The sequence below is a fragment of the Celeribacter halophilus genome, assembly GCF_900114135.1.
Lineage (GTDB): Bacteria > Pseudomonadota > Alphaproteobacteria > Rhodobacterales > Rhodobacteraceae > Celeribacter > Celeribacter halophilus.
In genome coordinates this window covers 226,832-283,996 of record NZ_FORY01000003.1, presented here as the reverse complement: position 1 = coordinate 283,996, position 57,165 = coordinate 226,832, and the positions used below count along the sequence as shown (strand labels likewise).

Annotated in this window: 55 protein-coding genes and 1 tRNA gene (2 of these 56 only partly in view); 29 read left to right on the top strand and 27 right to left on the bottom strand. The window is 60.3% G+C overall.

All coding sequences use genetic code 11. The annotated features are described in order from the left end of the window. From BM152_RS04540 to BM152_RS04530, 3 genes are all read left to right on the top strand, one after another. A protein-coding gene (locus BM152_RS04540) for an Lrp/AsnC family transcriptional regulator (protein ID WP_066608170.1) crosses the window boundary here: on the top strand, positions 1-359 show its 3' portion. Its footprint begins 124 nt before the window's first position; only the last 359 of its 483 coding nucleotides appear in the window; the start codon falls outside the window, past its left edge; it ends in the stop codon at positions 357-359. A gap of 129 nt (positions 360-488) precedes the next feature. Continuing rightward, positions 489-1,964, top strand: a complete 1,476-nt coding sequence (locus tag BM152_RS04535) for an NAD-dependent succinate-semialdehyde dehydrogenase (protein ID WP_066608028.1) — start codon at positions 489-491, stop codon at positions 1,962-1,964. 68 nt (positions 1,965-2,032) lie between these two features. Continuing rightward, positions 2,033-3,403, top strand: coding sequence for an aspartate aminotransferase family protein (locus BM152_RS04530; RefSeq protein WP_066608026.1), 1,371 nt, complete (start codon positions 2,033-2,035; stop codon positions 3,401-3,403). 106 nt (positions 3,404-3,509) lie between these two features. Here the strand turns inward: BM152_RS04530 and BM152_RS04525 are convergent, their stop codons facing one another. From BM152_RS04525 to BM152_RS04455, 15 genes are all read right to left on the bottom strand, one after another. Then, on the bottom strand, positions 3,510-4,412 hold the full coding sequence (locus BM152_RS04525) for a F0F1 ATP synthase subunit gamma (protein WP_066608022.1): 903 nt from the start codon (positions 4,410-4,412) through the stop codon (positions 3,510-3,512). Further along, entirely contained in the window at positions 4,396-5,934 is a 1,539-nt protein-coding gene (locus BM152_RS04520) for a F0F1 ATP synthase subunit alpha (protein WP_066608019.1), read from the bottom strand. Before BM152_RS04520 ends, BM152_RS04525 begins: the two co-directional genes overlap by 17 nt. Then, positions 5,931-6,695, bottom strand: coding sequence for a F0F1 ATP synthase subunit delta (locus tag BM152_RS04515; protein ID WP_066608017.1), 765 nt, complete (start codon positions 6,693-6,695; stop codon positions 5,931-5,933). The genes BM152_RS04520 and BM152_RS04515 overlap by 4 nt, the downstream gene beginning before the upstream one ends. Before the next feature lie 3 nt (positions 6,696-6,698). Next, positions 6,699-6,986, bottom strand: a complete 288-nt coding sequence (locus BM152_RS04510; protein WP_066608014.1) for a F0F1 ATP synthase subunit C — start codon at positions 6,984-6,986, stop codon at positions 6,699-6,701. Next, a complete protein-coding gene (locus BM152_RS04505; RefSeq protein WP_066608009.1) occupies positions 6,983-7,678 on the bottom strand; it encodes a F0F1 ATP synthase subunit A in 696 nt (231 codons plus the stop codon). Before BM152_RS04505 ends, BM152_RS04510 begins: the two co-directional genes overlap by 4 nt. After that, a complete protein-coding gene (locus BM152_RS04500; RefSeq protein ID WP_170845855.1) occupies positions 7,675-7,989 on the bottom strand; it encodes an ATP synthase subunit AtpR in 315 nt (104 codons plus the stop codon). Before BM152_RS04500 ends, BM152_RS04505 begins: the two co-directional genes overlap by 4 nt. Next, the gene (locus BM152_RS04495; protein WP_066608005.1) at positions 7,986-8,273 is read right to left on the bottom strand and encodes an AtpZ/AtpI family protein; all 288 of its coding nucleotides are present in this window, start codon (positions 8,271-8,273) and stop codon (positions 7,986-7,988) included. The genes BM152_RS04500 and BM152_RS04495 overlap by 4 nt, the downstream gene beginning before the upstream one ends. Next, positions 8,270-8,680: an ATPase gene (locus tag BM152_RS04490; protein ID WP_066608003.1), complete on the bottom strand. Its 411-nt coding sequence runs from the start codon at positions 8,678-8,680 to the stop codon at positions 8,270-8,272. The genes BM152_RS04495 and BM152_RS04490 overlap by 4 nt, the downstream gene beginning before the upstream one ends. Further along, the gene (gene atpD, locus BM152_RS04485; protein ID WP_066608002.1) at positions 8,677-10,071 is read right to left on the bottom strand and encodes a F0F1 ATP synthase subunit beta; all 1,395 of its coding nucleotides are present in this window, start codon (positions 10,069-10,071) and stop codon (positions 8,677-8,679) included. The genes BM152_RS04490 and atpD overlap by 4 nt, the downstream gene beginning before the upstream one ends. Before the next feature lie 381 nt (positions 10,072-10,452). Beyond that, positions 10,453-10,725 carry an amphi-Trp domain-containing protein gene (locus BM152_RS04480; protein ID WP_066607994.1) on the bottom strand — a complete coding sequence of 91 codons (273 nt, stop codon included), beginning with the start codon at positions 10,723-10,725 and terminating at the stop codon, positions 10,453-10,455. A 42-nt stretch (positions 10,726-10,767) separates the two neighbouring features. Then, positions 10,768-12,084 (bottom strand): metallophosphoesterase family protein, encoded by a 1,317-nt coding sequence (locus BM152_RS04475; protein ID WP_066607990.1) that lies wholly within the window; start codon positions 12,082-12,084, stop codon positions 10,768-10,770. Positions 12,085-12,111: 27 nt separating this feature from the next. Continuing rightward, entirely contained in the window at positions 12,112-12,804 is a 693-nt protein-coding gene (locus tag BM152_RS04470) for a histidine phosphatase family protein (RefSeq protein WP_066607987.1), read from the bottom strand. Then, positions 12,805-13,899, bottom strand: coding sequence for an HprK-related kinase B (locus BM152_RS04465; protein ID WP_066607984.1), 1,095 nt, complete (start codon positions 13,897-13,899; stop codon positions 12,805-12,807). Continuing rightward, a complete protein-coding gene (locus BM152_RS04460) occupies positions 13,896-14,789 on the bottom strand; it encodes a GAK system ATP-grasp enzyme (RefSeq protein WP_066607982.1) in 894 nt (297 codons plus the stop codon). The genes BM152_RS04465 and BM152_RS04460 overlap by 4 nt, the downstream gene beginning before the upstream one ends. After that, entirely contained in the window at positions 14,782-16,416 is a 1,635-nt protein-coding gene (locus BM152_RS04455; RefSeq protein ID WP_066608164.1) for a phosphotransferase, read from the bottom strand. The genes BM152_RS04460 and BM152_RS04455 overlap by 8 nt, the downstream gene beginning before the upstream one ends. A 218-nt stretch (positions 16,417-16,634) precedes the next feature. On the opposite strand from BM152_RS04455, the gene BM152_RS04450 reads away from it, so the two are divergent. After that, the gene (locus BM152_RS04450) at positions 16,635-17,831 is read left to right on the top strand and encodes a GAK system CofD-like protein (protein ID WP_066607979.1); all 1,197 of its coding nucleotides are present in this window, start codon (positions 16,635-16,637) and stop codon (positions 17,829-17,831) included. Positions 17,832-17,863: 32 nt separating this feature from the next. Here BM152_RS04450 and BM152_RS04445 read toward each other — a convergent pair whose 3' ends face one another. Further along, a complete protein-coding gene (locus BM152_RS04445; protein WP_231730577.1) occupies positions 17,864-18,829 on the bottom strand; it encodes a LysR family transcriptional regulator in 966 nt (321 codons plus the stop codon). A gap of 132 nt (positions 18,830-18,961) precedes the next feature. Here BM152_RS04445 and BM152_RS04440 point away from each other — a divergent pair, with 132 nt between their 5' ends. The 12 genes from BM152_RS04440 to BM152_RS04385 all read left to right on the top strand — a co-directional run bounded on the left by BM152_RS04440 (position 18,962) and on the right by BM152_RS04385 (position 33,993). Beyond that, a complete protein-coding gene (locus BM152_RS04440) occupies positions 18,962-19,738 on the top strand; it encodes a transporter substrate-binding domain-containing protein (protein ID WP_066607974.1) in 777 nt (258 codons plus the stop codon). Positions 19,739-19,886: 148 nt separating this feature from the next. Continuing rightward, the gene (locus BM152_RS04435; RefSeq protein ID WP_066607973.1) at positions 19,887-20,534 is read left to right on the top strand and encodes an amino acid ABC transporter permease; all 648 of its coding nucleotides are present in this window, start codon (positions 19,887-19,889) and stop codon (positions 20,532-20,534) included. Between the two features lie 18 nt (positions 20,535-20,552). Beyond that, on the top strand, positions 20,553-21,209 hold the full coding sequence (locus BM152_RS04430) for an amino acid ABC transporter permease (RefSeq protein WP_066607972.1): 657 nt from the start codon (positions 20,553-20,555) through the stop codon (positions 21,207-21,209). A gap of 15 nt (positions 21,210-21,224) precedes the next feature. After that, entirely contained in the window at positions 21,225-21,995 is a 771-nt protein-coding gene (locus BM152_RS04425) for an amino acid ABC transporter ATP-binding protein (RefSeq protein WP_066607969.1), read from the top strand. Then, the gene (locus BM152_RS04420) at positions 21,992-23,341 is read left to right on the top strand and encodes an aminotransferase family protein (RefSeq protein ID WP_066607967.1); all 1,350 of its coding nucleotides are present in this window, start codon (positions 21,992-21,994) and stop codon (positions 23,339-23,341) included. Before BM152_RS04425 ends, BM152_RS04420 begins: the two co-directional genes overlap by 4 nt. Beyond that, positions 23,338-24,030 (top strand): CoA transferase subunit A, encoded by a 693-nt coding sequence (locus BM152_RS04415; RefSeq protein WP_066607964.1) that lies wholly within the window; start codon positions 23,338-23,340, stop codon positions 24,028-24,030. The genes BM152_RS04420 and BM152_RS04415 overlap by 4 nt, the downstream gene beginning before the upstream one ends. After that, entirely contained in the window at positions 24,017-24,670 is a 654-nt protein-coding gene (locus BM152_RS04410) for a 3-oxoacid CoA-transferase subunit B (protein ID WP_066608161.1), read from the top strand. The genes BM152_RS04415 and BM152_RS04410 overlap by 14 nt, the downstream gene beginning before the upstream one ends. Before the next feature lie 11 nt (positions 24,671-24,681). Then, positions 24,682-25,986 carry an ArgE/DapE family deacylase gene (locus BM152_RS04405; protein ID WP_066607962.1) on the top strand — a complete coding sequence of 435 codons (1,305 nt, stop codon included), beginning with the start codon at positions 24,682-24,684 and terminating at the stop codon, positions 25,984-25,986. A 13-nt stretch (positions 25,987-25,999) separates the two neighbouring features. Further along, positions 26,000-27,175, top strand: a complete 1,176-nt coding sequence (locus BM152_RS04400; RefSeq protein WP_066607959.1) for an acetyl-CoA C-acyltransferase — start codon at positions 26,000-26,002, stop codon at positions 27,173-27,175. 10 nt (positions 27,176-27,185) lie between these two features. Then, positions 27,186-28,346 (top strand): amidohydrolase, encoded by a 1,161-nt coding sequence (locus tag BM152_RS04395; RefSeq protein WP_066607957.1) that lies wholly within the window; start codon positions 27,186-27,188, stop codon positions 28,344-28,346. Continuing rightward, positions 28,343-29,467, top strand: coding sequence for an alanine racemase (locus BM152_RS04390; RefSeq protein WP_074913979.1), 1,125 nt, complete (start codon positions 28,343-28,345; stop codon positions 29,465-29,467). The genes BM152_RS04395 and BM152_RS04390 overlap by 4 nt, the downstream gene beginning before the upstream one ends. Positions 29,468-29,841: 374 nt before the next feature. Then, positions 29,842-33,993 (top strand): sensor domain-containing protein, encoded by a 4,152-nt coding sequence (locus BM152_RS04385; RefSeq protein ID WP_139222468.1) that lies wholly within the window; start codon positions 29,842-29,844, stop codon positions 33,991-33,993. Positions 33,994-34,103: 110 nt separating this feature from the next. Here BM152_RS04385 and BM152_RS04380 read toward each other — a convergent pair. From BM152_RS04380 to BM152_RS04360, 5 genes are all read right to left on the bottom strand, one after another. Next, positions 34,104-34,178 (bottom strand) — tRNA-Val (locus tag BM152_RS04380). A gap of 83 nt (positions 34,179-34,261) precedes the next feature. Further along, positions 34,262-34,645 carry an HU family DNA-binding protein gene (locus BM152_RS04375; protein ID WP_074913976.1) on the bottom strand — a complete coding sequence of 128 codons (384 nt, stop codon included), beginning with the start codon at positions 34,643-34,645 and terminating at the stop codon, positions 34,262-34,264. Between the two features lie 314 nt (positions 34,646-34,959). Further along, entirely contained in the window at positions 34,960-37,365 is a 2,406-nt protein-coding gene (lon, locus tag BM152_RS04370; protein WP_066607944.1) for an endopeptidase La, read from the bottom strand. Between the two features lie 289 nt (positions 37,366-37,654). Then, positions 37,655-38,800, bottom strand: a complete 1,146-nt coding sequence (gene tgt, locus BM152_RS04365) for a tRNA guanosine(34) transglycosylase Tgt (RefSeq protein WP_066607941.1) — start codon at positions 38,798-38,800, stop codon at positions 37,655-37,657. 195 nt (positions 38,801-38,995) lie between these two features. Continuing rightward, positions 38,996-40,357 (bottom strand): nucleobase:cation symporter-2 family protein, encoded by a 1,362-nt coding sequence (locus BM152_RS04360; RefSeq protein WP_066607938.1) that lies wholly within the window; start codon positions 40,355-40,357, stop codon positions 38,996-38,998. 384 nt (positions 40,358-40,741) lie between these two features. Here BM152_RS04360 and rimK point away from each other — a divergent pair, with 384 nt between their 5' ends. After that, positions 40,742-42,148 (top strand): 30S ribosomal protein S6--L-glutamate ligase, encoded by a 1,407-nt coding sequence (rimK, locus tag BM152_RS04355; RefSeq protein ID WP_066607935.1) that lies wholly within the window; start codon positions 40,742-40,744, stop codon positions 42,146-42,148. 106 nt (positions 42,149-42,254) lie between these two features. Here rimK and BM152_RS04350 read toward each other — a convergent pair whose 3' ends face one another. Further along, a complete protein-coding gene (locus BM152_RS04350; protein ID WP_066607931.1) occupies positions 42,255-42,872 on the bottom strand; it encodes a class I SAM-dependent methyltransferase in 618 nt (205 codons plus the stop codon). 284 nt (positions 42,873-43,156) lie between these two features. Between BM152_RS04350 and BM152_RS04345 the strand changes: the two genes are divergently transcribed. From BM152_RS04345 to tpiA, 6 genes are all read left to right on the top strand, one after another. Next, positions 43,157-44,668, top strand: a complete 1,512-nt coding sequence (locus tag BM152_RS04345; protein WP_066607928.1) for a pyruvate kinase — start codon at positions 43,157-43,159, stop codon at positions 44,666-44,668. 73 nt (positions 44,669-44,741) lie between these two features. Then, on the top strand, positions 44,742-45,116 hold the full coding sequence (locus BM152_RS04340; RefSeq protein ID WP_066607925.1) for an SUF system Fe-S cluster assembly protein: 375 nt from the start codon (positions 44,742-44,744) through the stop codon (positions 45,114-45,116). Between the two features lie 192 nt (positions 45,117-45,308). Then, positions 45,309-45,971: a hypothetical protein gene (locus tag BM152_RS04335; protein WP_066607922.1), complete on the top strand. Its 663-nt coding sequence runs from the start codon at positions 45,309-45,311 to the stop codon at positions 45,969-45,971. Continuing rightward, positions 45,964-46,680, top strand: a complete 717-nt coding sequence (locus tag BM152_RS04330; protein WP_066607920.1) for a DUF3307 domain-containing protein — start codon at positions 45,964-45,966, stop codon at positions 46,678-46,680. The genes BM152_RS04335 and BM152_RS04330 overlap by 8 nt, the downstream gene beginning before the upstream one ends. A gap of 24 nt (positions 46,681-46,704) precedes the next feature. Next, positions 46,705-47,070 (top strand): HesB/IscA family protein, encoded by a 366-nt coding sequence (locus tag BM152_RS04325; RefSeq protein ID WP_066607919.1) that lies wholly within the window; start codon positions 46,705-46,707, stop codon positions 47,068-47,070. Positions 47,071-47,191: 121 nt separating this feature from the next. Continuing rightward, positions 47,192-47,938 carry a triose-phosphate isomerase gene (tpiA, locus tag BM152_RS04320; RefSeq protein WP_066607917.1) on the top strand — a complete coding sequence of 249 codons (747 nt, stop codon included), beginning with the start codon at positions 47,192-47,194 and terminating at the stop codon, positions 47,936-47,938. Between the two features lie 136 nt (positions 47,939-48,074). On the opposite strand, the gene BM152_RS04315 is transcribed toward tpiA, so the two are convergent. After that, complete coding sequence (locus tag BM152_RS04315) at positions 48,075-49,235, bottom strand: FAD-dependent oxidoreductase (protein ID WP_066607915.1); 1,161 nt, start codon at positions 49,233-49,235, stop codon at positions 48,075-48,077. A gap of 293 nt (positions 49,236-49,528) precedes the next feature. Then, a complete protein-coding gene (gene dksA, locus BM152_RS04310; protein WP_066608159.1) occupies positions 49,529-49,951 on the bottom strand; it encodes an RNA polymerase-binding protein DksA in 423 nt (140 codons plus the stop codon). A 182-nt stretch (positions 49,952-50,133) separates the two neighbouring features. Here dksA and BM152_RS04305 point away from each other — a divergent pair, with 182 nt between their 5' ends. Next, complete coding sequence (locus tag BM152_RS04305; RefSeq protein WP_066607913.1) at positions 50,134-50,976, top strand: AAA family ATPase; 843 nt, start codon at positions 50,134-50,136, stop codon at positions 50,974-50,976. On the opposite strand, the gene BM152_RS19400 is transcribed toward BM152_RS04305, so the two are convergent. Further along, on the bottom strand, positions 50,977-51,276 hold the full coding sequence (locus tag BM152_RS19400) for a DUF2934 domain-containing protein (RefSeq protein WP_158527941.1): 300 nt from the start codon (positions 51,274-51,276) through the stop codon (positions 50,977-50,979). It abuts the gene before it with no gap. Between the two features lie 270 nt (positions 51,277-51,546). Between BM152_RS19400 and BM152_RS04295 the strand changes: the two genes are divergently transcribed. From BM152_RS04295 to BM152_RS04275, 5 genes are all read left to right on the top strand, one after another. After that, positions 51,547-52,017, top strand: coding sequence for a GNAT family N-acetyltransferase (locus BM152_RS04295; RefSeq protein WP_066607908.1), 471 nt, complete (start codon positions 51,547-51,549; stop codon positions 52,015-52,017). 165 nt (positions 52,018-52,182) lie between these two features. Beyond that, a complete protein-coding gene (locus BM152_RS04290; RefSeq protein ID WP_231730576.1) occupies positions 52,183-53,616 on the top strand; it encodes a DUF2927 domain-containing protein in 1,434 nt (477 codons plus the stop codon). A 46-nt stretch (positions 53,617-53,662) separates the two neighbouring features. Then, positions 53,663-53,827: an apolipoprotein acyltransferase gene (locus BM152_RS04285; RefSeq protein WP_066607906.1), complete on the top strand. Its 165-nt coding sequence runs from the start codon at positions 53,663-53,665 to the stop codon at positions 53,825-53,827. 1 nt (position 53,828) lies between these two features. After that, positions 53,829-55,013 carry a vWA domain-containing protein gene (locus BM152_RS04280; RefSeq protein WP_066607903.1) on the top strand — a complete coding sequence of 395 codons (1,185 nt, stop codon included), beginning with the start codon at positions 53,829-53,831 and terminating at the stop codon, positions 55,011-55,013. Between the two features lie 48 nt (positions 55,014-55,061). After that, positions 55,062-55,742, top strand: coding sequence for a M48 family metallopeptidase (locus BM152_RS04275; RefSeq protein ID WP_066607896.1), 681 nt, complete (start codon positions 55,062-55,064; stop codon positions 55,740-55,742). A 197-nt stretch (positions 55,743-55,939) separates the two neighbouring features. Here the strand turns inward: BM152_RS04275 and BM152_RS04270 are convergent, their stop codons facing one another. After that, positions 55,940-56,479, bottom strand: coding sequence for an RSP_2648 family PIN domain-containing protein (locus BM152_RS04270; protein WP_066607894.1), 540 nt, complete (start codon positions 56,477-56,479; stop codon positions 55,940-55,942). After that, positions 56,476-57,165 carry the 3' portion of an RSP_2647 family RNA methyltransferase gene (locus BM152_RS04265; RefSeq protein WP_066607891.1) on the bottom strand. The gene runs 528 nt beyond the window's last position, so the window shows 690 of its 1,218 coding nt (coding positions 529-1,218); its start codon lies beyond the right edge, outside the window; its stop codon occupies positions 56,476-56,478. The genes BM152_RS04270 and BM152_RS04265 overlap by 4 nt, the downstream gene beginning before the upstream one ends.

Here is a 57,165-nt window from a genome sequence, read left to right as displayed (position 1 = left end):
AACTGGAAAACGCCGGTTTGATCGACGGCTACCGCGCAGAGATCAACCTGCGCAAACTGGGGCCATCGGTCACGGTCTTTGTCGCCGCCGAACTGGCCGATCACACTCAGGCCTCATTCCAGACTTTTGAGGCCTCACTTCAGGCGCATGAGGAAATCGTCGCCTGCTGGGCGCTGGGCGGCGGGTTCGACTACCTGTTGCAGATCGTCACCCGCGACATTGACGCCTATCAACGTCTGATCGACACGCTGCTGGACGCCCGCATCGGCATCGCACGCTATTTCACCTATATCGTCACCAAACAGGTCAAAGGGGGCGGCCCGCCGCCGCTGGGCCTGTTTATGGACGACAACGCATAGGCGGAGCACCCGCGCAGTCCAAACGGACTACGCCGCCGAAAAATTCAGACCGATTTTCCGCTCATAACAGCCGATTTGGTCTCCCCTTCTGTTCCCTGCTGCCAGACTGGCGGGGAAAGGAGGCCCGACATGCTCGACACAGCGATTTCCGCCCGAACCGACATCAAGGACAAACGCCTGTTGCGGGGGTTTGCCTATGTGAATGGCAAATGGACCTCCGGCGAGACGGGCGGGAGCTTTGCCGTCACCGATCCGGCCACAGGGGCGCATCTGGGCGATGTGGCGGCCCTGTCGCCCACACAGGCTACCGAAGCCGTCGACTCCGCCCATGCTGCCTTTTCGGTCTGGGCGCATCTTCTGCCACAGGAACGCGCCGCCGTGCTGCGTCGTTGGCACAGGCTGATCGTGGAGGCCAAAGAAGACCTCGCGCGGATCATGGTCTATGAACAGGGCAAGCCCCTGTCAGAGGCACGCGGCGAGATCGACTATGCCGCCTCCTTTGTGGATTTCTACGCCGAAGAAGCCAAGCGCCCGAATATCGAGGGCGTGACTTCCCACCTGCCCGATGCGGAGATGGAGCTCTGGTATGAGCCGATGGGGGTTGTGGCGCTGGTCACACCGTGGAATTTCCCCGCCGCCATGCTGACGCGCAAGGCCGCCGCAGCACTTGCCGCTGGCTGCACTGTCGTCGCGCACCCGTCTCACGAGACTCCCTATTCGGCGCTGGCGCTGGCGGAACTCGCCGAACGCGCAGGGATGCCCGCAGGCGTGTTCAATGTGCTCACAGGCGATGCCCCAACCCTCGTCAAACCGTGGACCGAAGATCCCCGCGTGCGTGCCCTGTCCTTCACTGGTTCCACCGAGATCGGGCGGCTGCTCTATCGGCAATCTGCGGGCACTGTGAAAAAGCTTGTGCTTGAACTCGGCGGCCATGCGCCGGTGATCGTGTTCAAAGGCGCCGATCTCGACCGCGCCGTGGAAGAAGTCATAAAGGCGAAATTTGCCACCTCCGGTCAGGATTGCCTCGGCGCGAACCGCATCTATGTCGAACGTCCCGTCTATGCGGCCTTCTGCGCACGGTTCACCGAGGCGACCAAGGCGTTGACCCTTGGCAATGGCATCGAAGATCCGGACATCGGCCCGCTGATGAACGCCGCCGCCATCGCCAAGCAGCAAGAGCATGTCGCAGACGCTCTGGCGAAAGGCGCGACGCTGGCCTGTGGCGGGGCGGTCTCCGGTCTCGGGCCGCTGTTCTTCGAGCCGACCGTGCTCACCGATGTGCCCGATGAGGCGAAGATCATGCGGGAGGAAACATTTGGCCCCGTCGCGCCCATCACACCGTTCGACCATGAGGACGAGGTCATCGCGCGGGCCAATGACAGCGAATACGGCCTCATCGCCTATGTCCATTCCCATGATCCGCGCCGCATCTACCGCCTGTCGCGCACCCTGCAATACGGCATGGTCGCGGTAAACCGCACACAGGTCACCGGCGCGCCGATCCCCTTTGGCGGGGTCAAACAATCCGGTCTGGGCCGCGAGGGCGCAGGCATGGGGATGCGCGAATTCATGGACGTAAAATACATCTGCCGCGACTGGGCCTGAGGGTCGACAAAATGCCCGACAGATGTCCGACAGAAATCCGACACACAGCCGACAAGGAAAAATAGAAAATGTTGACGAATGACCAGCTCTCGAAATGGGACCGCGAAAACTTCTTTCACCCCTCCACCCATCTGGCGCAGCACGCGCGCGGGGAGACCCCGAGCCGTGTCATCAAGACCGCGCATGGCGTGCATATCGTAGACCGCGACGGCACCGAATTGCTGGATGCTTTCGCCGGTCTTTACTGTGTCAACGTGGGCTACGGACGTCAGGAAATCGCAGAAGCCATCGCGGATCAGGCCCGCGAACTGGCCTATTACCATTCCTATGTCGGACACGGCACAGAAGCCTCGATCACACTGGCGAAAATGGTTCTGGACCGTGCGCCGGATCATATGTCCAAGGTCTATTTCGGCCAGTCCGGATCGGACGCCAACGAGACCAACATCAAACTTATCTGGTATTATAACAATATCTTAGGCCGCCCCGAGAAAAAGAAAATCATCTCGCGCCAGCGCGGCTATCATGGCTCGGGTCTGATGACAGGATCGCTCACGGGGCTTGAGGCTTTCCAGAAAAAATTCGACCTGCCGCTGGATCGGGTACTGCATACCGAAGCGCCTTATTATTATCGCCGCGATGATCTGGGGATGACCGAAGAAGCCTTTGTCGCCGATTGCGTGACCAAGCTCGAAGCCCTGATCGAAACCGAGGGCGCTGATACCATCGCCGCCTTTATCGGCGAGCCGGTTCTGGGCACCGGAGGCATCGTGCCGCCGCCTGCGGGCTATTGGGAGGCGATCCAGAAGGTCTTGAACAAACACGACATTCTTCTGGTGGCCGACGAGGTTGTCACCGGTTTCGGACGTCTGGGCACCATGTTCGGCTCGGAGCATTACGGCCTGAAACCCGACCTCATCACCATCGCCAAGGGCCTCACCTCCGCCTATGCGCCCCTGTCAGGCTCCATCGTGTCCGAGAAGATGTGGAAGGTGTTGGAACAGGGCACCGATGAAAACGGCCCCATCGGTCACGGCTGGACCTATTCCGCGCACCCCATCGGCGCGGCAGCCGGCGTGGCCAACCTCAAAATGCTGGACGACCTCAAGCTGATCGAGAACGCGGGCCGCGTCGGGAAATACTTCAATGACGCCATGAAAGACGCCTTGGGCGATCACCCCAATGTCGGCGACATCCGCGGCGAAGGCATGATGTGCGCCGTGGAATTTGTGAAAGACCGCGACAGCCGGACCTTCTTCGATCCGGAGGACAAAACCGGCTATGCGCTGGCCGCCGCCCTTCTTTCCAACGGGGTGATCGGACGTGCCATGCCACAGGGCGACATCCTCGGCTTCGCCCCGCCCTTCTGCCTGACAACACAGGAGGCAGACACAGTGGTTGATGCCACAGCAAAGGCCGTAAAATCCGTCCTCGGCTAAGGGCTTTGGAACGACAGGAGAGCAAGCGGGAAATCCGACCTGCTCTCCAATTCCCGCAGGGCGGAACGGCTTCAAATCCTTTGAAAATCCAACAAAACCAGAGGCATCACTCTTCCGGCGGATCACCCTTGTCTTTTTTCAAGGCTTCAAATCCGATAATCACATCAAGCAGTTCCGTGGTGATCTGATCCTGACGCACGGTGCGCGTTTCCGAGGCGAGTTCTTCCAGTTTTTCATCCACCGACCTTTCCGCCTGCTGCATGAGCGCCAGCCGCGCGGCGTTTTCGGTCATCAGCGCCTCGGCAATGGCACGAAACAGGGTGGCGAAGAGGTGATTGCGCACCAAGGTCCGAAACAGATCATTGGCGGGCATGGAAAAATACGGCCTGCTGCGCGACGTCCACGGCTTGGCGGCCAGATCGTCCAGAACCGCTTGATCAAGCGGCAACAAGGGAACGATAAGCGCGCGCTGCCCCGCTGCACCATCCCGCGCCACATAGGCCAGCGAAACGGCAATATCCTGTGGCTCGGCGCGTGTCCGGATCGTTTCCAGCCGCTGTGTGAGCAGATTGGCCAGACGCCCGACCCCGTCCACGGAAGCTGCCGGAAAAAATGTTTCCTCAATGGCGATATGCTGGTCTGTCAGAGCATCCGCCATCTGCGCACCGACACAGAGGACCGTCGGCGGGCCATCTTCACGCTGCGGCAAGAAGCCGGCAACATGATCCGCAAGCGCCTCGTTGTAATTGCCACACAGCCCATGATCCGAACCGAAGACGATCAAGACCTGCACAGGATGATCGCTTGCGGGCGTCTTGATCGGACCGAAATGCGTCACGAAAGCATGCAATCCTTCCAAAACCGTGTCGTGATAGGTCTCGATGGCTTTGGCCGCCTGCTCGTAAGGCGCCGAGTTGATCACGGACAGGGTTTTCATCGTATGAACAACGCTACGGATGCCCTGCATACTCGTTGTGCGGCGGCTCAGGATTTCAAGCGTCTGGGCCATTTGAATCTCCCGACTGCGCAAGCACCTGTTGGACCAAAGCCACCATCCGCGCGCGATCCTCGTCGGTGAGCGGTTCATTTCGCGCAATGCCTTCGGCGATATCTCCGAGATCGCGCAGCACCGGTATCCGAAGCCCCGCCATGACACGCGCTGTTTCCGTCTCGCCCAACCCGTCAAAATGCCCCTCCATCGCGGCCACAAGAACCGCCAGTTGTTCAACGGCGGGAACGGGATCGCGCTCCGGTTGACGCAATGCGGCCCGCACAGCCGCACCGCGCGTCAGCCGCGCGCGTGTGGCCTCGTCCAGACGCGTGCCGAAACGGGCGAAGTCCTCCAGCTCCTCAAACTGGGACAAAGTCACACGCAGGTTGCCCGCCACGGAGCGGAAGGCCTTGCTTTGCGCCTTGCCGCCAACCCGCGACACAGAGACACCCAGATCCACCGCAGGGAACTGGTTTTTGCGCACGAGGCGCGGCGACAGGTAGATCTGCCCGTCGGTGATCGAAATCAGGTTGGTCGGGATGTAGGCCGCGAGGTTTTCTGCCTGCGTTTCGACCACGGGCAACACGGTCACAGACCCACCGCCCGCATGTGTTGTGAACTGCCCTGCACGCTCCAGCAATCGCGCATGGATATAGAAAATATCCCCTGGGAAAGCTTCGCGCCCCGGCGGGCGTCTGAGCAAAAGAGACAATTCACGATAGGAGCGCGCGTGATGCGTCAGGTCATCCAGCACCACCAGCACGTCCTTGGCCTGTCCCGCGAAATACTCGGCCATCGTCATCGCCGCATAGGGGGCCACATAGGCCAGTCCGGCGGCATCCTCGTCGCCCGCAGAGATCACAATACTGCGCTCCATCATCCCGCCCTCGCGTAAAGCGCCGATCACTTTGGCCACGGCATCGCCGCGCTGACCGATGGCGCAGTAGATGCAGAGCACGCCTGTCTCTTTCTGGTTCAGGATCGTATCCACCGCCAGAGATGTCTTGCCGGTCTGCCGGTCACCGATAATCAACTCGCGCTGCCCGAGCCCGACCGGCACAGCCGCGTCTATTATCTTGATCCCCGTCTGGAGCGGGCGCGTGATGGCGAGGCGGTCGAGAATCTGCGGAGCCTCCGCCTCGACCGGTCGCTCTGCCTCGGTCTTCACCAGACCATTGGCATCCCTCGGATTGCCAAGCGCATCAACAACACGCCCCAAGAGAGCCGGACCGACCTTGGTGCTGACGACCTTGTGCGAGCGTGTGACGCTTTCCCCGACGGTGACACGGTCACCGGAGCCGAGCAGGACAACGCCAAGCCGCCCCGGTTCCAGATCAAGCACAATGCCCTGCACACCGCTGGCGAAATGCAGCAATTCCTCCGACAGGGCGCGTTCCAGCCCGCTTACAATGGCAATCCCGTCCGCCACCTCGGCCACATGCCCGATCTCGCTCAGACGAGGCGCGGGGGACGGGGCGGAGACAATTGCATCGACCAGAGCTTGCGGATCTGTATTCTGAATTGGGGTTGCATCTGTCATGTCCGAGCCCCCTTCAAATCAACGCCTGCGGTCAATTGCGCGTCCATCACATCGCCCAGACTGTCGATATAGCCATCCACCGTCCAATCCAGCTGCGCACCGCCGATGCGCAAAAGCAGGCCCGGAGATTGTTCCGCATTCGTGTCAAACCGGACGGACACTGCTGGAAACACCTCATGCAGACTACGCAAAAGATCGGTTCGCGCCGCCTCCGGCAAAGCCTCTCTGCTGGTGATCACGGCCTCGGTGCCCTTACCCGCCGCGTCGCGCAAATCACCGGCCATCGGCTTGATCCTTCGGGCAAGGTGTTGGGCAATGCGACCTTCCAGTGTGTCATCTGCCAGATCCTTCAACGCCTTGCGAGTCAGGGACAGCAAAGCTCCGCCCCCTGCGCGTTGGAGCCTTGCCGCATATTTGTGTTTCTCCTCATCGAGATGAGCCAGCCAGTCGATGCGCTCCTGCTCCAGCCGCTTGTGCGTTTCGGCAAGAAGTGCATCGCGTTGGGCCTCGGCCTGTTTGCGCACGGTCTCCGCGATGTCTGCCTGTTGCGCATGCAGCGCCCTGACCTGATCCAGATGCTCCTGCTCGGCCGCCTGCGCCTTTTCCCTGGCACGCACAGCCTCTTGCATCCGGTTGGTGATCTCCGCCTCGCGGGCGTCTATCCCGTCCAGAATGGGACGGTATAAAAACCGCCTTAACAGCAGGACCAGAACCAGAAAATTGGCGATCTGGGCCGCAACCGTGATCCAGTCAATAGACATGTGTCAGCTTCCTGTCGCCTGCGCCGCAGCCACCGCAGCCGTCCAGAACGGGTTGGCAAAAATCAGGATCATTGCGACGACGAAACAATAGATGGCCGTGGATTCAATCATCGCCAGACTGACGAACAAGGTCCGCGAGATGGTCGAGGAAGCGTCGGGCTGCTGCGCGATGGCACCAAGAGCGGTGGCCGCCGCACGCCCTTCGCCCAAAGCAGGGCCGATGGCACCGAAAGAGACGGTCAGCCCTGCGGTGAAGATCGAAATTGCTGCGATAATACCAAGGTCTGTCATGGGGTTTCCTTTTCAGGTTGAGACGTGTCCGGAGAAGCCGTCGCGCTGGAGATGTAAACCGTGGCCAGGATGGCGAAGATGTAGGCCTGAATCATGCCGGTGAGCAGACCCAGAACATCCATCACGACGGGGAAGAAGAAAGGCGCGACACTGAGCAGGATGGCCGCGATGACCGCGCCGCTCATGATGTTGCCGTAAAGCCGGATGGCCAGAGAAATGCCGCGAGAGAACTCGGCGATGATGTTGAACGGAAGCATGATGAAAGACGGTTCGAGATAGGTCTTGAGATAGCCGCCAATCCCCCGACTTGTGATGCCGAACAGGGGCACGGCGACAAGCACAGAGAGCGCCAGCGCGGTTGTGGTTGACAGCGAGGCGGTGGGTGGCTCGAACCCCGGCACAACCAGCAACAGGTTCGACATGGCCACAAAAAGAAACAACGTCCCTGCGTAATAGAGCAGATAGCGGGTTGGCCCCTGCGCAACCTCTTCGATCTGGCCTTGGATGCCCTGCACAATCACCTCCAAGGTGGTGCGCCAGCGGCTCGGCGGCACATCCGCCCGCAACCTGCGCGTGATGAGATGTGAGGTCACGGTCAGCAAGGCCATGACGACCCATGTGTAAAATATCGTGGCATTGACGGGGATGCCCCATGCCTCGAAAATGATGGTCTGGTCCGGTGAGAGGTTCATGTCGTCTCTCCCGCAGGCACGCCCGCACGCGCAAGTGCCACCGCGATGGTGCGCGAGACGAGAAACATCAGGGCAAATCCTGCCAAGGCGAAAGCCCCCAGAGATGTGACCACCGCCCAGCCGATCCCCAACAGCGCCGCGATCCGCACCGCAGAACTCAGCATCAGAATGAGAACGGGGCGCTCCTGTCGCAACGCCAGCCGCATCCCGATCCCGAGACCCGCGAAAAACAACAGCGATGTGACCGCGCCAATGCCCAGTCCGGCCAAGACCGCGCTCCACTCTATGTTGAACATTGCCATATCGATCATTTGTCGCCTCCTTCCTTGCTGACCCAAGACGCCGCAATAAAAGCGCCAAGCACGACGCCTCCGAGGATCAGCGCGATGGTCCATGAAAACCCCTGTGGCGCGGCCTCGTCGAGCCAGAGTCCCAGAAACGCACCCCCGACCGTCGGCACGGCGATAGACCAGCCGATCATGCCAAAGGTGCCAATGCCGCGCAGCGGGCTCGGCCCCGGATGGTCGCGGGCGGATTTCAACCGTTTGGCGTGACGGGCGATGTCTTCCGCCGATTTGTCGGGTTTGCGTGTCATAGCTGTGGCTTTCGTAATTCGGCGAAGCGACGGACCACATCGGCTTCCAGACGCGAGAACGCCGAACGTGCCTGTCGTTCCTCGTCATCCATCTCGATGAATTTGGCCTTCACCGTATCGTTCAACGTACCGAGATCATCCCCGCGCACGCCGCGCAAAACGGCTGCGACAACGCGGTGGCCCTTTTTCACCAAAAGCCCCTCATCGACACCAAAAATCTCCTCCGTCCCGTCCGCCATACGCAGCGTCATGACCGAGGGCACCAGCGCGGTGACAAAGTCGACATGGTTCGGCAAGAGACCGAACGCTCCATTCTCGGCCACGGCGGTCAGACGGGTCGCACGCCCCTCGAACAGGGTCTCGGTAGGCAGGCGCAGCGAGACGAACATATCTTCGGCCATGCTCATGCGCTTGCCTCCATATCTTGCAGCGATCCGATCATGTAATAGGCGCTTTCAGGGTGCTCGAACTCCGTCTGCGACAGGATCGTTTCGCAACCGTCCAGCGTCTCGTCGATGGACACCAGCTTGCCGGGCGTGCCGGAAAAGGATTCCGTTGTGAAAAACGGCTGGGTCAGGAAGCGCTCCAGACGGCGCGCGCGGGCCACGGTGGCGCGATCTGCCGAGGACAGTTCCTCCAGCCCGAGCATCGCGATGATGTCGCGCAACTCCTCATACTCTGCTAAGGTCCGCCGGACCTCTCGCGCAATGTTGTAATGACGTTGCCCGACCACCGAGGGGGTCAGCATGACAGAGGCCGAGGCCAGAGGATCAACTGCAGGGTAAAGCCCCTCGCTCGCCCGTTTGCGCGAGAGCACCACAGAGGCCGACAGATGCGAAAAGATATGCGCCGCTGCGGGATCGGTGAAATCATCGGCGGGCACATAGACCGCCTGAATGGAGGTGATTGCGCCACGGTCCGTGGAGGTGATGCGTTCCTCCAATCCCGCCAGTTCCGTGGCCAGCGTCGGTTGATACCCGACCCGCGAGGGCATGCGCCCCATCAGCCCCGACACTTCGGAGCCGGCCTGCACAAAGCGGAAGATATTGTCGATCAGCAGCAGGACATCCTGCCCTTTGTCGTCGCGGAAATACTCCGCCATGGTCAAGGCCGTATTGCCGACCAGAAAGCGCACGCCGGGGGCCTCGTTCATCTGGCCGAACAGCATCACCGTGTTGTCCCTCACACCGGCCTCGCCCATTTCGCGGTAAAGCTCCTCCGCCTCCCGCGAGCGCTCGCCAATACCGCAAAACAGGCTCACGCCCTTATGGTGCTGGACGGTGTTGTTGATCAACTCGGTGATCAACACAGTTTTGCCGACACCGGCCCCGCCGAACAATCCGGTTTTGCCCCCACGCTCAATCGGGGACAGAAGATCAATCGCCTTGATACCGGTTTCGAGGATCTGGGAATGAAGCACCCGCTCGGTGAGCTTGGGCGGCTCCTGATGGATGGAGCGCCGCGCCACAGCCTGCGGCACCGGACCGCCATCAATCGGTGCGCCGAAGACGTCCAGCATCCGGCCAAGAACGCCCTCGCCCACAGGCACCATGATCGGCCCGCCCGTGGCCTTGACCGTCATTCCGAGACCCAATCCCCGCACGGGCGCCAGCGCGATGGCGCGCACCAGCCCCTGTCCTATGAGCGCAGAGACTTCCAGCGCCACATCGCCTGCGTAGAGAAGATCGTGAATATTCGGGACCGCCCCGTCAAAGTGCACATCAACAACGCCACCGCGAATGGCCGCGATATGGCCCTCTGTCGCGATGGGGGCTTTGGTATCCGTGTCCGTGCTCATGACTTCCCTCCGATGCCTGCGAACAAACCGCCAGTCATGAGGCCACCAACCGGCGACACCAGTCCGGTCCTTCGGGATGCTCTTTCTCGCGTCGCCTCAGGCGACACCGGCTCAGACACATTCATCATCGTATTCCATAGATAATCGTTGATATGCCTATGGGCATACGCAGCCGCGCAAAGCGCTGATCACTTGGATCCCGACCGCCGCACCATGTCTCCGTGACGCGGGACTCATTCACAGCACGCCTCTCGCTACGCAGACGCTAGGCCTCCGCACCGGCACAAGAATTGACACAGATCATTGAAATGGAAGAATTGCGCACGGACACGGGAATGTGAAACGCGGGGCAAGCGCGCCGACCTGCCGGAACCTGACGCCTCAGGACTTGATCTTCGGCGCGCCCTTGCCCTGTGTCGGGGCGTCCGGATCGGACCATGACACACGCAGATTGAACTGGCACTGGCCGTCTTCGCGCGTGGCTTTGATGCGGACATTCATCAGCTCTGCGGTCTGGAGCACAAGCTCCTCCTCATCATCGCCCAATATCATCTCGCCCTTTGACAAGCCTTTGGACAAGGCCGTCAGAAGCATCTTGATGGTTTTGCGATCTTGCAGGGACTCATGGGAAAACCGTGCGTTCTGGCCGCTCATCTGGTGTCTTTCACGTTCGGGGTCTTTCAGGTTTGTAGGCGTTCAGGTCAAAAGGCGATCGGGCGCGAAATGTTTAGCCCGCGGATAGTCGCAACTCAGACCGATCACATCTCCGGTGGGGAAAATCAACGTCGCCCCCGCCCCGATCCCGTCCAGCCCTTCAAGGCGGCGCGAGGCGCGGTCAAGCGTGATGTCACCCTCCAGATGCAACAGTCCACGTTTCGTCAGGAGCCTTTGCCCGCAATGATTGTTCACATGCCCCTGCACCACCATGTGAAGGCCATTCTTATGGAGCAAGTCAACGCCATATTCGGTCAAGGCACAATCCGACGCCCGATATTTCGTGCGCACGAGGTTGGCGAGCGGGCCGAAATAGAAACCGAAACTGGCGCGATCCGCCTCTGCGCGAAAGCGGGCATTAACCGCCTCCGGACCCTCTGCCACCAAAAGCGCGCACATCTCATCGCACAGTCCCGCATGGACAAACAGCAAAGAGCCAACCCGCGACACCACGTCCATCGTCTCGTAAAACCACGCATAATGGCCGTCCGGGGTAAAGAATACCTCATGGCATTTCAGCGTCGCCGCGAGAAGCTCGCGATAGCCGAGACCGGTTTTGGCGACATTCTTCTCGAATTGCTTCTGTTTGGCTTTCAGTTTCCTGATCTCTTTGGCGATGGCCTTGTCCGAGAGATGACCGGCGGCGGCTTTCTCGAACTGGCTGGCCCAGTCTTTAGGCGGCAACAAACGGGCTTTACACTTTTTCTCCGAGGGCAGATCGCACAGATCATCCGGCGTGACAAAACGCTCGAACACCTCTTTGAGAGCGGGCAGCAACTTGCGCCCCATCCGCACGAAGAGGTGATCTTTCAGAGGCGCGCGCTCACCGCGAATGGCATCGACCGCAAGCCGCATCCGCAGGTCATGATTGCCCGCCAGAAGCGACAGGTCCACGCCGGTCGCCCGCAGCTTGTAAAGCGCATCAAGCAGGGCCAGATTGCTCGGCCCCTTGTCGAGGCAATCACCGCCCAGAACGATCTGCGCTTGCGCCCCGAAACGGGTCAGGCAGATCTCCTCACCCGCGCGCCGGATGACACCGGCCACAACCAGAGAGCGCAGGAACCCTTCGGCATCGGCATGCGGATCGGAGATGAACACAATAGGTCGGGACGGCCAGCGCCAGCCGCCATACTGTCGCGCCTTGACGAGGCAGGTGGCAATCTGCGGGCGGGTCTCCGGCTCGGAACTGTGCAGCCAAGGCTCGATGTCGCGCGGGACATCGTCCAGATCGGCAAACGTATCGCAAACAGGCGGCAGAAGCCGTCCTGCGGTCTCCGGAGAAAAGATCAACTGGTCCAAAATCGCGCCCCAAATCTGCGGACCGGATCAGTCGAGCGCCTCCTCTTTGGAAGGTCGGACTTTCCATGCACCGGCCAAGTGCTGCCAGTTATCACGCCCACTGTAACAGAGAAGTAACGGTCGGGCGTGAAACATGGAAAGCTGTGCAATCTGTGCCCGTGTGAGCAGTCCGAGATGGTGGCAGGCGTGACGGATCGAGGCCCCGTGACCGACGACAATGCTCAGCCGCCCCCTGCCCGTCTCGGCAATCTCCGTCAGGCAGGCAGCCACACGCGCCCCCGCCTCCATCAGGCTTTCGGCCCCCTCCAGAGGCAGGCGATAGTCGCTGTCGGATTTCCACCCCGCAGGTGGCGAGGGATAGCGCGGATCAGCCTGCATCACCGCGTCGATCTCCGCCACAGTGAGATTGGCCGCGCTTCCGAGCCCGCGTTCGGCCAGAGCGGAGGTTTCGGCCAGAGCGTCGATCTCATGGCCAAGCCCCCGCAATCGTCCGGCTATGCCCGACGCGGTCTGCCACGCCCGCAGTTGCCGCGAACAGTGGATCATCGGTGCAAACTCAAGGCGTTGCGATTGCGCCATCTCCGCAAGGAGATCGCCACAGCTCTGCGCCTGCGCAATCCCAGTGACCGTCAGACCAAAGGGTTGCCGCGCGGACGGGACATCTTTGCGCTGGTGATAGTCCCCGTGACGGATCACGGCGATATAGCTGCGTTCGGTCATTCAAAGAGAACCGGCGAAAAGCTGTTGCCCGATCCCCGCCAAGGCGTCGAAATCTATCCGGCCCGACACTTCGCAGACACGCACATCTTGGAGCGCATCCAGATAGGGCGCGGGATCGGGGGAGGCCCCGTTCGGTTCAAACCGGCCATCGGGATGCTGGTAGAACGGTCCGGGGCTTTTCATGATCGCCGACAAAAGAGCAGGCCGCGCGGACAAATCCACCTCGGTCACCGCCACGGTCGTGTCGGCCTCATGGCTCCAGTTCAACACCCAGAAATCCGTCAGCGGCGCGGCATATTGCACGCGGTCCGGCCCGTAGACCTCCCCGATGAACAGATCGTGTTTTTCTTCGAGCGCCCACAGGTCCGCGACCGGCATGGCCTCAAGCTCGGCACGGCGTGCAGGCGCGATCATGTCTCGCAACCGCGGATTGCCCAGAATGGTGCCCGGATTGATGCGCGGATGTTTCGGGATGCCAAGGGCGCGCGGCTCTGCGCCCGCCGTCACCAGAACCCTGTCATTCGAGACAAAGCGCATCCCCTCGATATCCATCATCCGCAGGATCGAGGTGGATTTCCCGCCGCCTGACAATCCGGCAATCGCCAGACCGCGCCCCAGTCCTGTCACTGCGGCGGCATGGCAAAGCTGCCAGCCATCGCGCTGGCAGATGTTGAGCACTTGGGTGTTGATGAAATTGATGACTGTGCTGACATTGTCCTGCAACGGACCGAATGCGATGGCATGATCGGGTGATTGCAAAAAGGTGACGCCGCTGCGCACCTTGAGAACCAGACGGGCGCCCTCAAGATCAAACACCGCATCCTTGCGGCCGGTCTTGCCACCTTCGCGCGCCCATTGGGTCCAGTCCGGCTCCCAGTTCAGGCCTTGGTCCGGCAACAGATGCACCGTTTGATGCGCCAACTCCGGCGCAAGGGTGTCCACCAAAGCTTCCGCAAAATAGGCCATCAGCTCGTCGCGCAAGCCCCCCGCGCACAGAACCGTCACCCCGACCGGACCGATGGCAATGTGAAACGGCGTGGCCGCGTCGGCGGTGGTAAAATCCAGCCCGTCGAGAACAGTCTTCACCAATGTCATCCCGAAACCTCCGCCACCACATGATCCGCCATCAGCGCCATCGCATCGACACCACAGCCCTTGAGTGCGCCGCTATAGCCACCAAAGGCCGACACTTCAAAGACAATAGGCCCTTCCGGCGTCAAGGCGATGTCCACGGTGGTGAAGGTCAGGCCGAAAGGCGCCTGCGCCTTATGCCCCAGTGCAATCAGATCGGGCGTCGGCTCATAGGGGGCGTATTTGCCGCCGCTGTTGATCGTCGTATTCCAGCTTCCACTCTCGCCAATCCGGCGATAGGTGCAGACATAGGTCCCGTTCAGAAACACCATGCCAAGGTCCTGCCCCGACAGATCGGCCTTTTTCTGGATATACATCACGGGGTTTTCCGCCTTGAAAGCCGCAATCCGCGCCTGCGCATCGGGGGCATCGTGATCAAGCACGAACATCCCGCGGGCTTTCGTGGAAAACAGCGGTTTGAACACGGCAGAGCCGAAATCGCAAACGGCCTTGAAAGCGGCCTGCGCGTCCTCGGTGATGATGGTCGGCGGCATCGGTGCGCCGGCGTTGCGCAGCGTCACCGTGCAGGCCAAGCGGTCCATCAGGCGCAGGATCGCTTCGGGGCGGCTGAACACCTTGACCCCTTGCGCCTCGGCGATCCGCAACATCTCAAGACGGTCCAGCGCATGCACGCTGTAGCTCTCCGCGATCTTCTTGACCACCAACCCGTCCAGCGTCGCAAGGTCCATGCCGTCATACAACAACCTCCCGCCGGCAAGGTCCAGCGTCACCTGCCCCATATCGATCACAAGCCGGAACCCCGTCCCCGCCTCCAAGGCATCGGCCAGCGCCTCAGTCGACCATTTTCCCGGTGTGCCAACGACACCAATTTTCACATCAACGGTCTCAGTCACAAAACAGCATCCTTATCGGCAGTTTGAACCGCGCTTCCTTGCCTTCGGGCACGGCCAGAGCGGTTTCGAGAATATAGCGGGCGCGCAGCATCATCCGCTTTGCATGGGCCTGATCAACGATGAACCGCGTCGAACTGGCAAAAGACCGCGCCAACCCCAGCGCCAGCCGGTATTCGAATGTCGGATCATTCATCCGGCGGGCAAACTTCGTCGCGGTCATATGCATATCGGCAGCCACCTTGGCGATCCGCGCACGGGTTCGGGCGTCAAGCACCTGTAGCCGGTAGTTCGACACCATAAAGACCGAAACATCCTGCGCATAGTCCATGTAGCGGGAACGATGCAGGTCGATGAGCCGAATTTTCTTTTGCACCGGATCATAGATGATATTGTCGAGATTGAAGTCACCGTGGATATAAACCGAAAACGGCGCGCTCAGGTGTTCTTCGCGTTGGGCGGCCTGAGCCACAAGACTGTCGAAGCTCGGGATCACCAGCCCCTGCACCCGTTTGGTGCCGCCGGAAAACTGGGGGTGAAGGCGATACACCTCCCCCATCCGCTTGGCGAGCTGGGTCATGGATTTCATCTCTGCGGGTTCATCCACGCGGGTCTGACGCCAGATGTCGCGCATGGTCTTGTGCAACGCCCCCTGTGCCTCCGCCAGGCGCGTCTCCGAGCCGCCAAGTACAATGTCCTCGAAGGTCTCTCCGTCCAGATGTTCGATCAAAAGCGCCGCACTGTCGCCGCGTTTCTCATAGGAGAGGATTTTCGGCGCTAGACCCGGATAGACCGAATTCCAGCTTTTGACCCCGACACGTTCCTCTTTCACCTTGCGCCGGTCCCCGTCCTTGAACACCGCATTGACGGTCTTCGCCTGCGCCCTGTCCGGCAGTTGCACAGACGAAATCGCGCTGCCGGAGCGGGTGTCGGCCAGCGGCGTCAGCGTGATCTCGTCCGCACCACGCACATCGGTGAGAATGCTGCGCAGGGTGAAATAGCGTTCGAACTGGATCGTCTGACCGATGTTAATCGACAGGATCGCCTCGGAAATCCCCTGCAAGGCCTCGCCCATCCGGCGCACCTCGTTGAGCGCCAAAAGCGCATGGGAGAGGTCTTCGGTGTGTTTCGTCTCGCGCATGTCACGCGTGTAACTGCGAAACATCTGGTCATAGAACAGGTCGATCTCGTCGCGGACCTGCCCGATCCCGACGGCAAGGCGGCTGTCTTTCGACGGCAGGGCCTCCTGCACACGATCAATCGACTTGCGCACCTTGGACAGAGGTTTGCGATAGGCCTCAGCCCGCAGCAGCGCGACATGGTTCATATCTTCGCTGTGCTGCACCGCCCGCCGCCCCAGACGCGCGATCAGATCGAGATTGCGGGCAATCGTGTCGATGCCCTGAAGATGCATCTGGCGGGTGGCGTTCTTGGGCGCGCGTAGAATCCCCGCCAGACAAGCCTTGCGCACACGGGCGGAGAGGTTCTGGGAATAGCCGCTTCTCTGCATCAAGTGCAGGGCGGTCTCCCTGTCCGGCGCATCGAAATAGCGTTGCAAGCGGGCGACTTGCCCGTCGGTCTCGACAAAGAGAAAGGACATATTCTCCGCAACGGCGTCAGGAAGTTTCACGGCGCAAAACTCCCCCATAGGCCTGCGCTTTTCTGTGAAGGGAGCCTTTGCCCCCTGCGGCGGATTTCGGGGGCAAAACGGGAGCGGAGGCCGTCTTTGGGATGACAGGACGCCCCGTTGGCCTTATGGAGAATTCAATGATCATTCGAGCCTTATCCCTGACGAATGTGACAGTTCCACGACAGAACCCCACGGCTCCAGAGTAAAGCGGCAAAGCTATGACACGCATCAACATTCTGCGCGACGTTCCCATTCCCGACGATCTTCGCGTGCGGCGTGCCCTGAGCGCACCACATCTCGGGCCACGCATCCTGTTTTTCAGCGGCGGCAGCGCGCTCAATGCCATCTCTCGGCGGCTGAAAAGCTACAGCTATAACTCGATGCATCTGATTACACCGTTTGACAGTGGCGGCAGTTCGCAAGAGTTGCGCAAAGCCTTCGACATGCCTGCGGTCGGAGATCTGCGCAGTCGCCTTATGGCGCTGGCCGATGAAACCGATCTGGGCCAGCCCGACATTTACGCCCTGTTCAACTATCGTCTGGCCAAAGACGGCAGCTCCGCCGCGCTGAAATCCGAGGTGGACGCCATCTGTGCCGGCAAACATCCCTTGATCAAGGCGATCTCGCGCCCGATGCGTCGTCTGATCCAGACGTTTTTGCAAAACTTCGCAGCCCATGCGCCAAAGGAGTTTGATTATCGCAACGCAAGCATCGGCAACCTCATCATCGCCGGCGGCTATTTCGGACACGAACGCGAACTGGAGCCGGTGCTGTTTCTCATGTCCAAAATGGTTGACGTGCGCGGCACGGTGCGCGCGGTGATTGACGACAATCTCCAGCTTGGTGTCCGGCTTGAAGACGGGCGCAGCGTGCTTGGCCAGCGCCAGATCAGCGGCAAGGAGGTCGCCCCGCTCGACAGCCGGATCACTGAAGCGTTCATCTATGATCCGAAGCGCCAAACCGCAGACGCGCCCCTGCCTGCGAGTGAAATTGCCCTGCCCAAACGCAACCGGAAACTGATCCGGCAGGCCGATGTGATCTGCTACCCGCCCGGCAGCCTCTATTCGAGCGTCATCGCCAATCTCATTCCTGCAGGGGTCGGTCAGGAAATCGCCGCCCGCAATGCCCCCAAGCTCTACCTACCGAGCCTTGGCCGTGATCCCGAAGCCTTCGGCCACAGCCTCGCCGATCAGGTCGCGGCCATTCTCAAACCTTTGCAAGCGGATTTGCACACCCCTGTGCCCGCTTCCCGCCTGATGTCGCATGTCTTGTGCGATCCGAGCATTGCGCAGGACGCCTGTGACGACGTCACCGCCCGCCATGGCATCCCATGCGTGCGGCTGCCTCTGGCGAGACCGGGTGAGCCGAAATACGATCCCGAACAGGTCTGTCGCGCGCTCGTCTCACTCGGCTGATCCGCGCGCAACGGATGGCTCACGCAACACCGTCACTCAAGCCCGTAGGTGCGTTCTTCAATGTCGATGGCGTCGAATTCGGCATTGCAAGCCGTCAAAAACGCCGCTTCCGCGTCCGACTGGCGGCGGGCCGGATTGGTCACCAAATAGATATTCACCATCGGCAAGGCGTCATAGGGCGGCAGCTGGCGGATATTCCCCGCAAGAACATCCTGTCGCGCGACATGAAGCGGCAAGGCTCCGATGCCCACATTGGACATGATCATCCGGCGGATTTCATTCAGACTCGAAGAGACGCCCCGCCATGTATTGGCAAAGCCCGCACGCGCACGCAGATGGGCGATCACCTCCAAGGGGCCGCCCTCTGCCTCGGTATGAAAGGCCACGAAAGGCTCCCCTTTTAGCGCATCGGGGTCGATCTCCTCCACCGCGAACAACGGATGCCTTGCGCCGCAAAACAGCCCGAAAAACTCACGGTAAAGCACCATTGTCTTCAGGTTCTTGGGCATTTTCGACAAAAGACATATCCCGAAACTGGCACGGTTTTGCGAGATCATCGTCTCGACATCCTCACTTTCCTGCACAGAGAACGAATAGGTGACATGGGGATGGGTCTGGGCGAACCGGTTGAGAAAGTCGTCGAAATGCTCGGACATGACCGAACTGGTGATGGCAATCGACAAATGACCGCGCAACTCCGCCTTATCCACGTCCAGAAGTGACGGCAGTTGTGAAATCGAGCCGAATATTTTCGCACATTCCGTATAAAGGGCCTGCCCCGGTCGGGTGATGGTGAATTCGTTGGGCTTGCGGATGATGAGCTGTTTGCCGGTGGTCTGCTCAAGCCGTTTGAGCGCGGCGGAGACCGTGGGCTGTTTGAGCCCCAGAAAATCCGCAGCCTTTGAAATCCCGCGCTGCTCGACCACGACCATAAAGGTACGCAGCAGGTTCCAGTCGAGATTCCATGGAAAGCGTTGTTGCTGCGGAAGACTCATCATTTTCATCTATATTGAACGTCACGAATATTTATTTGCACGATACCAAGAGTCGTGCAACTCTTTTCACAGACGGGAACACCCGCACCATAGATCGGGCAAAACCCCGGCATGTAGTCCAACTGGAGAAAATATATGATCCTTCGCCGAACTATCCTGACATCCGCCATTGCTGCTGCCGGCTTTGCGGTTCTCGGAGTGAACGCTGTCGCCGCAGACGAGCTTGACACCCTAAAAGAAAAAGGCGTGATCCGCATCGCCATGTCCGGCGCCTACCCTCCGTTCAACTTCGTGAACGATGAAAACGAGGTTGTCGGCTTTGATCCGGCCATCGGAACCGAGATCGCCAAGCGCATTGGCCTTGAGGCGGAAATCGTCACCACCGCTTGGGACGGGATCATCGGCGGGCTTCTGGCCAACAAATATGACGCCATTGTGGGGTCCATGACCATCACCGAAGAGCGCGACGAAGTTGTTGACTTTGTCGGCCCCTACTACTCGGACAAACGCGCAATTTTCACGAAACCGGGCTCCGGCATCACAAGCCTTGAGGATCTCGAAGGCAAGAAAGTCGGCCTGACACTGGGCGAGACCCACGAAGACTGGGCGCGCGAAAAAGGCTATGACATCAAGACCTACAAAGGCCTTCCGGAACTGCTTCTGGAACTGGAAAACGGGCGCGTTGACGCCATCGTCAATGACTCGATTGCCGCCATTCTCGCGATGACCGAAAAAGGTCAGGAATTCGAGATGTTCGGTGATCCGACCACGGAACCTTTCGGCGCAGGTATTGCGATCCGCGAAGGCAATCCGGAACTGGCCGAAGCCATGCAAGCCGCGCTGCAATCCATGATGGATGACGGGACCTATCTCACCATTGCCGAGCAATGGATCGGTGCCGACATTCGCTGAACGCTCTTTCCCTCTCTGTCACCGGATGGAGAGGGAGACACATCAGGCCTGATGGCCCATTGCGACATCTGCGCCCGTGTGCAGCACGCAGCCGCCATCCCGTCAGCCAACCGCCTTCCCACATCGCGCGACAACCAAGGGACGAAGCATGGACTTCGAACTGATGCAAAAGGTCTTTCCGTTCTTTCTTGAGGCGGCTTGGACCACAATTCTTCTGTCCGTTCTGACGGCCATTCTGGGCCTGACCTGCGGGACATTGGGGGCGGCTGCCCGCCTGTCCCGTTTCCGGTCACTCCGCTTTATCGGCGCGGCCTATGTCAGCGTCTTTCGCGGCACACCCGCACTGATCCAGCTGTTCATCCTCTATTTCGGCGGGCCCCAGATCGGCATTCAACTTGATGCCTTTCAGGCCGGTGTGATCGGGCTGGGCATCAATGCAGGCGCCTATATGACCGAGACCATCCGCGGGGCGATTATCGCCGTGGACAGCGGTCAGCGCGAAGCCGCCCGCACGCTGGGGCTGAGTAACTGGCAGGCCACCTACAAGGTGATCCTGCCGCAAGCCGCGCGTCTGATGGTCCGCCCGCTCGGGGTCAACCTGAACATGCTGATCAAGGCCACCGCACTGGTCGCCGCGATTTCGGTGATCGAACTGACCTACACAGCGCAGCGCTATATCGGCTCGACCTACAAGCCGTTTGAAATGTTCCTGCTCGCCGGCATTCTCTACATGATCATCCTCTACGCAACGGGCCGTGCCGTTGCGTGGGTTGATCGCAAAGTCCAGATCACCTGATCGGAAAAGGAAAGACAGATGGGCCTCGATTTTTCGATTATTCCCGACTACCTGGACATCATCCTGCTGGGCGTCGCATGGACGGTGGGCATCACCCTTGCCGCCGCCGCTCTGAGCTTTGCGGGCGGGGTCGTCTTTGCGGTGATCGCACTTTATGCGCCATGGGTCATCCGCCAGCCGTTCCGCCTGATTGAATTTGTCTTCATGGGCACGCCGCTGCTGTTGCAACTGTTCCTGATCTATTTCGGGCTGGTGCAGATCGGCATCGACCTTCCCGCCTTTGTGGCGGGGATCATCGGGTTGGGGCTGCATTTCGCGGTCTATAATTCCGAACTGATCCAGACCTCGATCCTCGCAGTGGACCGCGGACAGATGGAAGCGGCCCGCACCCTTGGCCTGAGCCGCGGGCAAGCCCTGCGCAAGGTGGTCATTCCGCAAGCCGTGCGTGCCGTGGTACCGCCCATCGGCAACAACATGATCGCCCTGCTCAAGGACAGCGCGCTGGTCTCCGTGATCGGGGTGAGCGAATTGACCCTCTCGGCCCAACGCGCCATCGGCAAAACCTATCGCCCGTTCGAATTCTACATTCTTGCTGCGGCCTTCTACTACGTCATCAACCTTTGCATGGAATGGGTGCAACGCAAGATCGAACGCCGCATTTCCATTTCCCGCTGACCAAAGAGATCCTTCATGACCGAACAGACACATTTCGTTGACATCCGGCACGCCCAGAAATCTTTTGGCTCTCTCGAAGTGCTCAAGGATATCAGCCTGACCGTGGAGCGCGGCCAGATCGTAGGGATCATCGGGTCTTCCGGCTCCGGAAAATCCACCCTGCTCAGAGCCATCAATGACCTTGATCCGCTCACGGGCGGCGAGGTCTGGCTCGATGGTGTGCAGGTGAACAAGACCCTGCCCCACCGGCAATATGAAAAGCATATCAATGCGATGCGCCAACAGGTTGGCATGGTGTTCCAGCATTTCAACCTGTTCCCGCATATGACCGCCCGCCAGAATGTCACCATGGCCCCGATGATGCTCAAGGGCCTGTCGCAAGAGGCCGCCGACAAGCTGGCCGAAGAGCAACTGGACAAGGTCGGGATGCTGGAGCGGATCGACTATTACCCCTCGCAACTCTCCGGCGGCCAGAAGCAGCGTGTGGCGATTGCCCGTGCGCTGGCGATGGAACCCAAGCTGATGCTCTTTGACGAGGCCACCTCCGCCCTTGATCCGGAACTGGTCGAAGAGGTGAACATGGTGATGAAAAAGCTCGCGGAGGAGCACATGACCATGATCATCGTCACCCATGAAATGGATTTCGCCGCCTCGGTCTGTGATCGGGTGCTGTTCATGGACAAGGGCGTGGTGGTCGAAGAAGGCCCGCCCGAAGTGCTGTTCAGAAATCCCAGCAAGGACCGGACGCGCGAATTCCTGCGCAAACATCTTGAAGGTGCAAAGTGAGCGACGATTCCTTCCTGTTCTACCAGTCCCGCAGCCCGCGCCCCTTTCTCGATCATGGCGAGGGCATCTACCTCTTCGACGAGAGCGGCAAACGCTATATCGATGGCTCGTCCGGCGCGATGGTGTCCAATATCGGCCATTCCAACCCGCGCGTTCTGGCCAAGATGAAGGCGCAGATGGACAAAGCCACCTTCGGCTACCGTTTGCACTTCCGCACCCGTCCCTCCGAAGAGCTTGCCGCGAAGACCGTGGCCATGACGCCAGAGGGGCTGGACCGTGTGTTTTTCGTCTCGGGCGGATCGGAAGCCGTGGAGAGCGCGACAAAACTGGCACGCCAGTATGCGCTCACCCAAGGGCAGGAGTCCCGCTACAAGGTGATTTCCCGCTTTCCCTCCTATCACGGCTGCACCCTCGGGGCGCTTGCCCTGACCGGCTACGCGCCGTTGCGTGATCCTTTCGCGCCGATGATGCAAGCCATGCCCAGCATCGCCGCCCCTGCAACCTATCTGGACCGCGACAATCTCAGCGAGGACGAGCGCGGCCTGAAATATGCCGAGCTTTTGCGCGACCGGATCATCGAGGAAGGGCCGGACACGGTGCTGGCCTTTCTGATGGAACCGGTCGGCGGCGCTTCCACCGGCGCACTGGTGGCTCCCGACAGCTACTATGGCCGTGTGCGCGAGATTTGCGACGAATTCGGTGTGCTACTGATCTATGACGAGGTCATGACCGGTGCGGGGCGCACGGGGAAATTCCTCGCCGCCGAACATTGGGGCATCACGCCGGATATTGTCGCCCTGTCCAAAGGGTTCGGCGCGGGCTATGCGCCGCTCGGTGCGATCATCGCCGGTGCACATCTGGTTGATCCGGTTCTGGACGCGGGCGGTTTCCTGCACGGTTTCACCTATGCGGGCAATCCGATGGCCTGTTCTGCGGGGCTGGCCGTGCTCGAAGAGATCGAAGACCAAGGTCTCATCGACAATGCTGCACGGATGGGCGAGGTTCTCATGGCGCAGCTGCACATCCTGATGGACCGCTACCCCTTTATCGGGGATGTGCGGGGCAAAGGGCTTTTGACCGCCTTCGAATTTGTCGCGGACCGTGACACGATGGCCCCGCTGCCGCCGGAGATGGACGCCTATGCGCGGCTGGTCGAACTGGCTTATGAGCGCGGGCTGATCATCTATTCCCGCCGCACCCGTGGCGGAACCGCAGGCGATCACTTCCTGCTCGCCCCGCCGCTTATCATCACCGAAGCCCAGATCATCGAGATGATCGCCATTTTGCGCGATGCTCTGGATGCCTTTGCCGAGGAAACGGGCCTTCCCGTTGAGGCGCAAGCATGAAACTGCCGGACAAGACCACCACGATCGAAGCCGCCATTGCCCGCATCAAAGATGGCGACAGCGTGATGGTTGGCGGGTTCGGGGTGCCCGGCACGCCGATGACCCTGATCCGCGCACTTGTGGACCACGGCGCACGCGATCTGACCCTCATCAAGAATGACGCCAACGAACCCGATATGGGGATCGACCATCTCTTGCAAAGCGGACAGGTTACACGGCTGATCACCACCCATCTGGGACTGAATGCCCATGCCATTGCGCTGATGAATGCGGGCAAGCTTGATGTCGAGTTCAACGCACAGGGCATTCTGGCCGAACGCATCCGCGCGGGCGGGGCCGGACTTGGCGCCGTTTTGAGCGATATCGGCATCGGAACCGAACTGGCACAGGGCAAACAGGTGGTGGACCTGGCCGGAAAGCCGCATCTCGTCGAGACCGCCCTGCGCGCCGATGTGGCCTTGATCCATGCCGAGCGAGCCGACACCTTCGGCAACCTCGCCTACACAGGCACCGCCCAGAACTTCAACCCGCTGATGGCGATGGCCGCCGATTGCGTGATTGCCGAGGTCGAAACCCTCTTGCCTCTGGGCGCACTGACCGCAGGAGAGGTGCAGACGGTCGGGGTATTTGTCGATCATGTCGCCGAACTGGAAACCCTTTCCGAGGAGTATGCCGTTGTCCAGCGCTAAAGACCGCATGATTGCCCGCGCCGCACGCGAGATCGCACCGGGAATGGTGGTCAATCTCGGGATCGGCCTGCCGACCAAGGTGGTGGACCATCTGCCCGCCGGTTTTCCGGTATGCCTGCATACAGAAAACGGGTTGACCGGCATCGGCCCCACCCTGCCGCCCGAACGCGCGGATCGCAATCTGATTGATGCAGGCGGGGCCTATGTCTCCACCGTGCCCGGATCGGCCTTTTTCGACAGTGCCACGAGCTTTGCCATGGTGCGCTCGGGGCGGCTGGACCTGACCATGCTCGGAGCCTTCGAGGTTGCGGCCAATGGTGATCTGGCGAACTGGAAGATCCCCGGCAAGTTCAGCCCCGGCGTTGGTGGCGGGATCGAGCTTGCGCAAAAGGCGCGGCGCGTCGTGGTGCTCAGCACGCACACGGATCGCGCTGGCAACCCCAAGCTCAAAGCCGAATGTGCCCTGCCCCTGACAGCACACCGCTGTGTCGCACGGATCTTCACCGATATGGCCGTGATCGACATCACCCCGCAAGGCTTTGCCCTGCGCGAGATCGCTCAAGGCCGCACCCTGCACGAGGTCGCACAGGCCACAGGTGCGCCGCTGATCCTGCCCGACGCCCCACCGCCCACATTCTGAGGTGACATATCATGACACAAGACCTGCCACATGACCTGCCTGCCCGCCTCTGTGACGCGGTAGACGCGGCCTTTGATCGCCAGATTGCCTTTCTGTCCGAACTCACCTCGCACCCGTCCACCCGTGGCCACGAGCAATCCGCGCAGAACTTCATGGCCGCAGAGCTGGAAACACGCGGTTACGAGATCGACCGCTGGCAGATTGATCTGGCCGAAATCCGGCACCTTCCCGGCTTTTCGCCCGTGCTCGCCCCCTATGAGGACGCGGTGAATGTCGTGGGGCGACACCGTGCACGCACGCAAAAGGGCCGCTCTCTGATCCTGAACGGTCATATCGACGTGGTGCCTGCGGGGCCTCTTGATATGTGGGACAGCCCGCCCTTCGCGCCGGAGGTCAGGGACGGCTGGCTCTACGGGCGCGGCGGCGGCGATATGAAGGCCGGTTTGAGTTCCAACCTCTTTGCGTTGGATGCGCTGACATCACTCGGGCTGGCCCCCGCCGCAGATGTGTTTTTTCAGTCTGTCGTCGAGGAAGAATGCACCGGCAACGGCGCGCTGGCCTGTCTGGCCCGCGGCTACACCGCCGATGCCGCATTGATCCCCGAGCCGTTTTCCGAACATCTGGTGACCGCACAACTGGGCGTGATCTGGTTTCAGGTGCATCTCAAGGGTCTGCCCACCCATGTCGCCTATGCGGGCAGTGGCGCCAATGCCATCGAAGCCGCCTTTCCCCTGATCCACGCCCTGCACGAGATGGAGCATCGCTGGAACGCGGCTGAAAACCGGCCCGACGACTTTGCCCATATGGACCATGCGCTGAACCTGAATATCGGCAAGATCGAAGGCGGCGACTGGACCAGTTCCGTGCCCGCGTGGAGTGTCTTTGACGTGCGCATGGCGATCTTTCCGGGCCAGTCTATCGAGGCGGCCAAGGCCGAGATCGAACAGGTCATTCTGGACGCGGCCCGCGAGAATGCCTTTTTGCGCAATTCCCTGCCCGAAATTGTCTATCACGGCTTTCACGCCGAAGGTTACGCCCTGTCTCAAGACAGTTCCGCCAAGGCCGCCTCGGCCATCTCCGCACTCGATCAGGCGCATCTGTCGGCCACCGGCGAGACGCTTGACCGCGCGGCCATCACGGCCACCACGGACGCGCGTTTCTTCGGTCTTTATGCCGACACGCCCGCTCTGGTCTACGGTCCGCACGCCGAAGCGATCCACGGTTTCAACGAACGCGTCGATCTGGAAAGCCTGCGCCGCGTGACCAAAGCCACTGCCCTATTCATCGCCGACTGGTGCGGTGTTGAAACCATCTAAGGAGGCCCTGCCCATGCGCGACGCCGTTATCGTGTCCACCGCCCGCACACCGATTGGCAAAGCCTATCGTGGCGCGTTCAATTCTCTGGAAGCCCCCAGCCTCGCCGCCCCCGCAGTCATTGCCGCACTGGCCCGCGCCGGTCTCGACGGCGGTGAGGTCGAAGACGCGATTTTCGGCTCTGCCCTGACCCAAGGCAGCTCCGGCGTCAATGTCGCCCGCCACATCGCACAGGCCGCAGGACTGCCCGACAGCGTGGCCGGTGGCACGATCGACCGGCAATGCGCCTCCGGCCTGAACGCCATCGCAATCGCCAGCCATATGGTGCAATGCGACGGCGTGAACGTAGCATTGGCGGGCGGGCTGGAGAGCATTTCCCTCGTCCAGAATACCCACTGGAACGCTCACCGTTACCGCGACCCCAATGTGGCCGAAACCTATTACATGAGCATGCTCGACACGGCTGAGGTCGTGGCCGAGCGCTACGGGGTCAGCCGCGCCGCGCAGGATGCCTATGCTCTACAAAGCCAGCAACGCACAGCGCACGCCCAAGAGGCCGGCCTCTTTGCCGATGAAATTGTGCCAGTCACCGCGACCAAACTTGTGACCGACAAGGCCAGCAAGGAGACCCGCGAAGAGACCGTCACCCTGACACAGGACGAATGCAACCGCCCCGGCACAACCGCCGAAGGGCTGGCCGGTCTGCCTGCCGTGCGTGGAGAGGGCAAGACCGTCACCGCCGGAAATGCCAGCCAGCTTTCGGACGGGGCCGCCGCGCTTTTGGTGATGGAGGCACGCGAGGCGGAACAGCGCGGACTGACGCCTCTGGGCGCGCTGCGCGGCTTTGCCGTGGCCGGTGTCGCCCCCGAAGAAATGGGCATCGGTCCGGTGGTGGCCATTCCCCGCCTGCTCGACCGCGCGGGGCTGTCAATCACGGACATTGACCTGTGGGAAATCAACGAAGCCTTCGCCGCACAGCTGCTCTACTGCCGCGACAGGCTTGGCATTCCCGACGAGCGTCTGAACGTGAACGGCGGCGCTATTTCCATCGGCCACCCCTACGGCATGTCAGGGGCGCGGATGGCGGGCCACATCCTCTTGGAAGGCCGCAGACGTGGCGCGAAATGGGGCGTGGTCTCCATGTGTGTCGGCGGTGGCCAAGGGGCCGCCGGCCTGTTCGAGATATTCTGAGGAGTCCCACATGCACACACTTTCTCCGGACCGGATTGAAGAGCTGACCGCGCTGCGTCATGACCTGCACCGCCATCCCGAAATCTCCGGCGAAGAACGCGCCACGGCAGAGCGCATCGCCCGACATCTGACCGCTTCGGGCGCGGACCGTCTCTGGCGCGACCTCGGCGGGCACGGTGTCGCCGCCGAATTCACCGGCGCGGGCGATGGTCCGACCGTCATGCTGCGCTGCGAGTTGGACGGTTTGCCCATCCGCGAAATCTCGGACCTGCCCTACAGGTCGGAAGTTGCAGGCAAGGGGCATCTATGCGGCCATGACGGGCATATGGTCTCCCTCCTGGGCGTGGCACAGGCTCTCAAAGCCCAACGCCCGCCACGCGGCCGCGTGATCCTACTCTTCCAGCCCGCCGAAGAGACCGGCGCGGGGGCAAAAGCGGTCATCGATGATCCGCGCTGGCCCGAACTCCGGCCCGACTATGCCTTTGCCTATCACAATGTCCCTGGCCGTCCCTTAGGCGAGATCGGGCTGCGTTCTGGGCCGGGCAACTGCGCCTCACGCGGGATGCAGATCTTGTTGGAGGGCAAAAGCTCCCATGCCGCAGCCCCCGAAGACGGTTTGTCTCCCGCAAACGCGATGGCAGAGCTTATGCGTGCCCTGCCCGACCTCGCACAAGGCCGTATCGGAGAGCCGGATTTCGCCCTCAGCACGCTCACCCATGCCAAGCTCGGCGCGCCGACATTCGGCATTTCCCCGGCAGATGGAGAATTGCGCGTCACCTTGCGCACCATGACCAACACGCGGATGGATGCGCTGATGGAGGAGGCTCTGGCACTGGTCAGCTCACATGCAGGCGCACTTCGCGTGAACATCCACTGGCATGACGTCTTCCGCGCAGTCGTCAATGATCCAGACGCCACCGCGATTGCACGCCATGTCGCCGAAAACTTGGGACAGCCCTGCCACGACATGCCCCTGCCGATGCGATGGTCCGAAGATTTCGGCCGGTTCGGAGATGACGGGGCCAAGGCTAGCCTACTCTACATCGGCTCCGGCGAGGATCACCCGCAATTGCACAATCCGGACTATGACTTTCCGGACGCACTCCTGCCCGACGTGATCGACCTGTTATTCGGGATCGTGCAAGAGATACTGGCCCCGGCATCCGCATGACCACGCCTGATCCCTGCCCCTCCTCATGGTGCACCATCCATCTGGACCGGATCGCCGCCAACCTTGCGCTGGCCTTGGGCCTTGTTCCTGAAGGGCGGCGGTTTTGCGCGGTTCTCAAGGCAGATGCCTACGGGCACGGGATCGCGCAGGTCGTGCCTATCGTTCGGGAACAGGGCGTGACCTGCATCGGCATCACCTCCAACGCCGAAGCCCGCGCCGTTCGCAAGGCGGGGTTTGACGGCGACCTGATCCGCCTGCGCGCCGCGACACCGCATGAGATCGAAGGTGCACTTTCGGACCGTGTGCAGGAATATGTCTCCTCCCCCGCCATAGCCCGCGAATTGCACCAACATATCAAAAGCGGACGTCTCAAGACCAAGCCGCATCTCGCCCTGAACGCTGGCGGCATGTCGCGTGATGGTTTGGAGATTGCGACCACGGCAGGTCGGGAGAACTGCCTTGCCATTCTGGACCTTCTGGGCGAGCGGATCGGCGGAATATCTTCGCATTTCCCGTCAAACCTCCCGCAGGACTTGTGCCACAGCAATAATCTCTTTCAGAAACAGGTGGATTGGGTCTTTGACAACAGCCACTTGCAACGCGACGCGGTCTGCGTCCACGCAGGCAGTTCCCTGACGCTGATTTCGGATACGGACATCGACACGGATATGTATCGTTGCGGCGCTATCCTATACGGGATTTTGAAGCCGGAACTGGGGTTTCGCCCGACGTTGGACCTTGAGGCCCGCGTGGTCAGTCTTCAGGACTATCCCGAGGGCAGCAGCATCGGCTACGACCGCGCCGCGCACCTGTCCGGAGGTCGCCGTCTGGCTTGTATTTCAATCGGTTATGAGAACGGGTTCAGACGTTTGGTGCAGGAGGACTGCGTCGTTGCGATCCGCAACCAGCCGGTTCCCGTGCTCGGAAAAGTGTCGATGAATGCCATTGTCGCCGATGTGACCGAGGTCGCGGGAGTCAGCCTTGGCGACACAGTAAGCATCTTCGGCGGCGCGAGCGGCAATCCGGTCACGCAGCAACGGGTTGAACAGCAATTCGGCACCATTCTGGCCGACCTTTACACCGACTGGGGCCTGCGCAACCCGCGCTTTTACCGGCGATAGATCGGGGCAAATTTACCATGTCTCGGCGATTGAAACGGCAAGACCACGGCACAACCTACATAAGATTTTCGCCATCAAATTGACTCTTGAATCTGATCCGTTAACCTTTCTTAAAGCCTTTTGTGGTGAACTTGAGCCACGAGCCCGGCACAGTTCACGTTTCAAAGAGGTTTGTATTTTACGGAATCGGATAAGATCAGGATTTTCAGAGACATGCGGACGAAATTTATTGCGCCTTGCCGCACATATGGCCCTCAAATCTAACGCGGACGGTTCATGTGATACGGTCAGGCACAGACGAACAAAGCCAGCGATCTAACGACACAGCGCCCCAAGTCATACGCGCCTTAGTCGGGGTCATCACGACCCTGTTGTTGCTCCAGAGCCTTGCGTTTTTCCCGCAATTTCCGGCACCTCCGGAGTTTCTGGGCTCTGTGCATCCTCTTGTTCTGATCACCATCGCCGCGCTCACCTTTGATCTGAGCCACCAGCTCTATAGCCTATGGCACGACAAACGGCGCAGAGCCTCCTACCTCGCCTTCGGCACGCCTGTTGCCCTGACGCTCATCCTGCTGCAAATGGCCAACATGAGGGGAGGCTTCCCTAGCTGGGACCTTACTTTCATTGATGCCAGAGGACAGCGCCTCTCCCTCGGAATGGCAGCGCTCACCTGTTTTTTCATCCTGTCCCTGATCCCTCTTGTCGGCTCGCAGCGTCTCTTCGGGAAATGGGCATCTTTCGCCGCCCTCACAGCGGTCGCTGCCATCGCGCTCTCCAAGCTCTCCCACGCGCTTTTCTCGCCCGGCGTTTCCGCCCCCTTTCTGGCGGAGTTTTCGACCAGCGAGGCCCTCCTGTTTCTCGGCATCGCGGCCCTGTCCATGCCCCTCACCTCGGCCCGAGGACTTGTGGACAGGCGCGGCACACCCGTTGTCAACCGCACCTTATGGATCGGGCTTTCGACCTGCGCGATATATCTGTTTTCCGGCCCGCTCCTGCACGGCTGGACAATGGCCGATATGTTCCTTTTCGTCTTGGCAGGCTTGACAATGACCTTTCTTGCGGAGCGGTATTTGCGCCCGCTGGAAAGTTCCACCAACCGGATACCACCCCCGTTCACCCCTGCGGCCACGAACATCACGAGCGCCTCGTCACAAATCCCTCAAAGTTTCCAGACAACACCTCCTTCAGACGCCGCGACGATCCCGAAACACGCCTATATTTTACGTCTGCATCATTGGGCAAGTTTTCACGCAAACCTGTTTCAACGCTGCCTTCTCGCCTCGGCATTCCTCGCCTGCGTAACGCTTCTCTCTCAGGCTCTGTTCTCATGGATATCACCCGATCTTCCCGCAATTTGGCCTGCAACGGCAACCTTGGCCTACTTCCTCACCCTACATCGCCCACATGACCGCCTCGTCATGCTGGCCGCAGGCATTGTCACCCTCTGCACGGCACACCTTCTGATGGGCTCCCCGTGCGGGCCGGCCCTGATGTTCTCGATCAGCAATGGCATTTGCGCCCTCGTCGTCGCAAAAACCGCCATCCGCACCCTCAAAATCAGACGAAATGGCCGGCACATCACAAATATGAGTTCCCTACCGCAGGACATCAGTATCTTTGTGTTGGTGAGCCTGTGTATCTGCTCTCTTTTCACCTACGCGGACTATATTCTCATCACAGCGCTGGCCCCGTCGTCAGACCTCCCGCCCCTCAAACACCTGTGGCTCGTGCACAGCGCCGGTTTCAGCCTCTCTGTCCCGTTGATCCTCGGCATGATCTGGCGTCTGCATTTCGGACCACCCGTCGCAGAGGGCCGCCAAACACCGCCTTGGCCCGTGGTGTTTCTACTCGCGGTACTGGCCTTTGCGCTCGTCCAATATCCGATCGAACTCTACAACCACGCGCCCACGCCTGCGCTCATCATGGGACTGATCATTCTCTTGTTGCCGCTTATGCTCCCGACACCTGCTGCAACGGGTACCGCTAGTTTGCTGACCTCCGCCGCCGTCCTGCTCGGCACCGCCTCGAAAAGCGCCGCTTTTCATGTCGATATCCTGCTCCTGATCAGCCTTGCCTCCATCCTGATTTCCATCATCGGCGCCTATAAATTCCAACGCAGCCGTGCCCGATTATTGTATCGGGAAATACTGGAAGACGGGCCCGCCATGACCGTGACCATGGATGACCAGTTTCACATCACCAGCGCTTCCCACCGCTTTTGCGATTACGTCTGCATGCCCCGCGAAACGCTCATCGGCTTAACCCCCTACGAAGCGGGATTTCTCCGAATACCCAATACCGCTTTGCGCAATATGCAGGACTTTATCCGCAAAACGCCCGACCGTGATTTCACCCTCGAAATCGACATTCGCCGACCCGATGGACAATTGCGCAAAGCCCTTGCCGCAATCCACAAATCCAGCACCGTCGGAACGCAATTTCACTATCTCGCGCAAATCACGGATACGACTGCACTTCACCGCAACAGCCGTCTCTACAAGCTGACATTGGAAGAAGGCCCTGCGCTTTTGTTGGTTCAAGATGCCAAGCGCATCACACTCGATGTCGCACCAGCCCTGTGCAGACTTCTCGAATTTTCCCGCACGGAGTTGATCGGAAAAGATGCCCTTGAGCTGACCACTCCAAAAACCCGACAATTCGTCGAGAATGTAAGGGCACAAGGCGATTCCGTGGCGCAGCCTTCTGATAAAGTGCTTGAAGTCAAAACTAAAAGCGGCACCATCCTCAAAGTGAAGGCCGAATGCCGGATCATCGACCCGCTGGCACAAGGTGACGAGCCGAAATATGTTATTCTATTCACCGATGTCACCGAACTTGAAGCCCACCGCAGCCTGACCGAGACCCTGCTCAACCGCAACGCCGCCATTGTCCTGTCTCAAGACCGTAACTGGCGCATTCAATCCGCCTCCGACGCTTGGTGCTCGCATTTCGGCTACAGTCGCGACGAAACCATCGGGCGGGACCTGAACGACTTCATGCCAGAAGACGACCGGGCCACATCCACGACCTTCCGCACTCAGGTCCTCTCCACAGTTCAGGACAGCAAACCCCGCACCAACACCTTGACCTTGCTTACGAAAACCGGAGAAAAACGGATCGTCGAACTGCGCAGTGTGATCGAACAGCAAGACGGACGATGGCTCAATATCGTCATGGTGGTCGACATCACGGACATCTCACTGGCGCGGCAGAAGCTCGAACATCTCGTCGCCCATGACGACCTGACCGGTCTTTTGTCGCGCCGCGGTTTCAATACATTCTATGCCGATGGCCAGCGCCCCTGCGATTTCGATCTTTTTATGATCGATGTAGATCATTTCAAAAGCGTCAATGACGCCTACGGACATGAAACCGGCGATGATCTGCTCCGTCTCATTGCACAGGTTCTGGAAGTGAAAACAAAGCCTTTGGGCGGTGCCTCCCGCATTGGCGGAGAGGAATTTGCCGCCATACGCCCCGTCACAGGCCTTTCCCCTGACCGCGCATTTGCAGAAGAGCTTATGAAAGCCATTTCAACGGCCACGCTACAGACCGCCTCGGGCCCGATCACCCGCACGGTCTCCATCGGCGTGACGCGCCTGAACCGGACAGACCGGCTTGAAGACGCCATAAAATGGTCGGACTGGGCCCTGCGCGACGCAAAAGAGGACGGCCGCAACAAGGTCATCGTTGCCGATGAGGCCTTCACAGAAAAACTGCGCGACATTGGCAAACTCACCAACCATCAGGACATCATCGAGGCGCTGAAAAAGGATGAGATCAAAAAATATGTCCACCCCATTTTCGATTCATCCAGTTCGGAAATAGTCGGGTTTGAAGCTCTGATGCGCTGGGAACGCGCGGATGGCACTCTCGTCGTCCCGCGCCAGTTCATGTCGCAACTGCGCCATGTGCTTTTGCATGAAAACTACGCGGATGTCCCCGGACATATGCGCAACGCGCTTTTGTCCGGCCTCACCGCCTGCCCTGGCGCGTTTATAAGCTTCAACACGCGGCTGGAATCGCTGGCGTTTCGCGGCGCGGCACAGACCATCATGAAAAGTTTCGGAGATTTCGGCACCCACCGGCACAATATCGTCATTGAACTCTGCGAGAATGCCATCACTGACCGGATCGACATGGATCAGGTCATCATGGAAATCGCCATCCTGCGCAGTCATGGCATTCGCATTGCCCTGGACGACTTCGGGAAAGAAGCCTCCAACCTGAACCGCCTCACCCATCTGCCTATTGATATCGTCAAAATCGACAAGTCCCTGATCGACCGGATCGTCACCGACCGCCGCTCACGCGAAACGCTGCGCTCGATCATCCAGCTGGCCGAGGCGCTTGATTTTGAAATCATTGCAGAGGGTGTGGAAACCAGTGCGCAGCGCAACATCCTGCTGAGTATGGGGCTGCACCTGCATCAAGGCTTCCTCTACGCCCGTCCGATGTCAGTGTCCAAAGCCAATGATCTCTATGCCGTCAAAGAGAGCCCTGCCCTGCAAGAGGCTGATCCTTAGAGCATTCCTGAGAGGGCCGACACATGGCGAAGCGCGAAACGCCATTATGACAATGACTGACATCGCCACCTGATACGAAAAAGGGCGCCCTAAGGCGCCCGGAAATTCGGTGGTGGGTGATAAGAGATTTGAACTCCTGACATCTTCGATGTGAACGAAGCGCTCTACCACTGAGCTAATCACCCGCCGTGGCGCGGTATTTAGCGGGTGGCACACCCTGATGCAAGAGGTTTTTTTTCGAGAAATTTCCGCTTTCAGAACGGCAATCTCATGCCTCATCCACAGCCGCGTCATCCACAGTCGAAGCGGGTGTTGTCACCTCGCCCAGCATGGCTTTGGGCCGACGCAGTTTGGCGATGATGATATGCGCGCCGGAGCCCTCGCGGATGCGGTTCACACTCATCTTCCCCAAGGGTGGCAGGTTCAATTCATCTTCGCGCTGAAGCGCATCACCGAGTTCCTTGAGCATCGCCTCAATGACCTTTTTCGCCTCGGAGCGTTTCACACCGGAGGCCTCGGTCACCTTCTCGATCAGGTCTTTTTTCTTCACAACCGTCACCAGACTCGCCTCAGGCGCGTCAACCGGAGCCGGATCAGCAATGGCCGAAACAGTGGTTTTCGGGGCGGGGGCGGATTTCTCGATTGCTGTCACAGGTGTGGTCCTTGCTGTCTCGGCGGTCGCGCTTTCGCTTGTTCGACCGGTTTTGGAAGATGTCGCTGTCTTTCTCGATGCGGATTTCCGCTTAGCCATAGGAGCCTCGTCTGGACGTATGTTGCATATGCAGCAACCTTAACGCCGCGCGCCGCTCTGATGCAATGCTCGTTCAAAGATTTACACGCGACCAACCACAATCTGCCCTTATCTGCACCGGCGGAACGAAAAAGCCGACCCAAGGGCCGGCTTTCTCAAAAAATATCAACGGTCAGCCCCGTAATGTCGGGCCTGTCCGATGTCAGGACAGGACATCAGTGCGCCACAGCGCCCTGATTTTCACCGGTTGCCGTGATTTTGGCCAGTCGTGCGGCCTCTTCTGCGGCGTCATCCCATTCGATCGGCTCCGGCTGGCGCACCAGAGCGTGTTTGAGAACTTCGGACACATGAGTAACAGGGATGATTTCCAGCCCTTCTTTCACATTGTCCGGAATATCCGCCAGATCCTTGACGTTTTCCTCGGGGATCAGCACAGTCTTGATCCCGCCGCGCAAGGCCGCAAGGAGTTTCTCCTTCAGCCCGCCGATGGCGGTGGCATTGCCGCGCAGGGAGACCTCGCCCGTCATGGCGATATCCTTACGCACCGGAATTTGCGTCAGCACGGAGACAATGGTCGTGACCATCGCCAGCCCCGCACTCGGCCCGTCCTTCGGCGTCGCCCCGTCCGGCACGTGAACGTGAATGTCCATCGTGTCAAAGAGCGGCGGTTTGACCCCGATTTTCGGCGCAATCGAGCGCACATAGGAACTGGCCGCGTCGATGGATTCCTTCATCACATCGCCCAGTTTCCCAGTGGTCTTCATCCGCCCCTTGCCGGGCAGTTTCAGAGCCTCGATCTGCAACAGATCACCGCCAACGGAGGTGTAGGCCAGCCCCGTGACAACGCCGATCTGATCCTCTTTCTCGGCCAGACCGTAACGGAACTTCTTCACACCCAAGAACTCTTCGAGGTTTTCGGAGGTCACATGGACGCTTTCGACCTCTTTCTTGATGATCTTGGTCACCGCCTTGCGGGCGATCTTGGCGAATTCACGCTCCAGATTCCGCACCCCCGCCTCGCGGGTATAATAGCGGATCACATCCATGACCGCATCATCCGAGACAGAGAATTCCTTGGCCTTGAGACCATGGTTCTTGATCTGCTTGGGCAGCAAATGCTGTTTCGCGATCTCGGATTTTTCCTCTTCGGTGTAACCCGACAGCGGAATGATCTCCATCCGGTCCAGAAGCGGTCCCGGCATATTGTAGCTGTTGGACGTGGTCAGGAACATCACGTTCGAGAGGTCATATTCAACCTCCAGATAGTGATCCACAAAGGTGGAATTCTGTTCCGGATCAAGCACTTCGAGCATGGCAGACGCCGGATCGCCACGGAAGTCCTGCCCCATCTTGTCGATCTCGTCGAGCAGGATGAGCGGATTCGTCGTCTTGGCCTTTTTCAGCGCCTGAATGATCTTGCCCGGCATGGAACCGATATAGGTCCGGCGGTGACCGCGGATCTCGGACTCATCGCGCACGCCACCGAGCGAGATGCGAATGAATTCGCGCCCCGTGGCTCTGGCAACCGATTTGCCCAGACTGGTTTTCCCCACACCCGGAGGACCGACAAGGCACATGATCGGGCCTTTGAGCTTTTGCGAGCGTTGCTGCACCGCGAGATATTCGACGATGCGTTCCTTGACCTTCTCAAGCCCGTAGTGATCCGCGTCGAGAATTTCCTCGGCCCGTCCCAGATCCTTTTTGACACGCGATTTCGTGCCCCACGGGATCGACAGCATCCAGTCGAGATAGTTGCGCACCACAGTGGCCTCTGCCGACATGGGCGACATGTTCTTGAGCTTTTTCAGCTCCGCCTCGGCTTTCTCTTTCGCCTCTTTCGACAGTTTGGTCGCGGCGATTTTCTCTTCGAGTTCGGCAATTTCGCCAGCCCCCTCGTCGCCGTCACCCAGCTCCTTCTGAATGGCCTTCATCTGCTCATTCAGGTAATATTCGCGCTGGGTTTTCTCCATCTGCGATTTGACGCGGGTCTTGATCTTTTTCTCGACCTGAAGCACGGACATTTCGCCCTGCATCAGCCCGTAGACCGCCTCAAGGCGATCATCCACCGCGAGGGTTTCCAGAAGCCGTTGCTTTTGCTCCACTTCAACGCCCAGATGGCCCGCCACAAGATCTGCAAGCTTGGCCGGTTCGCGGGTCTCGGAGACCGCCACCAGCGCCTCTTCCGGCACGTTCTTTTTCACCTTGGCGTAATGCTCGAATTCCTCGCGCACAGAGCGCAAAAGAGCGGTCACAGCTTCCGCATCGCCCGCGCTTTCTTCCAGCGGGGTGATCTCGGCCTCGAAATAGCTGTCATTGTCGAGAAAACGCGTCAGTTGCACGCGGCGCTCGCCCTCGACCAGCACCTTGACCGTGCCGTCGGGCAGTTTGAGAAGCTGAAGCACATTGGCCAGCACGCCGACGCGGTAAATCCCGTCCGTGTCCGGATCGTCCACAGCAGGGTCTTTCTGGGCAGACAGCAGAATCTGCTTGTCCTGCGCCATCACCTCTTCGAGCGCTTTCACGGATTTGTCACGTCCCACAAAGAGCGGCACGACCATATGCGGGAACACCACAATGTCGCGCAGCGGCAGAACGGGATAGGATTGGAGTTGCTCGTGCATTGTCATTCCTTATCTTGGCAAAAGAGCCGGACCCCACGAATGGCAGCCATAGGCTCTTTCCTGTCTTGGTGACTATATCTGGGGGCCTGTCCCCATGATTTCAACCAAGACAAGTTGCAGCTTGCCGAACAGTTTGCCTTTCATGGCCCTGCCCTGCAAGGGCGGAAATGCAGCCAAACTGCAGGTTTTTCACCCTGAAATACATAAAAACGCGCTTAAAACCACCGGATCACACAAAATTCCGTGTATGGCGCAAATCGCGCCGCTCCGAACCGGGGATCACCTGCGCTCAAAGCGGCTCGATGTCGCCCAGAGCCCGTGTGTCGTGGAACTCTTTTTCCCACGCCGCGAAACGCCCGCCCGCAATCGCGTCGCGCATCCCCTGCATGATCTCCTGAAAATAATGCAGGTTGTGCCATGTCAGAAGCATCGACGAAATGATCTCGTGGCTGCGGAACACATGGTGCAGATAGGCGCGCGAATAGTTGCGACAGGCGGGGCATGTGCAATGCTCGTCCAGCGGACGCGGATCATCGGCATGACGAGCGTTCTTGATGTTGACCTGCCCGCGACGGGTCCATGCCTGCCCCGTCCGCCCCGAGCGCGACGGCAACACACAATCCATCATATCAATGCCGCGCTTGACCGCGCCCACGATATCATCGGGTTTGCCCACGCCCATCAGGTAGCGCGGCTTGTCCGTTGGCAGCATGTCAGGGGCGAAATCAAGCGTGTCGAACATCGCCTCCTGCCCCTCGCCCACGGCCAGACCGCCAAGCGCATAGCCGTCAAAGCCGATCTCTTTGAGCGCCTCGGCGCTCTCCTCGCGGAAATCGCGCTCCAACCCGCCTTGCTGGATGCCGAACAGGGCATAACCCGGACGGTCACCAAACGCCTCTTTCGAGCGCGCCGCCCACCGCATCGACAAGCGCATCGACTCCGCGATCCGGCCCCGATCCGCCGGAAGCGCCGGACATTCGTCGAAACACATGACAATGTCGGAGCCCAGAAGTTTCTGGATTTCCATCGACCGCTCGGGCGTCAATTCGTGTTTGGAGCCATCCACATGGGAGCGGAAGGTCACGCCCTTTTCCGTCAGCTTGCGCAGCTCGGACAGGCTCATCACCTGAAACCCGCCGCTGTCGGTCAGAATCGGCCGTTCCCAGTTCATGAACTTGTGCAGCCCGCCCAAGTTGGCGATCCGCTCCGCCGTCGGGCGCAGCATCAGGTGATAGGTATTGCCCAGCAAAATATCCGCCCCCGTCGCACGCACGCTTTCGGGCATCATCGCCTTGACGGTGGCCGCCGTGCCAACGGGCATGAAAGCCGGCGTGCGGATCTCGCCGCGCGGGGTGGAAATCACACCGGTCCGCGCCTTGCCATCCGTGGCGTTGAGGGAAAATGAGAATCGTTGGGGCTGTATATTCTGGGTCATACCGCCGGATTTACCCGTAAACCCCGCCCGAGACCAGAGCACAGCTGCCAGCCCCCGCGCACTCCCCCTGCGGCTTTCTGATGGCCCAAATACTCAAAACCCGCCCCGATCAGGGGCGGGCCTTGTCTGCACTCGAAACGCACGCTCATTGCACACGATCAAAGCACGCAATCCACACACAGGATTCCGCGGGTCTCACTCCGCCGCTTCAATTGTCGCCTTGGCATCTTCGGGAATGGCCAGCGACAGGACAATCGCGGACAGACCGCCGATGGTGATCGGTGCGGCAAAGACCTGTTTGAGGAAAGGCGGCAGGTTCTGTGTCGCATCCGGCACCAGCGTCACACCAAGCGCCAGACCGAAAGACACGGCCATGATATAAACCCTGCGCAGCGTCATCTCCTCGGAAGACAGGATGCGGATGCCCGCCACAGCAATAGTGGAGAACAACACCAGCGTGGCCCCGCCCAGAACCGGTTTCGGGATGATCAGGAAAAGCGTGCCGATGATCGGGAACAGCCCCATGAGCACCAGAAACCCTGCCATATACAGCCCGACATGGCGCGAGGCGACGCCGGTCATCTGGATCACGCCGTTGTTTTGCGAAAACGTGGTGTTCGGAAAAGTGTTGAACACCGCCGCAATGGCCGAATTCACCCCGTCGCCCAAAACCCCGCCCTTGATGCGTTTCATATAGAGCGGGCCTTCGACAGGCTGACCGGAGATCACCGAGTTGGCGGTCAGATCGCCAGAGGTTTCAATCGCCGTGACCAGATAGAGAAATGCCAGTGGAATAAAGAGACCCAAATCAAAATCGACCCCGTATTTGAACGGCACGGGCAGCGCGAAAAGCTGGGCCGAGCTCAACATGCCGAAATCCACCATTCCGAAGAAACTCGACACGATCGTGCCGACGACCAGCCCGATCATGATGGCGGAAATGCGCAGCATCGGTTTGCCGATAAAGGTCATCACCAGAATGATCGCCACCACCAGCGCGCCCATGAGCAGATAGAGTGGCTTGCCAAGGTCTTCGCCCGCACGCGCGCCACCGGCGAAATCGGTGAACCCCGACTTGATGAGCGACAGCCCGATCACCGTGATCACGATGCCCGTCACTGTCGGCGTGATGATGCGTTTGAGCTTGTCGAGGAATTGCGACAGGATAATCTCCACCAGAGAGCCGACCAGACTGAGGCCAAAGATCATCGCCAGAATATCCTCGGGCGTGCCTCCGCGCCCCTTCACCGCAAACCCTGCGGCGAGAATGGCGCCCAGAAAAGCGAAAGACGTGCCTTGTATCGACAAAAGCCCCGATCCCACCGGACCAAAGGTTTTGCACTGGATAAAGGTCGCCACACCGGAGACGAAAAAGGCCATAGCGATCAGATAGGGGATATATTCGCCCAACCCCAAAGCCCCGCCAATAATCAGAGACGGCGTGGCGATGCCGACGATCGAGGCCAGAACATGCTGGATTGCGGCCAGAGCGGCTTTGGGTGGCGGCGGCACATCATCCAGTTTGTAGACGAGCGGCATAAATTCTTCTTTGCTCATATTCAATTCCCCTTGGTTTTATGGCCCTGCCCCAAGCCTGCGGTGAGCTTGGCTGCAACAAAAGCGTTACGAAGCAACAGCCCTGCGCCGGAGAGACGCTGCACAAGAAACAGGCGACCCTCCGCACCGCTCGCAATGCCTGCCTAAAAATCAAGCAACCAAGAGTTTGCCGCGCGGCGTCTTTCTTCCCGCACTGGTCAACACACAGGCCCGCACTCAAGCCGCACGACAGAACGCCAATGACACGCCTGAAAATAAACGCCGCCCATGTCATAAAACCCACAAATCCTCTTGCCAGACTCGGACAAGTTTGACATTGGGCGAAACAGGGGCCGCCACGATTTACCGTGCAGGACCTCTCCCCATACATGAGAGATATGCGAGATGACGGACAAAGCGCCTTATGGCTTCGCTCTGGGCTGGGAAGAATGGGCCGCCCTGCCCGCTCTCGGCCTGCCTGCACTCAAGATCAAGGTGGACACCGGCGCGAAAACCTCTGCGCTGCACGCCTTTGATATCGAGCCTTTCGGCAAGGCCGACACGCCCAAAGTGCGGTTCAATATCCACCCCGTGCCCGGACGCGAGGACATCACCATTTCCTGCTCGGCAGATGTGGTGGACCGCCGCGAGGTCACCTCGTCCAACGGCGAGACAGAGCTGCGCTATGTCATCCGCACGGAGATCGAGATCGGCGACCGCTACTGGCCCATCGAGATCACGCTGACCAACCGCACCAATATGGCCTACCGGATGCTCTTGGGGCGTCAGGCGATACAGGATGACATGATCGTGCAGCCGACAGAGAGCTTCTGTCAGCCCGAACGCGATGACACGGTCTATTTCACCTCCGCCATCCGCCATGCCACCCCCAACCGCCCGCTGCGCATCGCGGTCCTGTCGCGCGAGCCGGACAATTATACCACGCGCCGCCTCATCGACACGGGCGAGGCGCGCGGCCATGTGGTCGAGGTGATCGACACCACGCGCTGCTATATGGCGATCAACGCGATGGCGCCGGAAATCTACTATGACGGCGAACGCCTGCCGCGCTATGACGCGGTGATCCCGCGCATAGGGGCTTCGGTCACCTCTTACGGCACCGCCGTGATCCGCCAGTTCGAAACCATCGGCACCTTTTGCCTCAACGGTTCCGAAGGCATCACCAAATCGCGGGACAAATTGCAGGCGCACCAAGTCCTCGCCCGCCACCGCATCGGTATGCCCACCACCGCCTTTGCCGCCTCTCCGAAAGACACAGACAACCTGATTGCGCTGGCCGGTCAGGCCCCCCTGATCGTCAAGCTGCTCGAAAGCACCCAAGGGCGCGGCGTCGTTCTGGCCGAGACCAAGAAAGCCGCGCAATCGGTGATCTCCGCCTTTCGCGGGCTCAAGGCCAATTTCCTCGTCCAGCATTTTGTCAAAGAGGCCGCCGGCGTGGACATCCGCTGTGTTGTCATCGACGGCAAGGTGGTGGCCGCGATCAAACGCAGCGCCTCGGGCGGGGATTTCCGCTCCAACCTGCATCTGGGCGGCACGGCCTCGCCTGTGCGGATCACCAAGTTCGAACGCGAAACCGCGCTACGCTCGGCCAAGGCCTTCGGGCTGCGCATGGCGGGCGTCGATCTTTTGCGCGCCGATGACGGGCCAAAGGTGCTGGAGGTCAATTCCTCCCCCGGTTTTGAAGGGGCCGAAACCGCCACCGGCAAGGATCTCGCAGGAGCTTTGTTCGATGTGATCGAAAAGCGGGTTCGTCCTGCGCCCGCACGCAAATCGCGCACCAAAAGCGCCTGAGTGACGGCTGTTGCCTCGCACACCGGAGTTTCGCCGCAGACCATGCGCGGAGCCGGTGTGTCAATCCGGCGTGCGAGGCCGCAGGCGGGGCTGTCCGCCTCTCGCGTCAGCCCGTCATCCAGACATCATAGCGCGTCGTTTTCCCGCGTATCTGGTGCGAACACGGTCTGATCCCCTCAATCGGATCGGCCTTGGCGGGCCATTTCAGCACCACTCTGGAACGCGCGTTGTCTAAAGCAACGCGCACCAAATCCGCCGCATCCTCGTCTGCGCCGACAATCTCGCGCACCTGACGCAATTCCAGCTTCACCAGAGCCGTGGTCTTGCGCGGCGGATGCATCGGATCGATCAGGATGGCTTCCCCGTCCAGCTGCGGCAGCAAATCCTTTGCATCCCCGTGCAACAGCGTCATGCGCCCGATGATCTCTTGCAACTCGCCACCCTCGCGTGCGGCCCGTTCCATGCCCTCGGCCAACAGCGCATGCATCTTGTCAGAACGTTCGATTAGGGTCACCTGTGCGCCCAGCGAGGCCAGCAGGAATGAATCCCGCCCCAGACCCGCCGTCGCATCAATGATGCTGGGCGTCTTGCCGTTGCGCAGCCCCATCGCTTTGGGCAACGCCTGACCGCGCCCACCGCCAAAGCGCAAACGATGCGCGACCGGACCGCTGACAAAATCCACCCGCAACTCTCCGGCGGTCTGTTTATCCGCAGCCTGTTTCATCACCCGTCACACCCGTTTTTCGTCGCACCCGTTTTCCTGAGACCCGAAGCCATGCGGCATCCCGTCAGGTTTCATATTTTACAACGTCGAAGAAAGAAAGCATCGCCTGCACCGAAGGGCAAGCCCTGACGCAGGCCGCGACATTCCTGCGCTGCTATAACGTCGCAGCCCTCTGGGAATCTGCGCAGCGACTCCCCATCTGTTAGAGTGACATTCTTCTGTTACACGCTGTGCATTTACATGCCGTGACCACAGGTGAATGGTCGATATTTTACAGGTGCCCGATGACCAAATCCCTTTGCCCGCAGTCTCCCGACCCGAAACGGCTTTTGAGCGACTATCAAACGCTCCGCGCCAAAATCACCGCCGAATGCAAGGCACACTGGAGCGCGTGGGAGGGCGAAGACATGCGTCCGGACTTTCGCCCCTCGGCGCAGAACCTCGCCCATTATCTGGCCCTGCGCCATGCCGACCTGACCCCGTTGCAGCCCGATCTGGCGGGGCTTGGCCTGTCCACTCTGGGCCGCACCGAGCCGCATGTCCGCGCCTCGCTCGACGCTGTGGAAGCCACATTGACCGCGCTTGCCGAGGGCGGACCGTGGGACCGTCTGCCGCGCCCGAGTGGTGAGGATTTCACCCAAGGCCCTGCCTGCCTCGCCGCCCGCCGCGACAGGCTCTTTGGGGCGGGGGCTTCAGGTGCGCCGCGCTCGCGCATCCTGCTGACCCTGCCCACCGAAGCTGCGAGTGATCCCGACCTCATCCCCGAGATGATCCGCGCCGGTGCCGATTCCATGCGCATCAACTGCGCCCATGACGGGCCGGGGGTCTGGGCCGCCATGATCGCCCGCATCCGCGCCGCAGAGAACGAGATCGGCCGCTCTGTGCCGGTGCTGATGGATCTGGCCGGACCGAAACTGCGCACGGGGCCGGTGTTCGGCCCGAAAAAGCCACGGGTCTTTGTGGGCGACCGGCTCGACATCCTGCGCGAGTTACCATCGGGCAAGGTCAAACATATCAGCACCACCCTGAGCCATCCCGAGTTGATCGACCGCCTCACGGTCGGAATGCCGGTCTTTATAGATGACGGCAAAATCGGCGCGGAGGTGGTCAAGCTCACCAAGAAAGGCGCAAGGCTGCGTGTCACCCGCGCCGGTCCCAAAGGCGTAAAGGTCAAGCCGGAGAAAGGCTTCAACCTGCCCTCCGTCGAGATCGACATTCCCGCGCTCACCGAGGCCGACCGCGCAGCACTCGATTTCGTTGTCGGGCACGCCGATATGATCGGTTATTCCTTTGTCCAGACGCCCGAAGACATCCGCCTGCTGATCAAGGAGGTGGACCAGCGCCTTGCCAAAGGGGCCGCGCGTCCGGGGCTTGTGCTCAAGATCGAAACCGCGCTAGCCGTGCGCAACCTGCCGCGGCTGATCGTGCAGGCAGGCGCGCTGAGCGAAACCGCCGTGATGATCGCCCGGGGCGATCTGGCCGTCGAGATCGGCATGGAACGGATGAGCGAAATTCAGGAAGAGGTGCTCTGGCTCTGCGAAGCCGCCCATACCCCCGTGGTCTGGGCCACGCAGGTGCTCGAAGGGCTGATGAAAGAGGGGCTGGCCACCCGCGCCGAGACCACCGACGCCGCCATGGCGCAACGCGCCGATTGCGTCATGCTCAACAAAGGCCCCTATGTGCTCGACACCATCCATTTCCTGTCGCGCATCCTTGGCCGGATGGACCGCCATATGTCGAAAAAATCCGCCCGCCTCGCGCCGCTGCGGTCATGGAAGGGCAATCTGTCGCTTTGATCCTGTATTCTAATCACTGGACGCCCCGCGCCCCAATCCCTATATGTTCTCTCGGAAATAGAGGAATGCGCGCATGAGCGAACAAGCACAATCCGAAGACACCCCCATCGAGGGCGCCCCGCTGATCAAACCGTCAACCACGGATCACCCGCTGCATGAAGCGGTGGTCGAGGCCTGCCGCTCGGTCTATGATCCGGAAATTCCGGTGAATATCTATGATCTCGGCCTTGTCTACACGATCGAGATCAATGACGAGAACGAGGTTCTTGTGCTCATGACCTTGACCGCACCGGGCTGTCCTGTGGCCGGAGAAATGCCCGGCTGGGTCGCAGATGCCATCGAACCCCTGCCCGGCGTCAAACAGGTCGATGTCGAACTGACATGGAACCCGCCGTGGGGCATGGAAATGATGTCCGACGAGGCGCGTCTCGAACTCGGCTTTATGTAATCCGCCGCTGACCGCTTTGCGGTGATCTTGCGGTTATAGTGTGAGACACGTTCCGAAAGCGGCCCCTGTGGCCGCTTTTGTTTTGGGCGCCCCTGTCTGGCTGTGCGCGACGCAACCTGAAAAGGTTGCAACACCCAAAACGCAACCCAAAATGGTTGCATTGATCAAAACGCAACCTATACTGGCTGCATCATGAGCAACAAACCCCGTAAAATAGCCGTCCTCACCGGCGATCTGGTCAATTCCACAGGGCTCGGCCCCGAAAACGTGGAACGCGCCTTTGATGCGCTCGAAGCCTGCGCTGAGATGCAAGCCGGTTGGATGGACGATCAAAGCCTCCACTTCACCCGCCACCGTGGCGATGGCTGGCAGGTGGCCTTGGCAGAACCGAAATACGCCCTCAGATCCGCCCTGTGCTTCCGCGCTGCATTGCGAGCGTTGGGCGAAGAATTCGACAGCTATATCGGGATTGCCGAGGGGGAGGTCGAAGGCGAGATCGGGCCGGATTTGAACGAGGCCAATGGCGAAGCCTTTATGATTTCTGGAAATTTACTCGCGATTACAAAGCTGCCAGATAGAACCATTCACATGCTTTATGATGCAGCCTGTGATGTCGGAATCCCTCCGACCGCCACGTTGGCATGCCTTCAACTCCTTGAAGCCATTTTCAACAAGTGGACAAAAGTCCAAGCCCAGACCATGCTGCCGATGCTCACACTTGAAGCACCACAATCTTACACGGAGCTAGCTGAACAACTTGGGAAATCGCGCCAGTCTGTAAGCAAAACTCTCTCGGCTGCAGATTATTACTACGTCTCTCAAGCACTTATAAACATAGAGGACGCCCATGCCTGAAACCCTCGCCGCCCTCTTTCTCGCCCATGTGCTCGCCGATTACGTCGTCCAGCCCGCATGGATGGTCGAGGACAAGGCCAAGCCCGAGACCCTGTTTCTGCACTTCCTCGCCGTTGTTTTCACCGCCATGCTCTGCACCGGCCAACTGGCCTCTCCCGCCGTTTACGCGCTCGCACTGGCCCATATCGTGATCGACGCCGTGAAAGTCCGGTGCTTCTCCGACAGTTTCATCCCGCATGTCACCGATCAGGCGCTGCACCTTGTGACACTGGCGGTCACCGCCCTGCTCTGCCCCGATCTCTTCGCCACCGGCCTCTATGGCGATGTGGCGTGGCTGCCAAAGCTCATGCTGCTCGGTGCAGGCGCGATCTATGCCACCCGCGCGGGCGGTTTCGCCGTGGGCAAGCTCATGGCGCATTTCGGCGAAAACCCTATCGAAGATAGTCTCGACAAGGGCGGTTTCTGGATCGGCCTGCTGGAACGCGCCCTGATCTTTCTTTTGCTCATCGGCCAGATGCCCGGCGGAATCGGCTTTCTCGTCGCCGCCAAATCCGTGTTGCGTTTCGAGGCGACACAGGATGGCAAAAAGGCAGAATGGGTGATCATCGGCACGCTGGCCTCCTTCGGCTGGGCCATTGCGGTCACGCTCGCGGTGATGTTCATGGCCAGTTTGCTGCCGCCTGTTGGAATTTCGCTCCCGAACCACTAGATTATCCCCAAAGGAGACACGCATATGTTCGGCATTCCCGGAAAACAGGCTGTGACCATGACCCCCGCGGCCTCGGCACAGATTGCAAAGCTGATGAAACAGGACGGTTCCAAGGGGCTGCGCATCGGCGTCAAGAAAGGCGGCTGTGCGGGCATGGAATATACCATGGAATACGTCTCCGAAATCGACCCGATGGACGAGGTCGTGGAACAGGACGGCGCACGCGTGATGATCGCTCCGATGGCGCAGATGTTCCTGTTCGGCACGGAGATTGATTACGAGGTCTCCCTGCTCGAATCCGGCTTCAAATTCCGCAATCCCAATGTGGTGGATGCCTGCGGCTGCGGCGAGAGCATCAAATTCGACGAGAGCCTCTCCGCCGGAAAATAAGCCGTCCTCCGCCATCGCGCCCTCCTTTTGTGCGGCGTCGCGTCCCAGAGCGCAAGCCTGCGCTTGACTGCCCGTCACAGGCTGCAATGATGCAAGCGCATATAAACAAGGAGGATTCCGCATGGCACGCAAACTGGCCGCAGGAAATTGGAAAATGAACGGTGTCAAAGCGAGCCTCGGTGAGGCCACCGCGCTGGCCGAGATGTTCCCCGCTCCCAAGGTCGACATCCTCCTGTGCCCGCCCGCCACGCTGGTCGCCCCGATGGCACAGGCCCTCTTCGGCACACAGGTGCATGTGGGCGGTCAGGACTGCCACATGAAGACCTCGGGCGCACATACGGGCGATATTTCCGCCGAAATGCTGCTGGATGCGGGCGCGGATCATGTGATCCTCGGCCATTCCGAACGCCGCGCCGATCATGGCGAGACCGACCAGATGGTCGCCGAAAAAACCGTGGCCGCCACACAGGCAGGGCTCTCCCCTGTGGTCTGTGTCGGGGAAACACTGGCACAACGCGAAGCGGGCGAAACCCTCGCCGTGATCCGTCAGCAACTCTCCGGCTCTCTGCCCGATGTGGTCGATCTCAAAAAGCTCGTCATCGCCTATGAACCGGTCTGGGCCATCGGCACCGGCAAAATCCCGACGCTCGAACAGATCGCCGAAGTCCATGACGACATGCGCGCAACCCTCGTGGCCCGCTACGGCGACGGCGCAAAAGACATTCCGCTGCTCTATGGCGGCTCGGTGAAACCGTCCAACGCCGCCGAGATCTTCGCCACCTCCAACGTCGATGGCGCACTGGTGGGCGGTGCCTCTCTCAAAGCGGCGGATTTCTCCGGCATCGTGAAAGCCCTCGAAGCCGCCTGATCCGCGCAGGCCACAAAAACGCAGGCCACCAAAACGCAGCCCCGCAAAACAAAGCGCCGCCTCCCCACGGAGCGCGGCGCTTCTGCTTTCTGTTGGCCCAAATACTCCCGCCGGAGGCGCAACCCGCGTGCGCCTCTCACTCCGCCGTCACATCATAATCATAAAGCCACGCAAACCGCTCCACCGCCTGTTTCGGGGCCAGTTTGCCCGCCAGACGCAAGGCCGCATGGCCCACCACGCGTTTCGCCCCGCTCAGGTGGTAGTTCTTCGCATTGCCATTGGCCGCCTCGATCACCCGCACAACCCGCGCACGCCGTTTGGCCTGATAGGCTGGAAGCGCCTGATCCAGCGGCAAATTCGCAAGGCAATCCGCGAGGCACCACGCATCTTCCAGCGCCATATTCGCCCCTTGCGCCAGAAACGGCAGGGTCGGGTGCGCCGCGTCCCCCAGCAGCGCCGTGCGCTCCGAATGCCAGTTCTGCGCCACCGGATGCCGGAACAGCCCCCAGCGCGACACTTCCTCGACACGGTTCAAAAGCCCTTTCACTCCGGGGCAGAAATTCGAGAAATTGCGCATCATCTCCGCCGGATCCCCCGCGTGGTTCCAGCCCTCTTCCATCCAGTCGGAACGCTCTTCAATGGCCACGATATTGATCAGACTGCCGTCCCTGAGCGGATAGCTCACCACATGCCGCCCCGCCGCCATATGCACCAGCGCCACAGGCTCCTCATTGCCAAGAGCCGGCACAATAGCGCGCCACGCGGTCTGTCCGGTGAAAAACGGCTTTTCCGGCCCGTTGAGCATCGGACGCAGCCGCGAATGCAACCCGTCTGCCCCCAGCACAATCCCGTGCCGTGTGCCGCCTCCACCCGCGAAACTCAGGCGCATCCCGTCGCCATCGCTGTGGACACTCTCCACCGTGTAGGACAGGCGGATATCAACGCCAAGATCGCGCACACCTTCTTCGAGCAAAGCAATCAGGTCGGCGCGATGCATCATCAGGAAATCGTCATTGGGCCGCGCCTTGGCGAAATCGAGATGCAGCACCTCGCGCCCCATGTAGCCATCCATCAGCCGCACCCCCTCGGAGCGCAGCGACACAGAGGGCGCATCCAGCCCCAAAGCGGCCAGAACCCGCGCACCATTGGGCGAAATCTGAAGCCCCGCGCCCACTTCGGCGATCTCGTGCGATTGCTCGTATACCGTGACCGTCGCCCCGCGCAGCGCCAAGGCCCGCGCCACGGCCAGCCCTGCGACACCGGCCCCTAAAACTGCAATATCCTGACCGATCAACATGGCCTCTTCCTTCTGCAACTCTGTCCCGCCGTGATCTCACAAGACCAGACGCCTCCGATGTTCCGGATTTCATCACAAAACCGGAAAAGCCAAAACAAAAAACACCGGAGTTACCTCCGGTGTTCTGTCATAATCCGTCGCGGATTTCACGGGGCCAAATTGCCGCGAGGGCAAAGGTCGCAGGCCAAGACCTCCGCGCATCCCATGCGTCTTTCCCGAAACCCCGCCTCCAAAGTGCTCAGATCAGGCTCACAGGAACAGACGTCACCGGACCAGCCGCACTCGGGACAACATCAGTCGTCGCGGTGGACTTTTTCACGGCGCTCGTGGCGTTCCTGCGCTTCCAGCGTCATGGTCGCAATCGGACGCGCATCAAGACGCTTGAGCGAAATCGGCTCGCCGGTCACTTCGCAATAGCCGTATTCCCCCTCATCGATCCGGCGCAGCGCCGCATCGATTTTCGTCACCAGCTTGCGCTGACGGTCCCGCGTGCGCAGTTCCAGAGCACGGTCGGTCTCTTCGGAAGCACGGTCGGAAATGTCGGGAATGTTGCGGGTGCCGTCTTGCAGACCCTCGATCGTGTGGCGGCTTTCGTCAAGAAGCTCGGCCCGCCAAGCCAGAAGTTTACGTTTGAAATATTCGAGCTGGCGCTCGTTCATAAATGGTTCGTCCTCTGCCGGACGATAATTCTCATCCAGAAAAACCTCAGCCTTCATCATGCTCACCTCTGTCGTGCCTTCGGCCGCATTTTCAGATTTATCAGCCATAAGGCGCCCTCCAATTGCGGCTCATTTACCCCGTTTGTTCGGGGATGTCACGTCACAATATTGCTCGTATTGCACCTTTCCCTGCCCGCGTTATGATCTCGACCGATGACAGCACAGGACAAGGCCCCCAGATGAAATTTTCCTCGACGGACAGCTATGTTGCCCCGCACGACCTCACTGTGGCGGTCAATGCCGCCATCGCGCTGGAACGTCCCTTGCTGGTCAAGGGCGAACCGGGCACGGGAAAAACCGAACTGGCGCGGCAGGTGGCGGCCTCTTTGGGGCTGGAGATGATCGAGTGGAACATCAAATCCACCACCCGCGCCCAGCAGGGCCTTTACGAATATGACGCGGTCTCACGGCTGCGCGACAGCCAGTTGGGCGACCCGAAGGTCGAGGACGTGCGCCACTACATCAAGAAAGGCAAGCTCTGGCAGGCTTTCGAAGCCGAGCAGAAGGTTGTTCTGCTGATCGACGAGATCGACAAGGCCGATATCGAGTTTCCCAACGATCTCTTGCAGGAACTCGACAAAATGGCCTTCCACGTCTACGAGACCGGCGAGACCATCAGCGCGAAACAGCGCCCTGTGGTCATCATCACCTCGAACAATGAGAAAGAACTGCCCGACGCCTTCCTGCGCCGGTGTTTCTTCCACTACATCCGTTTCCCCGACATGGAGACCATGAAACAGATCGTCGAGGTGCATTTTCCGGGGCTGAAATCCGACCTTCTCGGCGCGGCGCTGGCGCAATTCTACGAGATTCGCGACACGCAGGGGCTGAAAAAGAAACCTTCGACCTCGGAGGTTCTCGACTGGCTCAAACTTCTGCTGGCCGAGGATCTCTCGCCCGAAGACCTCAAGCGCGACGGGGTCAATGCCCTGCCGAAGCTGCACGGCGCGCTTTTGAAGAACGAACAGGACGTGGCCCTGTTCGAGCGTCTCGCCTTTCTGGCACGCGGTCAGCGGCGCTGATCACTCGGCCTTCGGGGCCGCTTTCGCCTTGGTCGTGCGCGGCTTTCGGGCGGTTGTGGTCTTTTTCGCCGCTGTTTTCGTCGCGGTTTTCGCAGCGGTCTTGCTCGCCGGTTTTGTCGCCGTCTTGGTGGCGGCTTTCTTCGGTGCTGCCTTTTTGCGGGGCTTTTTCACAGGCACGCTCAGGGCTTCAACCGCCATCTGCCAATGCACTTCGTCGCGGCCTTCAGGCTTGCCCTCAGCGAGCCAGATAAAATAGGCCGCTTCGCTGATCTGTGCCTCGTCGGGAGAGATTTTTGTCATTTTGAACTCCATATCTGTCGTTCGCGCATCTTCTTCCTGATATCTAACAGCCCGATGACAACTCAGGGATGTAAATTCTTTTGCGACGAGCGCATTCGTCGCAGTCGCGCGGGTTTTACGCCCGCATTTTAGGCGCTGCGGACAGAAATTCGGCAAACCTCTCGCGCGGCTCGGGCCTCTCGCGCCCTTCGAGCGGCTTGCCAATGCCAAAATGGTCGTTTTCCGTTGAACCCCCTTGAAATTTGGCGAAAAACTGCCCGCAAAGCGTTGATGTCGCAGTTTTTCAAGGAGGTTCCATTGCCCGTCATCCGTCCCCTCACCCCCGAAGATCGCGCCGAATGGGAAGTGCTCTGGCGCGGCTATCTGACCTTCTTTGAAACGGAGTTGGGCCCCGAAATCTATGACGCCACCTTCGCGCGTCTGGTGGACCCCGAGGCCAAGGAACGCGGCGCTTTGGTGGCCGAAAAGGACGGGGAATTGATCGGGTTGGTGCATTACCTGTTCCATGCCCATAACTGGCGCATCGAGGATGTCTGCTACCTTCAGGATCTCTTTGTCACCGAAGCCGCCCGCGGCACCGGCGCGGGGCGGGCCCTGATCCAGAGCGTCTATGATCTGGCCGATGCCCACGGCACGCCACAGGTCTACTGGACCACCCAGCATTTCAACACCAAAGCACGCAAACTCTACGACCAGATCGGGGAATTGACACCTTATATCAAATACCAGCGCAAGTGGTGACGGCACAAGGATGGGCGTCTTTTCGTGCACCCCACTCGCGGCGCAAAACCCTGTGCAGCTGCGACAGTTTTGCCTTAAAATCGCCACGCAAGGCGGATTAAATCCGGCGCAACGGACAAGATACCCTCAAGACGCACACAGTTGAACACGCATAAGGCTACCCAGATGACATGGCTCCGATCTTCTTTTGCGATGCCCCGCCTGCGTGACACAACACGACTGGCGAGTGCGCGGCTGCCGAGTGCGCGGTTCGCAACGGCTCTATGCGGGCTGGTCTTGCTCTCGGCCTGCGTCAGCCCCACGCCCGCCAGTTCACCGGATTCCGCCCGCGCCGCCTCCGAGATGCTTGCCCTGCCGCCGATGAAACTGTTTGCCGACAGAAAACCGGCGCAGAGCCGCCGCTCCAACGCCTCTCTCGCCCGCGATTTCCTCGATCTGACCTTCGTACTGGAAACCGGCGCGGAGCTGACGCAGTTCACCCGTTTCGAAGACCCGATCACCCTGCGCGTCACCGGCGACACCATCCCGCCGTCGCTGCCCCATGATCTCACCAAGCTGCTGACCCGTCTGGAGCGCGAAGCCGGTGTCACGATTACCCCTGTGCCGCCGCAGACCGACGCCGCGATCACACTTGAGACCCTCACGCTTGCGGAGTTGTCCCGCCGCGCACCGAACACCGCCTGTATCGTTGTGCCTAACGTCTCAAGCTGGGCCGAGTTCAAACGCGCCCGACGCGCCGCGTTGAGCTGGACCAAAGTGGACACGCGCGAGCGCCTGTCGATCTTCATTCCCGTCGATGTCGCCCCGCAGGAAATCCGCGACTGTCTGCACGAGGAACTGGCGCAAGCCCTCGGTCCGCTCAATGACCTCTACCGCCTGCCCGATTCCGTCTTCAACGACGACAATATCCACTCCGTGCTGACCCCTTTCGACATGCTGATGCTCCGCCTCACCTATGCGCCGGAATTGCGCTCCGGCATGAGCCGCGACGAGGTGGCCCGCGCCCTGCCCGACATGCTCGCACGGATCAATCCCGTCGGGGAAACCTTGCCCGATACGCCCACCAACCCCACGCCGCGCCTCTGGACACAATCCGTTCTCGCCGCAATGGGACGCGCGCCCCTGCAAGAGCGCCTCCTCGCTGCCCAAAATGCCGTTGCCATCGCACAGGCCGAAGGCTGGGACGGCACCCGCGCCGGTTTTTCGTGGTTCCTGCTGGGGCGACTCGCCATCGCCACAGACCGCCCCGCCGCCTATCTCGCGCTCACACGGGCCGCCGAGATCTACGGCGCGCATCCCGAAACCCGCTTTCACGCCGCCCATGTCACCATGCAACTTGCCGCGCTGGCCCTGTCAGAGCACCGCTATGAGGACGCCTATACCCTCTCCGCCAGCGCCATTGATGCCGCCCGCGACGCCGAAAACGCCGCCCTTCTGGCCTCGCTCATGCTGACAGAGGCCGAGGCGCTGGAAAACCTCGGACGCAGCAGCGACGCCCGCGCCCTGCGTCTCGACAGTCTGGGCTGGGCACGCTATGGCTTTGGTTCGGATGAAGAGGTCCGGATCCGTGCCGCCGAAATCGCCGCTCTGGCGCGATAACGACCGGCCCGCGACACCGGCGCACACGGCCTGAGGGAGCAACATCATGATCGGGTTCATACTCACCCTGCTCGGCGGGGTCTGGGGCTGGCGACTGGCCGCAAAACGCGGCGGAAACCGTGCCGACAAGCTGCAATATATGGCCGTCTTCGCACTCATCTTCGGCATTATCGGCCTGTTTCTGGGCGTCATCGCAGACCGGATGATCTGACATGTTTCTGCCCTTCTTCGAGACATTGCGCCACGAAGGCGTGCCCGTCTCCTTGAGGGAGTTCCTGTCCTTCCTTGAGGCCATGAAAGCCGGACTGGCCCGCCATGACATCGAGGAGTTCTACATCCTCGCCCGCGTCACCATGGTCAAGGACGAACGCCACCTCGACCGTTTCGACCGCGCCTTTTCAAAAACATTTCAAGGCCTTGACGAGATTTCCTCAGATCAGGTCTTAAATGCGCTCGACCTGCCCGAAGACTGGCTGCGCAAGGAGATGGAAAAACACCTCTCGCCTGAGGAAATGGCCGAAATCGAGGCTCTGGGCGGGTTCGACAAGCTGATGGAGACGCTCAAAAAGCGGCTCGAAGAGCAAAAAGGCCGCCATCAGGGCGGCAACAAATGGATCGGCACCGGCGGCACATCGCCCTTTGGTGCCTATGGCTACAACCCCGAAGGCGTGCGGATCGGCCAGAAAGAGTCACGTCATCGTCGCGCTGTAAAAGTCTGGGACAAAAGGGAATTCCGCAATCTAGACGATACGGTCGAGATCGGCACGCGCAACATCAAACTCGCCATGAAGCGCCTGCGCAAATGGGCGCGTGACGGGGCGCATGAGGAGCTTGATCTGGACGGCACCATCCGCGCCACCGCGGAACATGGCTATCTCGACGTGCAAACCCGCCCCGAACGGCGCAACGCGGTGAAAGTGCTGATGTTCTTCGATGTCGGCGGCTCGATGGACGACCATATCAAAGTGGTCGAGGAACTGTTCTCCGCCGCCCGCTCCGAGTTCAAACATCTCGAATATTATTACTTCCACAACTGCCTTTATGAAAGCGTCTGGCGCGACAATGCGCGGCGCTGGGGCGAAAACATCCCGACCCGCGATGTGATGAACACCTATGGCAAGGATTACAAAGTCATCTTCGTGGGCGATGCCTCCATGAGCCCCTACGAGATCGCGCTGCCCGGCGGGGCCAATGAGCACTGGAACGAAGAATCCGGTGCCACATGGCTCGCCCGCGCCCGCGACACATGGCCCGACCACCTTTGGCTCAACCCCGTGCCGGAGGCGCATTGGCCCTATACGCAGTCGATTGCCATGATCGACGAGATTTTCGAAGGCCGCATGGTCCCCATGACGCTCGAAGGGCTGGACCGTGGCATGAAACTTCTCGGGCGATAGAGGCCGATAGAGCTTGGTCAAACCGCCCCCAGCCCCCATATTCAAACCATGTTGAGATTCACTCCCCTGCTCCTTGCCCTGCTCTGGGGCCTCGCGATGTATCGCTTTTCCGCATGGCGCACCGTGCGCGAACTCGAAGCGCGCTCGACCGAACTGGTCGATCCGAAACTCGCGCCCGTGTTCACCCGACTGGCGCGCGCCCTCGATCTGCCCCGTGTGAAAGTGTTTCTCTACGAGATTGACCCCGTCAACGGCCTCGCCGCCCCTGACGGCAAGGTCTACATCACCCGCGGCTTTTACGAGAAATTCCGCACGGGCCAGATCACCGACGAGGAAATGGCCTCCGTCATCGCCCATGAGTTGGGCCATGTCGCGCTTGGCCATTCGAAACGCCGGATGATCGACTTTTCCGGCCAGAATGCGCTGCGCACCGCGCTGGTGATGATCTTCTCGCGCTTCATCCCCGTGATCGGCGCCTATATCGCCAACTGGCTCACCCAGATGCTCGCCGCCAAACTCTCGCGCTCGGATGAATACGAGGCCGACGCCTATGCCACCGCGCTGCTCATCAAAGCGGGGATCGGCACGGGGCCGCAAAAGTCGCTGTTCGAGAAACTGCCACATCTGACCGGCGCACATGGGGCCTCCATGCCCGCATGGCTCCTGAGCCACCCGAAGACCGAAGAACGGATCAAAGCCATCGAGGCCAATGAATCCAAATGGTCCTGAGGCCAGCCGCGCTCGGACACCTCTGACCGTTGCGACCACTGGCGGCTTTCTGATGGCCCAAATACTCACATCCGACCATCTCGGGCTGCTCGCGCACGCCCGATCATTACGCACACAACCACTCGCAAAACAGCCCGACAGAAGTCCGACAGATATCCGACACAAGTCTGACAGCGGTTTAGCGTATTTTCAGGAGGTCAGGAGAGCGCCTTGCCCAGACGCGGCAGACGCGCCTTTTTCAGCAACCGCCGCACGTCCCACGGATCGCCGGAGAGCCGCTCCGCCTCTTGGCGCACCTCTTCGATGACCTCGCCCACGGCCTGCGGATGATCCGACCAGAGCCGCCAGAGAAACCCGTCCGGATCCCAGCGTTCCAGCCCTTCTTCGGCCAGAACATTGCGGGGAAAATCCTGCGCGTTCATCGTGACAATCGCCTCGGCATGTCCCGCGATGGCAGCGGCCAGAACATGGATGTCGTTTTCATCTTTTAGATAAAGACGCGCCTCCAAGCCCTTGTGTTCCTTGACTTCTGCCTGCGGAAAGGCCGCACGCACCAGCGCCACTTCGGCACGCGCCTGCATCTCTCCCGTCGGTCCGATCTTGCGTGCGGCGCGGGCCCATTCCTCAAGGATACGCGCCGACCACAAAGGCGTGTAAAGCCCGCGCTTGGCGACGCCCAAAAGCACTTCCCGCATCACTGTCGGATAGAGCACGCAGGCGTCGAGAAGCACTTTCATGCGACAATCCGGTAGAACAGTGCCTTGAGATAGCCGCTTTCCGCAAGCTGCGGCATAAGCGGATGGTCGGCACCGGCAAAGCCCGTGTGGATGAGCTGTGCAGAGCGTCCCAGATGCCCGACACCCCGCCCGATCCCGCGGTTACAAGCCCCCCGGAACCGGTCCAGATCCGCCGCATGAGAACAGGAGCACAGGCCAAGATACCCGCCCTCCCGCACCAGCGGCGCGGCCAGACGTGCGACACGTTCGTAGGCGCGTAAGCCCTTCTCCAGAGAGGATTTATTCGGCGCAAAGGCAGGCGGGTCACAAATCACCACATCGAATGTCTCGCCCTCTTCGGCCAAAGCCGTCAGAACGTCGAAAGCATCGCCCCTGCGCGTCGAGAAAGTGTCCGATTTGCCCATTGCTGCGGCGCCTTGTTCGGCCAGATCCAACGCGGGCGCGGAACTGTCCACCGAAAGCGCAGAAGACGCGCCACCCGCCAGAGAGGCCAAGGCAAACCCGCCCACATGGGAAAAGATGTCCAACACCCGCTTGCCCGCCACCAGACGTTGCGCAAAAGCATGATTGGGGCGTTGATCGTAAAAGAGGCCCGTCTTCTGACCGCCCAGAAGGTCGGCCATATAGGTCGCGCCATTCATCGGCACGGGGAGCGGTCCCTCGACCTTTCCGGAAAGAATTTCTGT

Coding starts and splice junctions, on each gene's coding strand:
- BM152_RS04535 (WP_066608028.1), top strand. CDS start 489: ATGCTCGACACAGCGATTTCCGCCCGAACCGACATCAAGGACAAACGC.
- BM152_RS04530 (WP_066608026.1), top strand. CDS start 2,033: ATGTTGACGAATGACCAGCTCTCGAAATGGGACCGCGAAAACTTCTTT.
- BM152_RS04525 (WP_066608022.1), bottom strand. CDS start 4,412: ATGGCCCAGACGCTTGAAATCCTGAGCCGCCGCACAACGAGTATGCAG.
- BM152_RS04520 (WP_066608019.1), bottom strand. CDS start 5,934: ATGACAGATGCAACCCCAATTCAGAATACAGATCCGCAAGCTCTGGTC.
- BM152_RS04515 (WP_066608017.1), bottom strand. CDS start 6,695: ATGTCTATTGACTGGATCACGGTTGCGGCCCAGATCGCCAATTTTCTG.
- BM152_RS04510 (WP_066608014.1), bottom strand. CDS start 6,986: ATGACAGACCTTGGTATTATCGCAGCAATTTCGATCTTCACCGCAGGG.
- BM152_RS04505 (WP_066608009.1), bottom strand. CDS start 7,678: ATGAACCTCTCACCGGACCAGACCATCATTTTCGAGGCATGGGGCATC.
- BM152_RS04500 (WP_170845855.1), bottom strand. CDS start 7,989: ATGATCGATATGGCAATGTTCAACATAGAGTGGAGCGCGGTCTTGGCC.
- BM152_RS04495 (WP_066608005.1), bottom strand. CDS start 8,273: ATGACACGCAAACCCGACAAATCGGCGGAAGACATCGCCCGTCACGCC.
- BM152_RS04490 (WP_066608003.1), bottom strand. CDS start 8,680: ATGAGCATGGCCGAAGATATGTTCGTCTCGCTGCGCCTGCCTACCGAG.
- atpD (WP_066608002.1), bottom strand. CDS start 10,071: ATGAGCACGGACACGGATACCAAAGCCCCCATCGCGACAGAGGGCCAT.
- BM152_RS04480 (WP_066607994.1), bottom strand. CDS start 10,725: ATGAGCGGCCAGAACGCACGGTTTTCCCATGAGTCCCTGCAAGATCGC.
- BM152_RS04470 (WP_066607987.1), bottom strand. CDS start 12,804: ATGACCGAACGCAGCTATATCGCCGTGATCCGTCACGGGGACTATCAC.
- BM152_RS04465 (WP_066607984.1), bottom strand. CDS start 13,899: ATGACATTGGTGAAGACTGTTCTCGACGGGCTGGATTTTACCACCGCC.
- BM152_RS04450 (WP_066607979.1), top strand. CDS start 16,635: ATGACACGCATCAACATTCTGCGCGACGTTCCCATTCCCGACGATCTT.
- BM152_RS04445 (WP_231730577.1), bottom strand. CDS start 18,829: ATGATGAGTCTTCCGCAGCAACAACGCTTTCCATGGAATCTCGACTGG.
- BM152_RS04440 (WP_066607974.1), top strand. CDS start 18,962: ATGATCCTTCGCCGAACTATCCTGACATCCGCCATTGCTGCTGCCGGC.
- BM152_RS04435 (WP_066607973.1), top strand. CDS start 19,887: ATGGACTTCGAACTGATGCAAAAGGTCTTTCCGTTCTTTCTTGAGGCG.
- BM152_RS04430 (WP_066607972.1), top strand. CDS start 20,553: ATGGGCCTCGATTTTTCGATTATTCCCGACTACCTGGACATCATCCTG.
- BM152_RS04425 (WP_066607969.1), top strand. CDS start 21,225: ATGACCGAACAGACACATTTCGTTGACATCCGGCACGCCCAGAAATCT.
- BM152_RS04415 (WP_066607964.1), top strand. CDS start 23,338: ATGAAACTGCCGGACAAGACCACCACGATCGAAGCCGCCATTGCCCGC.
- BM152_RS04405 (WP_066607962.1), top strand. CDS start 24,682: ATGACACAAGACCTGCCACATGACCTGCCTGCCCGCCTCTGTGACGCG.
- BM152_RS04400 (WP_066607959.1), top strand. CDS start 26,000: ATGCGCGACGCCGTTATCGTGTCCACCGCCCGCACACCGATTGGCAAA.
- BM152_RS04395 (WP_066607957.1), top strand. CDS start 27,186: ATGCACACACTTTCTCCGGACCGGATTGAAGAGCTGACCGCGCTGCGT.
- BM152_RS04390 (WP_074913979.1), top strand. CDS start 28,343: ATGACCACGCCTGATCCCTGCCCCTCCTCATGGTGCACCATCCATCTG.
- lon (WP_066607944.1), bottom strand. CDS start 37,365: ATGCACGAGCAACTCCAATCCTATCCCGTTCTGCCGCTGCGCGACATT.
- tgt (WP_066607941.1), bottom strand. CDS start 38,800: ATGACCCAGAATATACAGCCCCAACGATTCTCATTTTCCCTCAACGCC.
- BM152_RS04360 (WP_066607938.1), bottom strand. CDS start 40,357: ATGAGCAAAGAAGAATTTATGCCGCTCGTCTACAAACTGGATGATGTG.
- rimK (WP_066607935.1), top strand. CDS start 40,742: ATGACGGACAAAGCGCCTTATGGCTTCGCTCTGGGCTGGGAAGAATGG.
- BM152_RS04350 (WP_066607931.1), bottom strand. CDS start 42,872: ATGAAACAGGCTGCGGATAAACAGACCGCCGGAGAGTTGCGGGTGGAT.
- BM152_RS04345 (WP_066607928.1), top strand. CDS start 43,157: ATGACCAAATCCCTTTGCCCGCAGTCTCCCGACCCGAAACGGCTTTTG.
- BM152_RS04340 (WP_066607925.1), top strand. CDS start 44,742: ATGAGCGAACAAGCACAATCCGAAGACACCCCCATCGAGGGCGCCCCG.
- BM152_RS04335 (WP_066607922.1), top strand. CDS start 45,309: ATGAGCAACAAACCCCGTAAAATAGCCGTCCTCACCGGCGATCTGGTC.
- BM152_RS04330 (WP_066607920.1), top strand. CDS start 45,964: ATGCCTGAAACCCTCGCCGCCCTCTTTCTCGCCCATGTGCTCGCCGAT.
- BM152_RS04325 (WP_066607919.1), top strand. CDS start 46,705: ATGTTCGGCATTCCCGGAAAACAGGCTGTGACCATGACCCCCGCGGCC.
- tpiA (WP_066607917.1), top strand. CDS start 47,192: ATGGCACGCAAACTGGCCGCAGGAAATTGGAAAATGAACGGTGTCAAA.
- BM152_RS04315 (WP_066607915.1), bottom strand. CDS start 49,235: ATGTTGATCGGTCAGGATATTGCAGTTTTAGGGGCCGGTGTCGCAGGG.
- dksA (WP_066608159.1), bottom strand. CDS start 49,951: ATGAAGGCTGAGGTTTTTCTGGATGAGAATTATCGTCCGGCAGAGGAC.
- BM152_RS04305 (WP_066607913.1), top strand. CDS start 50,134: ATGAAATTTTCCTCGACGGACAGCTATGTTGCCCCGCACGACCTCACT.
- BM152_RS19400 (WP_158527941.1), bottom strand. CDS start 51,276: ATGACAAAAATCTCTCCCGACGAGGCACAGATCAGCGAAGCGGCCTAT.
- BM152_RS04295 (WP_066607908.1), top strand. CDS start 51,547: ATGTCGCAGTTTTTCAAGGAGGTTCCATTGCCCGTCATCCGTCCCCTC.
- BM152_RS04290 (WP_231730576.1), top strand. CDS start 52,183: ATGACATGGCTCCGATCTTCTTTTGCGATGCCCCGCCTGCGTGACACA.
- BM152_RS04285 (WP_066607906.1), top strand. CDS start 53,663: ATGATCGGGTTCATACTCACCCTGCTCGGCGGGGTCTGGGGCTGGCGA.
- BM152_RS04280 (WP_066607903.1), top strand. CDS start 53,829: ATGTTTCTGCCCTTCTTCGAGACATTGCGCCACGAAGGCGTGCCCGTC.
- BM152_RS04275 (WP_066607896.1), top strand. CDS start 55,062: ATGTTGAGATTCACTCCCCTGCTCCTTGCCCTGCTCTGGGGCCTCGCG.
- BM152_RS04270 (WP_066607894.1), bottom strand. CDS start 56,479: ATGAAAGTGCTTCTCGACGCCTGCGTGCTCTATCCGACAGTGATGCGG.